Origin of the sequence: Xanthomonas euvesicatoria pv. euvesicatoria (genome assembly GCF_020880415.1) — a bacterium.
GTDB lineage: Bacteria > Pseudomonadota > Gammaproteobacteria > Xanthomonadales > Xanthomonadaceae > Xanthomonas > Xanthomonas euvesicatoria.
On the sequence record NZ_JAJIUJ010000096.1, the window covers coordinates 1 to 57,671 of the forward strand.

Annotated in this window: 45 protein-coding genes and 3 pseudogenes (1 of these 48 running past the window's edge); 22 read left to right on the plus strand and 26 right to left on the minus strand. The window is 65.0% G+C overall.

Features of this window, described 5'->3' with window-relative positions; genetic code table 11:
• The 8 genes from LN450_RS15435 to modC form a co-directional block, all read left to right on the plus strand.
• Positions 1-171: SgcJ/EcaC family oxidoreductase (locus tag LN450_RS15435; protein WP_228892891.1), on the plus strand; the 171-nt coding region annotated here is incomplete at its 5' end.
• A gap of 286 nt (positions 172-457) precedes the next feature.
• A complete protein-coding gene (locus tag LN450_RS15440) occupies positions 458-1,081 on the plus strand; it encodes an OmpW/AlkL family protein (protein WP_011348431.1) in 624 nt (207 codons plus the stop codon).
• Between the two features lie 117 nt (positions 1,082-1,198).
• Entirely contained in the window at positions 1,199-1,813 is a 615-nt protein-coding gene (locus tag LN450_RS15445) for an OmpW/AlkL family protein (protein ID WP_011348432.1), read from the plus strand.
• 258 nt (positions 1,814-2,071) lie between these two features.
• The gene (locus tag LN450_RS15450) at positions 2,072-2,845 is read left to right on the plus strand and encodes a S1/P1 nuclease (RefSeq protein ID WP_029820166.1); all 774 of its coding nucleotides are present in this window, start codon (positions 2,072-2,074) and stop codon (positions 2,843-2,845) included.
• Positions 2,846-2,858: 13 nt separating this feature from the next.
• Positions 2,859-3,683 (plus strand): MBL fold metallo-hydrolase, encoded by an 825-nt coding sequence (locus LN450_RS15455; protein WP_011348434.1) that lies wholly within the window; start codon positions 2,859-2,861, stop codon positions 3,681-3,683.
• A 75-nt stretch (positions 3,684-3,758) separates the two neighbouring features.
• Positions 3,759-4,535 (plus strand): molybdate ABC transporter substrate-binding protein, encoded by a 777-nt coding sequence (gene modA, locus LN450_RS15460; RefSeq protein WP_011348435.1) that lies wholly within the window; start codon positions 3,759-3,761, stop codon positions 4,533-4,535.
• A 16-nt stretch (positions 4,536-4,551) separates the two neighbouring features.
• Positions 4,552-5,238: a molybdate ABC transporter permease subunit gene (modB, locus tag LN450_RS15465; protein ID WP_008575885.1), complete on the plus strand. Its 687-nt coding sequence runs from the start codon at positions 4,552-4,554 to the stop codon at positions 5,236-5,238.
• Positions 5,238-5,852 (plus strand): molybdenum ABC transporter ATP-binding protein, encoded by a 615-nt coding sequence (modC, locus tag LN450_RS15470; protein WP_011348436.1) that lies wholly within the window; start codon positions 5,238-5,240, stop codon positions 5,850-5,852. Before modB ends, modC begins: the two co-directional genes overlap by 1 nt.
• A 97-nt stretch (positions 5,853-5,949) precedes the next feature.
• On the opposite strand, the gene LN450_RS15475 is transcribed toward modC, so the two are convergent.
• The 3 genes and pseudogenes from LN450_RS15475 to LN450_RS15485 all read right to left on the minus strand — a co-directional run bounded on the left by LN450_RS15475 (position 5,950) and on the right by LN450_RS15485 (position 8,184).
• Positions 5,950-6,534, minus strand: coding sequence for a hypothetical protein (locus LN450_RS15475; protein ID WP_011348437.1), 585 nt, complete (start codon positions 6,532-6,534; stop codon positions 5,950-5,952).
• Positions 6,531-7,829: pseudogene (locus LN450_RS15480) on the minus strand (TonB family protein). Before LN450_RS15480 ends, LN450_RS15475 begins: the two are co-directional and overlap by 4 nt.
• On the minus strand, positions 7,819-8,184 hold the full coding sequence (locus tag LN450_RS15485) for a BlaI/MecI/CopY family transcriptional regulator (protein ID WP_039417876.1): 366 nt from the start codon (positions 8,182-8,184) through the stop codon (positions 7,819-7,821). Before LN450_RS15485 ends, LN450_RS15480 begins: the two are co-directional and overlap by 11 nt.
• Positions 8,185-8,347: 163 nt before the next feature.
• On the opposite strand from LN450_RS15485, the gene LN450_RS15490 reads away from it, so the two are divergent.
• The 5 genes and pseudogenes from LN450_RS15490 (at position 8,348) to LN450_RS15510 (ending at position 16,484) form a co-directional block, all read left to right on the plus strand.
• Positions 8,348-10,306 carry an acetyl-CoA hydrolase/transferase C-terminal domain-containing protein gene (locus LN450_RS15490; protein WP_041855150.1) on the plus strand — a complete coding sequence of 653 codons (1,959 nt, stop codon included), beginning with the start codon at positions 8,348-8,350 and terminating at the stop codon, positions 10,304-10,306.
• A 135-nt stretch (positions 10,307-10,441) separates the two neighbouring features.
• Entirely contained in the window at positions 10,442-11,617 is a 1,176-nt protein-coding gene (locus LN450_RS15495) for a phosphatidylinositol-specific phospholipase C1-like protein (protein WP_011348442.1), read from the plus strand.
• A 122-nt stretch (positions 11,618-11,739) separates the two neighbouring features.
• Positions 11,740-14,453: pseudogene (locus LN450_RS15500) on the plus strand (TonB-dependent receptor).
• A gap of 379 nt (positions 14,454-14,832) precedes the next feature.
• Entirely contained in the window at positions 14,833-15,762 is a 930-nt protein-coding gene (locus LN450_RS15505; protein ID WP_029820174.1) for a L,D-transpeptidase family protein, read from the plus strand.
• A 2-nt stretch (positions 15,763-15,764) separates the two neighbouring features.
• On the plus strand, positions 15,765-16,484 hold the full coding sequence (locus LN450_RS15510; protein WP_011348446.1) for a M23 family metallopeptidase: 720 nt from the start codon (positions 15,765-15,767) through the stop codon (positions 16,482-16,484).
• 469 nt (positions 16,485-16,953) lie between these two features.
• Here LN450_RS15510 and fhuE read toward each other — a convergent pair whose 3' ends face one another.
• From fhuE to LN450_RS15580, 14 genes are all read right to left on the minus strand, one after another.
• On the minus strand, positions 16,954-19,137 hold the full coding sequence (gene fhuE / locus LN450_RS15515; protein ID WP_011348448.1) for a ferric-rhodotorulic acid/ferric-coprogen receptor FhuE: 2,184 nt from the start codon (positions 19,135-19,137) through the stop codon (positions 16,954-16,956).
• A 719-nt stretch (positions 19,138-19,856) separates the two neighbouring features.
• Complete coding sequence (gene tkt / locus LN450_RS15520; protein WP_011348449.1) at positions 19,857-21,857, minus strand: transketolase; 2,001 nt, start codon at positions 21,855-21,857, stop codon at positions 19,857-19,859.
• Positions 21,858-22,062: 205 nt separating this feature from the next.
• On the minus strand, positions 22,063-23,343 hold the full coding sequence (locus LN450_RS15525) for a dicarboxylate/amino acid:cation symporter (protein ID WP_074038477.1): 1,281 nt from the start codon (positions 23,341-23,343) through the stop codon (positions 22,063-22,065).
• 825 nt (positions 23,344-24,168) lie between these two features.
• Positions 24,169-25,917 (minus strand): BatD family protein, encoded by a 1,749-nt coding sequence (locus LN450_RS15530; RefSeq protein ID WP_011348451.1) that lies wholly within the window; start codon positions 25,915-25,917, stop codon positions 24,169-24,171.
• Positions 25,914-27,731: a VWA domain-containing protein gene (locus LN450_RS15535; protein ID WP_011348452.1), complete on the minus strand. Its 1,818-nt coding sequence runs from the start codon at positions 27,729-27,731 to the stop codon at positions 25,914-25,916. The genes LN450_RS15530 and LN450_RS15535 overlap by 4 nt, the downstream gene beginning before the upstream one ends.
• Entirely contained in the window at positions 27,719-28,735 is a 1,017-nt protein-coding gene (locus tag LN450_RS15540) for a vWA domain-containing protein (RefSeq protein WP_029820181.1), read from the minus strand. Before LN450_RS15540 ends, LN450_RS15535 begins: the two co-directional genes overlap by 13 nt.
• A complete protein-coding gene (locus tag LN450_RS15545; RefSeq protein ID WP_029820182.1) occupies positions 28,732-29,193 on the minus strand; it encodes a DUF4381 domain-containing protein in 462 nt (153 codons plus the stop codon). The genes LN450_RS15540 and LN450_RS15545 overlap by 4 nt, the downstream gene beginning before the upstream one ends.
• A gap of 2 nt (positions 29,194-29,195) precedes the next feature.
• On the minus strand, positions 29,196-30,158 hold the full coding sequence (locus LN450_RS15550; RefSeq protein ID WP_011348454.1) for a DUF58 domain-containing protein: 963 nt from the start codon (positions 30,156-30,158) through the stop codon (positions 29,196-29,198).
• Positions 30,159-30,178: 20 nt separating this feature from the next.
• On the minus strand, positions 30,179-31,198 hold the full coding sequence (locus LN450_RS15555) for an AAA family ATPase (RefSeq protein ID WP_011348455.1): 1,020 nt from the start codon (positions 31,196-31,198) through the stop codon (positions 30,179-30,181).
• A 437-nt stretch (positions 31,199-31,635) separates the two neighbouring features.
• Positions 31,636-33,585 carry a type IV pilus secretin PilQ gene (locus LN450_RS15560; protein WP_011348456.1) on the minus strand — a complete coding sequence of 650 codons (1,950 nt, stop codon included), beginning with the start codon at positions 33,583-33,585 and terminating at the stop codon, positions 31,636-31,638.
• 19 nt (positions 33,586-33,604) lie between these two features.
• Positions 33,605-34,138: a pilus assembly protein PilP gene (locus LN450_RS15565; RefSeq protein WP_007974439.1), complete on the minus strand. Its 534-nt coding sequence runs from the start codon at positions 34,136-34,138 to the stop codon at positions 33,605-33,607.
• A complete protein-coding gene (locus tag LN450_RS15570) occupies positions 34,135-34,800 on the minus strand; it encodes a type IV pilus inner membrane component PilO (RefSeq protein WP_008575845.1) in 666 nt (221 codons plus the stop codon). Before LN450_RS15570 ends, LN450_RS15565 begins: the two co-directional genes overlap by 4 nt.
• Entirely contained in the window at positions 34,797-35,579 is a 783-nt protein-coding gene (locus tag LN450_RS15575) for a PilN domain-containing protein (protein WP_011348457.1), read from the minus strand. The genes LN450_RS15570 and LN450_RS15575 overlap by 4 nt, the downstream gene beginning before the upstream one ends.
• Positions 35,579-36,637 (minus strand): pilus assembly protein PilM, encoded by a 1,059-nt coding sequence (locus LN450_RS15580; RefSeq protein WP_011348458.1) that lies wholly within the window; start codon positions 36,635-36,637, stop codon positions 35,579-35,581. Before LN450_RS15580 ends, LN450_RS15575 begins: the two co-directional genes overlap by 1 nt.
• 212 nt (positions 36,638-36,849) lie before the next feature.
• On the opposite strand from LN450_RS15580, the gene LN450_RS15585 reads away from it, so the two are divergent.
• Both LN450_RS15585 and LN450_RS15590 read left to right on the plus strand, forming a co-directional pair.
• Positions 36,850-39,276, plus strand: a complete 2,427-nt coding sequence (locus LN450_RS15585) for a penicillin-binding protein 1A (protein ID WP_011348459.1) — start codon at positions 36,850-36,852, stop codon at positions 39,274-39,276.
• Between the two features lie 308 nt (positions 39,277-39,584).
• Positions 39,585-40,235, plus strand: a complete 651-nt coding sequence (locus tag LN450_RS15590) for a hypothetical protein (protein ID WP_011348460.1) — start codon at positions 39,585-39,587, stop codon at positions 40,233-40,235.
• Between the two features lie 247 nt (positions 40,236-40,482).
• On the opposite strand, the gene LN450_RS15595 is transcribed toward LN450_RS15590, so the two are convergent.
• From LN450_RS15595 to LN450_RS15635, 9 genes are all read right to left on the minus strand, one after another.
• Entirely contained in the window at positions 40,483-41,772 is a 1,290-nt protein-coding gene (locus LN450_RS15595; protein ID WP_003486167.1) for a citrate synthase, read from the minus strand.
• A 229-nt stretch (positions 41,773-42,001) separates the two neighbouring features.
• Positions 42,002-42,244 (minus strand): type B 50S ribosomal protein L31, encoded by a 243-nt coding sequence (locus LN450_RS15600; RefSeq protein WP_005911911.1) that lies wholly within the window; start codon positions 42,242-42,244, stop codon positions 42,002-42,004.
• Between the two features lie 71 nt (positions 42,245-42,315).
• Positions 42,316-43,254 carry a nucleoside hydrolase gene (locus LN450_RS15605; protein WP_008575834.1) on the minus strand — a complete coding sequence of 313 codons (939 nt, stop codon included), beginning with the start codon at positions 43,252-43,254 and terminating at the stop codon, positions 42,316-42,318.
• A 122-nt stretch (positions 43,255-43,376) separates the two neighbouring features.
• On the minus strand, positions 43,377-45,530 hold the full coding sequence (gene recG, locus LN450_RS15610) for an ATP-dependent DNA helicase RecG (protein WP_011348462.1): 2,154 nt from the start codon (positions 45,528-45,530) through the stop codon (positions 43,377-43,379).
• Between the two features lie 20 nt (positions 45,531-45,550).
• On the minus strand, positions 45,551-45,931 hold the full coding sequence (locus LN450_RS15615) for a RidA family protein (RefSeq protein WP_005911914.1): 381 nt from the start codon (positions 45,929-45,931) through the stop codon (positions 45,551-45,553).
• A 79-nt stretch (positions 45,932-46,010) separates the two neighbouring features.
• Positions 46,011-48,182 (minus strand): RelA/SpoT family protein, encoded by a 2,172-nt coding sequence (locus LN450_RS15620; protein ID WP_008575831.1) that lies wholly within the window; start codon positions 48,180-48,182, stop codon positions 46,011-46,013.
• Between the two features lie 127 nt (positions 48,183-48,309).
• Positions 48,310-48,609 carry a DNA-directed RNA polymerase subunit omega gene (gene rpoZ / locus LN450_RS15625; RefSeq protein WP_002812428.1) on the minus strand — a complete coding sequence of 100 codons (300 nt, stop codon included), beginning with the start codon at positions 48,607-48,609 and terminating at the stop codon, positions 48,310-48,312.
• Between the two features lie 260 nt (positions 48,610-48,869).
• A complete protein-coding gene (gene gmk / locus LN450_RS15630) occupies positions 48,870-49,481 on the minus strand; it encodes a guanylate kinase (protein WP_008575828.1) in 612 nt (203 codons plus the stop codon).
• A 151-nt stretch (positions 49,482-49,632) separates the two neighbouring features.
• Positions 49,633-50,493 (minus strand): YicC/YloC family endoribonuclease, encoded by an 861-nt coding sequence (locus LN450_RS15635; RefSeq protein ID WP_011348463.1) that lies wholly within the window; start codon positions 50,491-50,493, stop codon positions 49,633-49,635.
• Positions 50,494-50,602: 109 nt separating this feature from the next.
• Between LN450_RS15635 and rph the strand changes: the two genes are divergently transcribed.
• The 7 genes and pseudogenes from rph to pepQ all read left to right on the plus strand — a co-directional run.
• On the plus strand, positions 50,603-51,328 hold the full coding sequence (gene rph / locus LN450_RS15640; RefSeq protein WP_008575825.1) for a ribonuclease PH: 726 nt from the start codon (positions 50,603-50,605) through the stop codon (positions 51,326-51,328).
• Positions 51,325-51,717, plus strand: a pseudogene (locus tag LN450_RS15645) (VOC family protein). Before rph ends, LN450_RS15645 begins: the two are co-directional and overlap by 4 nt.
• Positions 51,714-52,313: an RdgB/HAM1 family non-canonical purine NTP pyrophosphatase gene (rdgB, locus tag LN450_RS15650; protein WP_008575822.1), complete on the plus strand. Its 600-nt coding sequence runs from the start codon at positions 51,714-51,716 to the stop codon at positions 52,311-52,313. Before LN450_RS15645 ends, rdgB begins: the two are co-directional and overlap by 4 nt.
• Before the next feature lie 15 nt (positions 52,314-52,328).
• The gene (gene hemW, locus LN450_RS15655; protein ID WP_008575821.1) at positions 52,329-53,486 is read left to right on the plus strand and encodes a radical SAM family heme chaperone HemW; all 1,158 of its coding nucleotides are present in this window, start codon (positions 52,329-52,331) and stop codon (positions 53,484-53,486) included.
• A gap of 292 nt (positions 53,487-53,778) precedes the next feature.
• Positions 53,779-56,208, plus strand: a complete 2,430-nt coding sequence (locus LN450_RS15660; protein WP_011348465.1) for a DUF1631 domain-containing protein — start codon at positions 53,779-53,781, stop codon at positions 56,206-56,208.
• Entirely contained in the window at positions 56,205-56,552 is a 348-nt protein-coding gene (locus LN450_RS15665; protein WP_008575819.1) for a PilZ domain-containing protein, read from the plus strand. Before LN450_RS15660 ends, LN450_RS15665 begins: the two co-directional genes overlap by 4 nt.
• A gap of 207 nt (positions 56,553-56,759) precedes the next feature.
• Positions 56,760-57,671, plus strand: the 5' portion of a protein-coding gene (gene pepQ / locus LN450_RS15670) for a Xaa-Pro dipeptidase (protein WP_011348466.1). 414 nt of this gene lie beyond the right edge of the window; only the first 912 of its 1,326 coding nucleotides appear in the window; its start codon is at positions 56,760-56,762; the stop codon falls past the right edge of the window.

Below are 57,671 nucleotides of genomic sequence, written 5' to 3' on the forward strand. Positions count from 1 at the left end.
GTGTACACCTTCACGCTGACCGACAAGCACGGCAACAAGAGCAACGTGCAGGCCCGCTACACCTTCGTGTACGAAAAGCGCGACGGCAAGTGGCTGATCATCAACCACCACAGCTCGGCGATGCCGGAAGTGGATGCACCCAAGGTCGCCAAGGTCGCCAAGGTCAAGTAAGCGGTACATCGCACCGGCGATCGAATCGCTGTCGACGCCACTGCGCACGCAACCGGCGGCGTCCCTCCCGCCGCCGACAGCTGTGCCAAGCGCATCGCACGATGCCCCACGTGCGATACGCGCTGCGAGCACCAGCGCGGCTCGCAACGCCGTCTTCCGCGCAGGGTGTGGCGACAGCCATTGCAGGCCCGCACACCTGGGCACACGGCCAATTGATCAGGATCAAGGCAGCGGCGGCGCCAAGCGCGAAGACTTCCCACGTCCATTGCACCCCACGAGACTTCCCATGCGTATGCGCTCTACCCTTCTGTTCGCCGCTCTGGCCGCTTCTTGCGTCAGCCTCCCCGCACTGGCGCAATCCAAAGGCGACTGGACCGTTGCCGTCGGTGCCCACCAGGTCGCTCCCAAATCCGACAATGGCAGCCTGGTCGGCGGCACCCTCGACGTGGATGTGGGCAAAGACATCAAACCCACGTTTACCGCCGAATATTTCGTCGCAGACAACCTGGGCATCGAGGTGCTGGCTGCGCTGCCGTTCGAGCACGACATCGCGATTGGCGGCCTGGGCCGGGTGGGCAGCACCAAGCATCTGCCGCCGGTGATCTCGCTGCAGTACCACTTCAACGCCCAGGGCACGCTATCGCCGTTCGTTGGCGCCGGTATCAACTACACGCGCTTCTTCGACACCGACACCCGCGGTGCGCTGGCCGGCAGCAAGCTGGAGCTGGACGATTCCTGGGGCCTGGCACTGCATGCAGGCGTGGACTACAAGCTCAGCGACCGCGGCGCGCTGCGCGTCAACCTGCGCTGGATCGATATCGATACCCGAGCGCGCCTGGACGGCAACCGTATCGGCACGGTCAATATCGACCCGCTGGTCTACGGCCTGGCCTACGTGCACCGATTCTGATCCCCGCGGCGTGGGCGGCGCATCTCTGGCACACTTGCCGTCCAGGGACGTGCATCACCGCCGGAGTTGCGGACAGGTCGGTCACGTCGCCCGCCTGTCCGACCTACCGGGGATTCCATGAACACGCTGACTCGCACCGCCCTCGCCATCGCACTGGCCGCCTCGGCCGCACCCGCCCTTGCACAGTCGGCCGGTCATTGGACGACCGGTTACGGTGCCGGCTATGTCTCGCCCAAATCCAATAGCGGCACCTTCGGCGGCACCCAGGCCGAGATCAAGGGCGCGCCGGCACTGTCGTTCACCTACGAATACTTCCTGCGCAACAACCTGGGTATTGAAGTGCATGCGGCAGTTGCGGGCAAGCACGACCTCGAGCTGCAGGGCATCGGCAAGGTGGGCAGCTATTGGACGGTGCCACCGAGCGTGCTGCTGCAGTACCACATCAATGGCTATGGCACGGTGTCGCCGTTCGTGGGCATAGGCATCAACTACACCACGTTCCTGGGCGAAGACACCGAGCCGACGGTTACCAGCGGCGATCTGCGTTTCGACGATTCGGTCGGCGCCACTGCGCATGTCGGCGTGGACTTCATCTTCAACGATCGTAGCGGCCTGCGCGTGGATGCGCGCTGGACCGATTCGCGCAGCAACGTCGACCTCAACGGCGCGCGGCTGGGCAAGGCACGGATCGATCCGTTGACCTTCGGCGTGTCGTACCTGGTGTATTACTAAGAGCGCCTAGCAACACGACTGCGCTCATCGCCAGATGGGCGCGGCCAGCGCCCGCTGCGGCATGCCCCCACGCGGATGCTGCAGTTGCCGCTTGCGTGCAACTGTTTGCTCCATCCGGGCGCGCTCCAGGCACGTGCCGGCACCATGCTGAGGCGTGGCTGTCGCAGCTCCGGGAGGGCCATCAAACCGTCCCGGACCGATGCGTACAATCGCCGGATGAAAACACTTTCCCTCTCTGCATTCGTTGTTGCGACGGCAATGGCCGCCGCAATCCACCCCAGCACCGCCCTGGCCTGGGGCCCGCAAGGCCACCGCCTGGTGGCGCGCATCGCCGAAACCGAGCTGAGCCCGCAGGCACGCACGCAAGTGGCGCAATTGCTGGCCGGCGAGCCGGACCCGACCCTGCACGGCGTTGCCACCTGGGCCGATGAGCTGCGCGAGCACGACCCCGACCTGGGTAAGCGCTCCGGGCCGTGGCACTACGTCAACCTGGGCGAACACGACTGCACGTACTCGCCACCGCGCGACTGCCCGGACGGCAACTGCGTGATCGCCGCGCTCGACCAGCAAGCCGCCCTGCTCGCAGATCGCACCCAGCCGTTGGACGTACGCCGCCAGGCCTTGAAGTTCGTGGTGCATTTCGTCGGCGACATCCATCAGCCGATGCATGCCGGCTATGCGCACGACAAGGGCGGTAACGACTTCCAGCTGCAGATCGACGGCAAGGGCAGCAACCTGCATGCGCTGTGGGACAGCGGCATGCTCAACGACCGCCATCTGAGCGACGATGCGTACCTGCAACGCTTGCTGGCATTGCCGGCCGCCACTGCGGGGTCTGCGGCGCTGCCGCCGCCGGCTGCGGCATGGGCGCAGGCTTCGTGCAAGATCGCCATCACGCCGGGCGTCTACCCGAGCGCGCACGTGTTGCCCGCCACCTACATCGCCACCTATCGCCCGATCGCCGAAACCCAGCTGCGCATCGCGGGTGACCGGCTTGCCGCCATCCTCAACGCGGCGCTGGCCGGCCCCTGACGTGGAGACGCCGATGCAGCCCCAGGTGCTTGCCTTCTTTCATGCCGACAGCAACACCTTCACCTACGTGGTCGCCGATGCGGCCACCGGTGCGGCGGCAGTGATCGACCCGGCGCTGGACTACGCGGCCGAGAGCGGCGTCGTCGGCAGCCAGTCGGCGCAGGCCATCCTTGCGGCCATCGAGCAACACGGATGGCAGGTGCAATGGCTGCTGGAAACTCAAGCGCATGCCGATCACCTGTCTGCGGCGCAGTGGCTGAAGCAGCATTGGCCGGGGGCGCGTATCGGTATCGGCGAGGGTATTTGCAAAGTGCAACGCACCCTTGCCGCGCAGTACGCATTGCCGGCCGACTTCCGCGCCGATGGCTCGCAATTCGATCATCTGTTTGCCGACGACGAGCGCTTCAAGCTTGGCGGTATCGAAGCACGCGTCATCGCAGTGCCCGGCCACACCAGCGACAGCATTGCGTATCTGATCGGCGATGCGTTGTTTCCTGGCGACTCGTTGTTCATGCCGGATGCGGGCACGGCGCGTTGCGATTTTCCCGGCGGCGATGCACGCCAGCTGTTTGCGTCGATCCAGCGCCTGTATGCGCTGCCGGAGAGCACCCGCGTGTTCGTCTGCCACGACTATGGCCCGGGCGGGCGCGCGGTGGCGCATCAGACCAGTATCGGCGCGCAGCGACGCAGCAATATCCATGTGCGCGATGGCGTGGACGTAGAGACCTTCGTGGCGCAGCGGCAGGCGCGCGATGCCACCTTGCCAGAGCCCAAGCTGATCCGCCCGGCCCTGCAAACCAATCTTCAGGCCGGGCGTTGCGCCGGAGTGGTCCTGTAGCGCGCGTAGGCTCGCCACGCGATACGCATCGCGTAGCCGCTATGATCGGGGCCCTGTCCTGGTGAGGAGCCTTCGATGCGCATGATCGGTTTCTGGCAGCGCGCGTTGTGCGTGCTGATGCTGGCGTTGCCCCTGCTGGCGAGTGCGCAGACCGCACCGGTGACGGTGTTTGCGGCCGCGAGCCTGAAAGAATCGATGGACCAAGCCGCGGCCGCGTACGAAAAAGCCACCGGCACGCCGGTGCGCGTGTCGTATGCAGCGAGTTCTGCGCTTGCACGCCAGATCGAACAGGGCGCGCCGGCGGACGTGTTCTTTTCGGCCGACCTGGAGTGGATGGACTATCTGCAGCAGTGTGGGCTGGTGCTGCCGGCGCAGCGGCACAACCTGCTCGGCAACACACTGGTATTGATCGCGCCGGCGAACAGCAAGCTGCACGTTGACCTGCGCACCCCCGGCGCCATTGCCAAGGCGCTTGGGCAGGGCGGACGCCTGGCCGTAGGCCAGACAGCCAGCGTGCCGGCAGGCAAGTACGCAGCCGCGGCGCTGCGCAAACTCGGCCAATGGGACAGCGTCGGCAACCGGCTTGCCGAATCGGAAAGCGTGCGTGCGGCATTGATGCTGGTCTCGCGTGGCGAAGCGCCGCTGGGCATCGTGTATGGCTCGGACGCGCGCGCCGATGCCAAGGTGCGCGTCATCGCCACCTTCCCCGACGACAGCCATGACCCCATCGTGTATCCGGTTGCTGCATTGAAGAACAGCAACAACCCCGCCACCGCCGCATTCGTCAGCTGGCTGGGAAGCAAGCCGGCCAAGGCGATCTTTGCGCGCCGTGGTTTTTCGCTGAAGGATTGAGGCACACCGTTTGTCGATGTTCACCCCGGAAGAGCTGACCGCGATCGGCTTGAGTCTCAAGGTCGCGATCGTGGCAGCGCTCGCCAGCCTGCCGCCGGGCATTGCCTGCGGCTGGCTGCTGGCGCGCCGCCGCTTCCCCGGCAAGGCCCTGCTGGACGCGCTGCTGCATCTGCCCCTGGTGATGCCGCCAGTGATCACCGGCTATGCGCTGCTGGTGGTGCTGGGCACGCAGGGGCCGGTGGGCAGTTGGTTGCTGGAACATCTCGGTATCCAGTTCGCCTTCCGCTGGACCGGCGCGGCGTTGGCGTGCGCGGTCATGGGATTTCCGCTGATGGTGCGCGCGATCCGTCTGTCCATCGAAGCCACCGATCGTCGCCTGGAAGCGGCCGCCGCCACGCTGGGGGCCGGGCCGTGGCGGGTGTTCTTCAGCATCACTTTGCCGCTGGCCTGGCCGGGCCTGGTCGCCGGCATGGTGCTCGCGTTCGCCAAGGCGCTTGGCGAGTTCGGCGCCACCATCACCTTCGTGTCGAATATCCCTGGCGAAACGCAGACCTTGTCGTCGGCCATCTACGGGCTGATGCAGGTCCCGGGGATGGAATCGGGCATCTGGCGGCTGGCCGGCGTGGCGCTGGCGATCTCGCTGGCGGCGCTGCTGCTGTCCGAATGGCTGGTGCGCCGGCCGCATCCGCGCGAGGACGCGTGATGCTGGATATCGACCTGCAGCTGCAGCGCGGCGCCTTCGAACGCCGCATCCGCATCCACGACGATGCGCGTGTCGTGGCACTGGTGGGGCCCTCCGGCGCGGGCAAGACCACGGTGCTCAATGCAATTGCCGGCTTGGTGCGTCCGCAGGCCGGGCATATCCGCATCGATGGGCGCTGCCTGTACGACGCCGGGCAAGGCATCGACCTGCCGACGCACCAGCGCCGGATCGGTTATGTGTTCCAGGATGCGCGGCTGTTTCCGCATCTGGATGTGCGGCGCAACCTGTGCTACGGCCGGCATGCGCGCGGCAAGGCGCCGTTCGGCTTCGACGATGTGGTGGCCTTGCTCGGCATCGCACCGCTGCTGCAACGCCGGCCGCGCAACCTCTCTGGCGGCGAAGCGCAGCGCGTGGCGATTGGCCGAGCGTTGTTGGCGCAACCGGCGATTCTGCTGTTCGACGAACCGTTGTCGGCCCTGGATCAGGCGCGCCGCGAAGAGTTGATTCCTTACCTGCAGCGCGTGCGCGACGAGATTCGCCTGCCAATGCTCTACGTCAGCCACAACCCCGATGAAGTGCAGCGCATTGCCGACAGCGTGCACGTGCTGGATTGAAGGCGGTGTGGGCGGGGATAGGGCGTTAGCGGTTGACGCGTTATGAGACGGAGCAGCGTTGTTGGTGACTGGACATGCTGCGCAACGGCTGCAGCAGCTATCGGACCACCTTCCCGGTCCGCACGCTCACCTTGCCTTGCCGCACCTCGAAGGTGAACGCGAACGACAGCGTCACCGGTACCGGCTCGATCTGGGCGGCGTCAGTGCAATCGTCTGGCGCTGCCGGTTGCGCAGCGCCTGATGGATACGTGCACATCGCCGCCGGAACAAACTGCCATCGCAGCGCGGCGGCGCGCACCGCTTGCATGAGATCGGCGTTGTCCGGCAGCAACCCGGCGGCGCATTCGTCGCGGTCGGACATTGGATCCACGCGCTGCACCGTACCCTCTGCGCTCAGAATGAGATGCGCGCAGACGGTGGTGGGCGCCAGGCTCTGGCGTGGCGAATCGGTGGGCAGCACCGGGGCGTCGCTGCGCACCGCGCGTGGCATGCGAAAGCGTTGCGTTGGTGCCAGCGTATAGGATTGGACGCCCGCAGCGCCGCCGCCGTCCGGCTGTGGAGGCAGCATGCGTTGATCCACCGAATCCTCGCGCTGGCTGCGTTGCTGCTTGGCGAGTTGGCGCGTGGCGCAACTACTCATGGCCAGCATCAGGGCGAGGCTACCGATCAGGCAGCGGCTCATTGCAACGCCCCGCGTGAGGCGCATCCCGCAGGTGCGCAGCTGGCCACACGTTCGGGCCGGTCGGCAGCGTGTGGGCTTGCAGCAGCTTCGGTACCGGAATGGATATCTGCAACTGCCGATGCCGCATCTGGTGGATCCAGTTCGAATTTCACCGGCACGCGTACTTCGGACGCGACCGCCTTGCCATCCTCCAGCGCAGGTGTGAAGCGCCAGTGGCGTGCTGCGTCGAGCACGGTCTGATCGAACACGCCCGCCGGCGTGCTGCGCACGATGGCGATATGGTCGGGTATGCCAGTCGGGCTCACTGCGATCTGTAGTTCGACAAATCCCGCCAGGCCTGCAGCGACGGCGTCAGGAGGATACCTGGGCGGCTGCATGGTGCCAAAATCCAGCGCATTGCCGGGCACGCGCATGCCATGCAATCGCGCAGGCTGGAATGCCCAGCAGGCGCCACTGACCATCACCGCCAATGCCACCACCACGCGCAGGTTCCATCGCGCCCGGGGCGCCTCCACCGCAGGCTTCAGCAAGGCAGCCACGCGTTGGGTGAGCGCATGCGGCGCATTCCAACGGCAGGCCGTCGGCGTCCAGCCGGCACCACAGTGGGTCTTGAGCATCGCGGTGGCGTAACTGCGGCGCTTGCCCGGATAGCGCGTCAGCACCTCTGCGTCGCACGCCAGTTCCTGATCCAGCCGGAACGCGCGCAATGCCAGATGCATCAACGGATTCCACCAGCCGATGCACAGCAACAGCGCGGCCAGCAGATTGGCATACAGATCGCCGCGCCGCAGATGCAGGCGCTCGTGCGTCAGGATCAAGGTGCGTTCGGCGGCGCTTTAGCGCGTATCGAAATCCATCGGCAGCACGATGCGTGGGCGCCAGAGCCCCAACGATACCGGCAGGCCTACATCGTGGGTTGCCGCCCATACTTCGCCCTCGAGCGCATGCAACGCGCCCAAGCTGCGTACGAATCGCCGTTGTCGCCACCAGAGCGCTACGGTCATCGCGACCGCACCGGCCAGCCAGGTGGCCATCAAGGTCCCCGCCCATGCGTGATCGCCCTCTTGCAGGTTGAGCGGCATCGCGACCATCGCCGGCATCTTCGGCAACGCTGACGCGAGCGGCGGCCCTGGTATTGCAGCTGCCAATACGGCGAGTGGCACGGCGAGCCAGATCGCATACGCCGCTGTTGCGCCCAGCCAGCCACGCAGTACGCGCCGCAGCAGCAGACAGGCCAGCAACGCGGCACTGCTATACAAGGTGACGCGCAACAGCAATGGCAACTCAAGGTGCATCGTCCAACTCCTTGAGCAGACGCTTCAATTCTGCGATGTCCGAGGCGCTGAGTTGCCCGCGTTCGCTGAAGTGCGCCACCAGCGGTGCAACGCGCCCGCCGAACAGCCGCTGCAGCAATCCTTCGCTCTGCTGCTGCACCCACTGTTCGCGCGCCAGCAGCGGCGCGTAGTGATATCTGCGGCCGTGTTTTTCTGCCGCAACGGCGCCCTTGGTGAGCAGCCGATTCAGCAAGGTCTTGATGGTGGGCTCGGCCCAGCCGGTGTGCACCAACGCGGCGATCACTTCTTCTGCGGTGCGCGGCGCACCATCCCAGAGCACTTGCATCACCACCGCTTCGGCGTCGCTGATCGGCATGCGATTACATCCGCAATTTTTATCGATTACGCGCGTAAACAGATTGCTTGTCAAGCAGTGATCGAACGGGCTCCCGACACCTGCCCGCATTGATGGCGGCCAAGCATGGCGCACGAGTATCGGAATGCAGGCAGCACGCGACCGGCTCGGCTACTCTGCGTGGATGACCGAGCACCTCACCGACCTGAGCGCCGCCGTGGAGCGGATCCTGCAACGCATCGACGGCCCGCTGCGCGTGGGCGCGCCGCTGGGCATCGGCAAGCCGCACCGTCTGTTGAACGCGCTCTACGCACAGCTCAAGGACACGCCGTCGCGGCCACTGGCAATCTACACGGCGCTCTCGCTCAATCCCCCCAGGCCGGGTACCGGACTCCAGGCGCGCTTTGCCGCACCGTTCATCGCGCGCCACTTTGGCGAGGATTTCCCTCGCCTTGCCTATGTCGACGCCATGCTGCGCGATGCCTTGCCCGCGCATGTGCAGGTGGAAGAGTTCTACATGCAATCCGGCGGGCTCTTGCATTCCACCCAGGCCCAGGCCGACTACACGAGCCTCAACTACACGCATGCCGCTGCAGCGGTGGCGCAACGCGCGCCCAACCTGATCGTGCAGAAAGTGGCGCGCGAACCGGGCAGCACGCGGCTGTCGTTGTCGTGCAACAACGACATCACCCAGGACACGCTGGACGCGGTGCAGGCACTCGGCTTGCCGCGCCCGATGCTGGTGGCGGAAGTCGATCCGCTGTTGCCGTGGATGGGAGGCACCGCAGCGGTAGATGCCGCATTCTTCGATCTGATCATCGATTTGCCAGGCCCGTTCCCACAGCTGTTCGGCTTGCCGCGGCAAGCGGTGAGCAGCGTCGACTACGCCATCGGCTTGTATGCCAGTGCCCTGGTGCGCGATGGCGGCACCTTGCAGATTGGCATCGGCACGCTGGCCGATGCACTAAGCCATGCACTGGTGCTGCGGCATACCGATAACGCGACCTATCGCCGTGTGCTGCATGCGCTGGATCCGGCACTGGAACACCACCCGGCCGTGCAGGCCAGCGGCGGCCTGGAGCCGTTTGCCGTCGGCTTGTACGGTTGCAGCGAGATGCTCAACGAAGGCTTCAAGCAATTGGTGGACAGCGGCGTGATCCGTCGCAAGGTGCACGACGATCTGCCGCTGATGCAGCGCATTGCCGATGGCAGCGCCGACGTAGCCGACCACGCACGTCTTGCCGCCGAAGGCGAGTTCATGCATGGCGCGTTCTATCTCGGCTCGCCCGCGTTCTATCAATGGCTGCGCGATCTGGATGCCCCGACACGCGCGGCGATCGGCATGCGCCGCATCAGCGAGATCAATCAGCTCTACGGCGGCAACGAGACGTTAAACCGCTTGAAACGCAAGGATGCACGCTTCTTCAACTCCTGCATGATGGCGACCGCGCTGGGCGCGGCAGTCTCCGACGGGCTGGAAGATGGCCGCATCGTGTCCGGGGTCGGCGGGCAGTACAACTTCGTGGCGATGGCGCGTGCACTGCCGCAGGCACGTAGCGCCTTGATGCTGCGCGCCACCCGCGAGGCTGGCGCACACACCGCCAGCAACCTGCGCTGGAACTACGGTCACACCACCATTCCACGCCATCTGCGCGACCTCTACATCACCGAATACGGCATCGCCGATCTACGCCACAAGACCGACCAGGACTGCGTGCTGGAAATGGCCGCCATCTGCGATGCCCGCTTCCAGGGTGAATTGCTTGCCCAGGCGGAACGGTCGCGCAAGTTGCGTACAGCGCCGGCACTGCCGGTACGCGCGCAGCGCAACACACCACGGGCACTGGAACAGGCACTGGCCCCATTTCGACGCGACGGCAGCCTGCCCGATTACCCGCTCGGCAGCGACTCCACGAAGATCGAACAGCGTCTGCTGCCCGCATTGGACTGGCTCAAGGGCGCAACTGCCAGCACTGGCGGAAAGATCGCCACGGTGGCCCGCGCACTGCTCACGCGCCAAGCGCCCGGTGCCGATGATGTTGCCTGCCTGCAACGCATGGCACTGGATGCGCCAAACAGCCTTGGTGATCGCCTGCAGGCGCGGCTGCTGACCCATGCCTTGCGACAGACCGCCGCGCCATGAAGAAACAGTGCCGCGATCTGCCACCGGCTCGAACGCACCGCGGCAAGCACTGACGCATCACGGACACACAGCGGAAAGATATGCGTCAAACTGGGCCGTGATGATGGCGACCTCGTCGCTTTCCGGCTGTGCTGCATGCATCTTTTTCGCGTGTTTACTGCTGTCACGTCAGGGTTCGATTGCAAAACGAAGTTGGTGCGCCCAAAGCGAAGCAAGACGCAGCGCACCGCCATCTTCGCCGCGCTGTTGCTGAGCAGTCTTGTCGCGCAAGCCGCACCGCGCCTGACCGACCTGCAGTACATCGGCAGCCACAACAGCTACCACGCCGGCTTTGCGCCCAGCGAAGCGGCGTTATTGAAGCAACTGGACCCGACACTGTTTGCCGCGCTGGATTACCGCCATCCCGCCTTGACGCAGCAACTTGACGATGGCGTGCGCCAACTTGAACTGGACGTCTTCGCCGATGCACAGGGCGGGCGCTACGCACATCCGGCCATCGTTGCGCAGATCGCCAAGGCCGGCCTGCCGACCGCACCGGCAAGCGCGCCTACCGGAGTGATGGACAGGCCCGGCTTCAAGGTCATGCATGTGCAGGATCTGGACCAGCGCAGCAACTGCCAACCCCTGATTGCCTGCCTGCAGGAAATCCGCACCTGGTCGAAGCAGCACCCGGGCCACGTGCCCATCTTCATCCTGCTCGAAACCAAGCAGGCGCCGATCCAGTTGACGTTTCCCACCGTACAACCCGAACCCTTCGATGCAAAGGCGATGGATGCACTGGATGCCGAACTGCGTTCGGTCTTCCAGCCCGGTGAATACATCAGCCCCGATCAGGTGCGGGGCCGCGCGCCTACGCTCAACGCAGGCGTGCTCGCGCATGGCTGGCCGTCGTTGGCCCAGGCGCGCGGCAAGGTGGTATTTCTGCTCGACCAACGCGTTGCCGGTGCCAGCTACCTGCCCGGCCACCCATCGCTGCGTGGCCGGGTGTGTTTCACCAATGCGGTGCCAGGCGAAGACGATGCGGCCTTCGTCGAACGCAACGACGGCCCTGCCGATGACATCAAAAAGCTGGTCAAGGCGGGCTATCTGGTACGTACACGCACCGATGCGGATTTGCAGGAAGCCCAGCACAACGACACCGCCCGGCGCGACGCCATGCTGGCCAGCGGCGCGCAATTGCTCAGTACCGACTTCCCGATCAACGAGCCGGCCGATAACGGCTACGTGGTGCGCTTCGATGGCGACGCGGTGGCGCGTTGCAATCCGCAGCGACCGGACCCGGGTTGCGACGGCATCGACCTGCACCACTGAGGGCAGCAACGCGCACAAGCGGCCCTACGCATCAGCCCTGTCGCAATGGAAGCGTCGGCGATCCATGGCCGTGCCCGCTGCCCGGGCGCGAGCCTCCCCTCCCCCATCACGCGAGCATCAAGATGCAGTTTTCCCGCCCCCTCCATCGCTTGACCTGCGCCATTGCCGCGGCGCTTTGCGCGCCATCGCTGGTGTGCGCTGCAGAGATGACCACCACCACGTTGGACTCGGTCAACGTGCAAGCCACCCAGGCCGCGGCGCCCGGTTCGCTCAACGAACAGCGCCTGTCCAATAGCGTCAACAGCGTGATGAGCAAGCAGCAGATCGATGCGATTCCCTCCGGCGGCATTGCCGATGTGGTAGCGCACATGCCGGGATTATCGGCCTACAGCGACATGCATCTTGGCCAGGCCACCACCGGCGAGAACGCCTACGTCAGCATCCGCGGCATGGACGCCAGCTATAACGCATACACGCTCAACGGCTTTGGCATGCCGGAAACCGACTCCTCGACGCGCGCCATTTCCTTGAACATGCTGGCGCCATTCGGCATCCAGTCGGTGCAGGTCTCCAAATCGCCGACGCCCGACATGCCCGGCGATTCGATCGGCGGCGCGATCGATATGCGCACCCCCAATGCATTTGATTTCGACCAAGACCTCTATGCCAAGAGCACCGCGCAAGGTCAGTTCAATGCATTGGCCCACCACCTGGGTGGCAAGGACAGCGGCGGCACGTTCCAGCAGGAGCTGGCCTGGAAGTTCGGGGAAGGCGATGCGTTCGGCATCTACGCATCGGCCTATTACGGCAAGAACAACAACATGGCGCAGGCCCTGCACCCAACAGCAAATACGTGCCCGCCGACCCTGCGCTCGCCGCGGCCACCGATTTGCGCGATGTCGGCCCGCTGATCAGCACCCGCTACAAGTACAGCCTCTACGCCAGCCAGATCGAACGCTATGGCGGCAACCTGTCGCTGGATTGGCAGGGCGACACCAGCGCGCTGTATGCACGTGCCATCTACGGCAGTTACGGCGTCACCGGCACGCAGGACCAGTCCAGTGCGCGCCTGGAGACCTATCGCAACCAGCCCACGGCGGTGCGCGGCGGGTACTTCAACACCCACGATATCGACGAGACGCTGGCCACGGTGCAACTGGGCGGGCAGACCACGCTCGACCGGCTGCACCTGGACTACGGCACCTCGTTCGGCCGCGGCACGCGCAGCCGGCCGGATTATGTGTCGGCCAGTCTGTATGGGTTCACCCCGGGCAGCTTCGCCTTCGACCTCAGCGACCCCACCTACCCGAGCATCGGCCCAAGCTCGCCGGCGTTGAAGGACTTCTTCTACAACCTGGATTCTTCGCTGTTGTGGAAGGTGCAGGGCCACGACGCCGGCAGCCACGATAACCGCTTCAACGCGCATACCGACATTGCGTACCAGGTCGATGGCGCTGTGCTGGACAGCGTCAAACTTGGCCTGTCGGCCGATCACTCCGAGCGCGACGCCTATGACCACCCGTTCTTCCACAAGGATGGCAACTTCGTCACCAACGGCCCGTACTTTGGCGGCCCCAATTACGCGTTTCCCACCGCCGGCGGCCCGCCGCTGAGCGCGATTCCCGGCCGCATCACGTACAACGCATTCGATGGTCACTATGCGGGGCCGTTCAAGCTGCTCGATCGCGGCTGGATGCGCGCGCAGGCGCTGCCTTACAAGTACATCGACGACCCGAACGGCGCAGGCATCTATACCGCCAACGACTACAACGCCAACACCACCTCCAGCACCGAAGCGATCTATTCGGGCTATGCGATGGCCGCGCTGCATCTCGGCAAGGTGAGCATACTGCCCGGCGTGCGTTACGAACTGACCCAGTATTCGGCCGACTCCTGGCAATCCAGCGGCGATGGCAGCACCGGCAGTTTCGTCGGCAGCGGCAGTACCTACGGCAAGGTCTTGCCAGGCATCAGCGTCAACTATCGGCCGGACGATCTCACCGTATATCGCGCGTCGTTGCGCCGCAGTTTCAGTCGCCCGGCATTCGGACTGATTTCCGGCGAGACGGTGTATTCGATCGATGACACCCAAAAAGTGGTCGGCATCTCCAAGCCCAACCCCAACCTGCAGGCGAGCACCGCCGACAACGCCGACCTGTCTGCCGAGTTCTACGATCATCAGGGCGGCGTGCTCAGCGCCTCGACGTACTACAAGCGCATCAATGGGTTCATCTATACCTCGCAATCGGCCACCAACAACGACAGCACCCTGGGCGGCCTGGTGCCAACCGGCACCACCTTCGAAAATGGCGTGCCGGTGACCATGCCGCAAAATGGCGGCACCGCAAAGCTCTATGGGCTGGAGTTGGCGGCGAGCAAGCGCCTGCAACAGTTGCCCGGCCTCTGGAGCAACTTCGGCGTCACCGCCAACCTTACGCTGCAGCACAGCCAGGCAGATAGCAAACGCAGCGACCAGCCGGAAAAGACCTGGCTGCCGCGCGCACCGGAACGCATCTACAACCTGGATCTGTTCTACGACGACACGCACCTGCGCACGGACCTGAGCTACAACTACACCGGCCTGCAACTGCTGGGGCTCACCACCGACCGTCTCAATTACTACCTGCAGCCGGTGAAGTCGCTGGATTTCAACGCGACCTATCACTTGCCGCACCATCTCGATGTCGGCGTGTCGGCAAAGAACCTGCTCAATGCCGCCACGTTCTACGAAACGCAGGGCAAGTCCAAGCGCTACATGGCCTACGATCCCGGCGCCGACGGTGCCTATGTGCAAACCGGACGCACCTACATGCTGACCTTGGGCTACACGTACTGATCCATAGGCCGGCGCGCTGCAGCGGTGATCTTTCAACGGAAAGTACGCCGCTGCGGCGATTGCCACCTGCTATCCAGCGGCTGTCGCAGCGCCATTGCTGGATCCGCGATTGCGCTGCCGCATCATCGCGCCGCGGTATCGGTATCGGTATCGGTAGTGAGGCTCCATCACAGGTGTGCTGCGTCAGTCGATTGCGCGGCGCGCAATGCCCACCGCAATGCCGCATCGCGCCGCTTGCCCAGTCAGTACCGGTGCAGCGATTTCACGCAGAAATCGCAGGCGGCTGCGGCAAGGTGCGCGCATGCCTCTTTCGGACCTGCACATGCCACCACGCCCCTACGCTCGCGCCTGCTTGCTTGCCCTTGCATTGGGTACTTCCTTGTCTGCGCTGGCGCAGGCGCAACAGCCCGCGCCTGCCGCTGCGCCTGCATCGGCCGCAGCTCCCGCGGCCAAGGTTGTTCCTACCGGTGCGCGCTCGGACCTGCACGCGCAGGTGTTGCTGGATCGCGCGCATTTTTCGCCGGGCCAGATCGACGGCGAGCGCGGTTCCAATCAAAAGCGCGCAGTGTCAGGGTTCCAGGCCGCCCACAACATCAAGGCCACAGGCGAGCTGGATGACGCGACCTGGCAAGCCCTGCAGGCCGACACCACACCGGCCCTGGTGCAGTACACGCTTACCGACGCCGATGTCGCCGGCCCGTTCCAACCCATTCCCAAAGGACCTGCCGAGCAGGCCAAGCTGACTGCGCTTGGCTATGCCTCCGTCGACGAAGCGCTGGGCGAGCGTTTCCACGCAGACCCCGCGCTGCTGGCCCAACTCAATCCTGGCGTGGATCTGAGCAAGGCCGGCAGCGTGATTCAGGTACCCAACATCGACGGGGTGCCGCCCCTGGCCAAGCCAGCCAAGCTGGTGGTGGATAAGTCCGATTCGACGTTGCGGCTATTGGACGCCGACGGCAAGGTCTATGCGCAATTCCCGGTGTCTTCCGGCAGCAAGCACGACCCGCTGCCCATTGGCCGTTGGAAAATTCTCGGCATCTCGCGCGACCCGGTTTTCAAGTACAACCCCAAACTGTTCTGGGATGCGAAAAAGGGCGATCAGAAGGCCACCTTGCCAGCGGGCCCAAACAATCCGGTCGGCCGTGTCTGGATCGATCTGTCCAAACCGCATTACGGCTTGCATGGCACGCCCGAGCCCGGCCATGTCGGCAAGACCGAATCGCATGGCTGTGTGCGTCTGACCAACTGGGACGTGGTCAACCTCGCCAGCGTGGTCGGCCCGTCGGTGCCGGTGGTGATGCAGGAATAGACATGAAACTGCTGATGACCTTGGTGGTGGGCGTCGTGCTGGGCGCGGCCGGCTTTTGGTGGCTGGAACGCACCGCACCGGAAGCGAAAGTAGAACCCTCATCCAGCGCTGCACCCATCGCAACAGATCGCAGCGCAGCGAGTGCTGCGCCGATGGCAGCCCCTGCAGCGGCCGCCACGGCGGCACCGATGGCTGCCTCAGCACCACTGTCCGATCCCGCGCCGGCCGGCATGCCTGCCGCAACAACGCCAGCGCAGCCGCCTGCCGCTGCGGCACCGGGCAGCGACTTGCTGATTCCGGTACAGGGCATCGGCGCCAGCCAGTTGCAGGACACCTTCACCGATGCGCACAGCGAAGGCCGCGTGCACGATGCCATCGACATCCTCGCTCCTACCGGCACACCGGTTGTGGCAGTTGCCGACGGCACGGTGGAGAAACTGTTCACCAGCGAGCGAGGCGGCCTGACGATTTACCAGTTCGAGCCTGGCGGCAAATACTGCTATTACTACGCGCACCTGGAGCGCTATGCCGACGGCCTGGCGGAGAAACAATCGATCAAGCGCGGCCAGGTCATCGGCTATGTCGGCAGCACTGGCAACGCCAATCCTGCCGCACCGCATCTGCACTTCGAGATCCATCGGTTGGGGCCGGAAAAACAATGGTGGAAGGGCGAGGCGCTCAATCCCTATCCGGTGTTGCACGGGGACCAGCCCCTGCAGTGAGATGGTCGCCCAAGTGTGTCTCGCTACGGCCTGCGTTTTTCGCATAGCGCCGCCATCTGCCGCAACGCCTGCGCGCCTTCATCGACTGGTTGGCAGAGGTCATGGCACCGTATCTGCAGCCGCTTGTGCAATAAGCAGCAGGTACATCGGCGCAGCGCGCTACGCCGATCGGCAGTCATGCACAGCGAACCCTTGCATTGCGGACTTCGCAGCGCACGTGGGGCGCTGATGTCTAGTGCATGCCCGTTGACTCGATGACGCGACACGTTGCCTCACGACAACCGAGATCTCGATCCACCGCGCGCCCTGATCGCGCAATCAGCGCGGCTGACAGAGGCCCTGTTCGGCAGTGCAATTCCCTGCAATCTGCTGAAACTCGGAACACCAAAAAGCACAAGCATCTTTCGCAAGATGCCCGTGCCATGGCGCAATCGCAGCGAGCGTTGCAGACGCCCGATGTCGCTTCAGATCAGAACGTGTAGTTGAAGGTCAGCATGCCGTTGCGCGAGGCGCCCCACGCACCATAGCCATTGTTGAACTGCGCGTAGTAACGCTTGTCGAGCAGGTTGTCGATATTGAGCTGCACCGAAAACTGCGGCGACAGGCGATAGCGCGCAAACGCGCTGACCACTGCGTACGGGCTCTGCTGGAAGGTGCCATACACCGGGTCCACATAGTACGAACGGTTCTGCCAGTTGACGCCACCGCCCACGGTCAGGTCGCTCCACGCGCCCTGTGGGGTGTAGCTACTGAACAGCTTGATGGTGGTGCGCGGCAGTTGCGTGTTGATCGAGGCACCGCTGTCGTCGCGTGCGGTGTAGTGCGAGGCGCCCAAGGTCGCGTTCCAGCCCTGGGTCAGGCGGCCGGAAAGTTCGAAATCGAAGCCTTCGCTGACCACACCACTGGCAGCGACGTAAGCAAAATCGCTGCTGCCCGGCACCAGCGTGCTCGTCGCTACACCTAGATTGTCCTGCTCGATGCGGAACAGGGCCAGCGAGGCATTGAGCTGGTCGTCGAACCAGGCCGCCTTGACGCCGGCTTCGTAGCCCTTGCCGCTCAACGGATCCAGGTAGCCGCCATTGGCATCGCGCAAGGTCTGCGGGTTGAAGATCTCGGTGTAGCTGACATAGGTCGACCAGACATCGTCGATGTCGTAGACCAGCCCGGCGTATGGAGTGACTTCGGTCTGGGTGTCGGAGAACGGCACCAGCCCCTGCGTCGCATCGGCGTTACGGCCGTCAATCTGCCAATCGGTATAGCGCGCGCCCACCAGCAACGTCAGTGGATCGGCCAGCGAGAAGCGTGCGGCCACGTAGGCGGCCTTCTGCTTGATGGTGCCATCGCTCTGCACCGTGCGCGGGCTCCAGTTGGGCTCCGGATACGCGCCATTCCAGCCCAGGTAGCTGTCCAGGGGTGCGGGGAAGTCGAAGGTACCGTTATTGACGTACTCGCGCCGGTTGTAGCTGGCGCCGGCGACCAGTTGATGTTCGCGGCCGAACAGCTGGAACGGGCCCTGGGCATACACGTCGGCGCCGTCGGCCTTGCGCTCGGTCTGGTAGTTGCCCGAATACGGCACCACCCCACCGCCGGTGGTGCGGTCGAAGCCGAAGATGGTGTAGAACGGATAGAACAGGTGGTTCGTCGCTTCGGTGTTTTCGTGGCTCACATTGGCCTTGAGGGTCCAGCCGTTGTCGAAGCTCTGTTGCAGGCTGGCGAAGGTGCGCTGCAGGCGCGTGTCCCAGAACGTCCAGTCGGCCGCCGGATTGAACGAGCGCTTGTAGTCGGTACGCGTGCCATCGCTGTAGAACAGCGGGAAGCCGCCCCAGGTGACATCGTCCGATTCCTTTTTCTGGTACTCATAGCCCACGCTCAACAGCGTGCTGTCGGTGAGGTCGGCATCGATGATGGCCGAGCCGATCTTCTTGCGCAGGCTGTAGCGATCCATGTCCGATTCGCCGTCCTGATACACGCCCACCACGCGTGCGCGCACGGTGCCTTCGGGACTCAGCGGCACGGTGAGATCGGCCACGCTGCGGGTCTTGTTGAAGTCCCCGCCGCCCACCGACACGGTGCCGGTGAAGTCGCGGCTGAGCGCATGCTTGCGTACCAGATTGATCGAGGCCGACGGATTACCCGAGCCGGTCAATAAACCGGTTGCGCCGCGCACCACTTCCACGCGGTCGTACAGCGCTACATCCAGTGCCGAATCGCCGTAGCTCCACGCCTGCTCCATGTAGGCCGGGATGCCATCGAATTGGTAGTTATCGATATAGAAGCCGCGCGCATAGAAGTCCAACCGTTCGCTGTCATTCTGCGAAGCCGAGATACCGGTGACGTTGTTGAGCACGTCGGTGATGCTCTGCAGGTTCTGGTCATCCATGCGCTCGCGGGTGATCACGGTGACCGACTGCGGAATCTCGCGCAGCGCCAGGTTCATCCGCGTCCCGGCAGAGGTTTTCTCCACCGTATAGCCCTTGGCCTGCTCACCCTGCACGGTCATCCGGTCCAGCGTGGTGACGTCGGCATCGGCGGTGGGCGCTTCTGCCAAGACCTGGCCGGCGGCCAGCGTACACAGCGCAGCGAACAGTGCGCGGGGCAGGGCGTGGCGGCGTGCGCCCACAGAAATAAGACGCATTTCGGTACTACGGATCATCGGGTGACTCCAACGCAGACGGATCGGGCCGCACGCACCGCATAGGCGCAGCGCCGGCAACAAGGGGGAGGAACGGTGCGCCATACCATTGGCAGCGCATCATTTTAATGGGAATGATTCACATTTTAAATAGCCCGCGTAACACCTCGTTGGTATCGACCGCCACAAGGCAAACACCGGCTCCCTGGCTCCCTGGCTCCCTGGCTCCACGCCCTGCCGGGTCGCGATATCACGCGTGGGAGACCATGACGTGCAAGAGCCGCTGCGTACGCATCGGCTCGCCGGCGCCAGGTCCGCGCACCGCAGCTGTCCCGCTTCTGCCATCAGCCGTCATACGTGGCGGGCATGGCCTCGCGCGTTGGCGCCGCCCTGTGCAGGCCCTCCCGCGCAGCCATTGCGGTTACACATGCATCTGGCAACCCGTCGGCCGCCAGGGTTGCGGCAATGACGCATGCCGCGGCTTGCGTACTGTTGCGATGGCGATCGTCCCGAAGCCTGCGGCGCTCCGATCCACCGCTGCAGGAAGCGCTCGCATCGAATTGCGCAAATTCTCGCGACATGCAGCGTTGCCAGAGATGCGGGCGCCCCCCTCCGCCGGCCACGCAGCACGCGAAATGGAGACATCGCACCGCGAGTGCGCGAAACGCGGCGCGTTGGGACATCCGCCACAAACAAAAACGCCGGCTTTCGCCGGCGTCTTTGTGACTCTTATCAGCGCGCTACAGCGCCTTCGCTGCGGCCACCACGTGCTCGGCAGTGATCTTGAAGTACGCATACAGCTGATCGGCCGGTGCCGAGGCGCCGAAGGTATCCATGCCGACGACATCGCCATCCAGGCCGACGTACTTGCGCCAGAAGCCGGTCACGCCCGCTTCCACCGCCACGCGCTTGCGCACGGCATTCGGCAACACCGAGTCGCGATAGGCCGCATCCTGGCGGTCGAACACATCGGTCGACGGCATCGACACCACGCGCGTCTTTAGGCCGGCCGCATCCAGCGTCTGCTTGGCTTCCACCGCCAGGCCCACTTCCGAGCCGGTGGCGATCAGGATCACGTCCGGCGTACCGCCTTGGGCATCGGCCAGCACGTAACCACCGCGTTCGATCAACTTGATCTGCTCGGCGCTGCGCGGCTGATGCTGCAGGTTCTGACGGCTGAAGATCAGGCAGCTCGGGCCGTCCTTGCGGGTAATGGCCGCCTTCCAGCTCACTGCCGATTCCACCGCATCGCCCGGGCGCCACACATCGTTGTTGGGGATGTAGCGCAGCGATGCCAGGTGTTCCACCGGCTGATGGGTCGGGCCGTCCTCGCCCAGGCCGATCGAGTCATGCGTGTACACATGAATCGCATGCGCCGGGTTCAACGCGCTCATGCGCACGCCGTTGCGTGCGTAGTCGCTGAACACCAGGAAGGTGGCGTCGAAGGGAATGAACCCGCCATGCAGCGCCAGACCGTTGGCAATGGCGGTCATGCCGAACTCGCGCACACCGTAGTACACGTAGTTGGCATCCGGGTCGTCGGTGGCGACCGACTTGCTGGCCTTCCACAAGGTCAGGTTGGAGTGCGCCAGGTCGGCCGAACCACCGATCAACTCCGGCAGCAGCGGGGCAAACGCTTCAATCGCCAGCTGCGAAGCCTTGCGCGAGGCAATGGTCTGGCCCTCTTCCTGCGCCTTGGCGATGTAGGCATCGGCCTTGGCGATGAAGTCGGCCGGCAACTCGCCGTGCGAGCGACGGGTCAGCTCGTCGGCTTCGCTGGCGTACTGCTTGGCATACTTGTCGAACAGCTGTTCCCATTCAGCCTGACGCAAGGTACCGGTACCGCCGGCACGCCAGCCGGCGTAGATCTCTTCGGGAATTTCGAACGGGCCGTACGGCCATTCCAACGCCTTGCGGGCGCCTTCCAGTTCGTCCTTGCCCAGCGGCGCGCCATGCGAGGATTCCTTGCCGGCCTTGGTCGGCGCACCGAAGCCGATCTTGGTACGGCAGCAGATCAGCGTGGGCTTGTCGGTGTTTTCCAGCGCCGCCTCGATGGCGGCCTTGATCTTGTCGGCGTCATGCCCGTCCACATCGCGGATCACGTGCCAGCCATAGGCCTCGAAACGCGCCGGGGTGTCGTCGCTGAACCAGCCGGCCGTATTGCCGTCGATGGAAATCTGGTTGTTGTCCCAGAACGCCACCAGCTTGCCCAGGCCCCAGGTACCGGCCAGCGATGCGGCTTCGTGCGAAATGCCCTCCATCAGGCAGCCGTCGCCCATGAACACCCAGGTGCGGTGATCGACGATTTCCAGCTCCGGGCGGTTGTAGCGCTGCGCCAGCAACTTCTCGGCCAACGCGAAACCGACCGCATTGGCGAAGCCCTGGCCGAGCGGACCAGTGGTGGTTTCCACGCCGGGAGTTTCGCTGCGCTCGGGGTGGCCGGCGGTCTTGCTATGCAACTGGCGGAACTGCTTGAGCTGCTCGATCGGCAGGTCGTAGCCGGACAGGTGCAACAGCGCGTACTGCAGCATCGAACCGTGGCCGTTGGAGAGCACGAAGCGGTCGCGGTTGAACCACTGCGGGTTGTTCGGGTTGTGCCGGTAGAAGTCGTTCCACAGCACTTCGGCGATATCGGCCATGCCCATCGGCATGCCGGGATGACCGGACTTGGCGGCTTCGACCGCGTCTGCGGCAAGAAAACGGATGGCGTTGGCCAGCTGGCGGCGGGTGGGCTGGGTCATGGGCGTCTATGGAAGCGGAGGGAACACCGCTGGAAGCGGAGACCCCTATTCTCCCATACACAGCGTTAGGGGGCCGGGATTGGTGATTGGAGAATCGGGATTGGCGAAGGCACGGGCGACCTGACCTTCATCCAGGAAGGCCCGATGGCACCACACGATCGCAACAGCCCGCTTTAGCGAATCCCCAATCCTGACTCCCAAATCCCTACTCTTCGCCCTTGGCCACCAAGGTCGTCAGCGCCAGATCCCCGGTCACGTTCAGCGCCGTGCGGCACATGTCCAGGAAGTGGTTGACGCCCAGGATCATGCCGATACCCACCGGGTTGACCCCGACCATCGCGCAGATCAGCGCCACCACCGGCAGCGAGCCGGACGGCACGCCGGCCGTGCCGATCCCGCCCAGGATGCAGACCAGCATCACCATGAACTGCTGGCCCAGGCTCAGGTCCACGTTGAAGAACTGTGCCAGGAAGATCACCGTGACGCCTTCGAAGAGTGCGGTTCCGTTCTGGTTGGCGGTGGCGCCAACGGTCAGCACGAAACGCGACACGCGCGGCGGCAGGCCCATCTCGTCGGCCACGCGTAGCGCCGTCGGCAGGGTTGCGTTGCTGGACGCGGTCGAGAACGCCATCACCGTCGCTTCCTGGGTCTGGCGGAAAAAGCCCAGCGGCGAGCGTCCGGCGAATTTCACCGCAATGCCGTAACTGACCACCATGTGCAGGCCCAGCGCCAACACCACTACGCCCACGTAGGCGCCCAGACGAATCAGCAGATCGAAGCCGAACAGCGCGGCCAGGTTGAACATGAAACACGCCACCGCATACGGCGCCAGGCGGATCACCAGCCCGATCAAGGTCATCGAAATCTCGAAGACCCCTTCGATGCCGCGCCGCAATGTGGCGACCTTTTCGTCTTCGGTCAGCACCATGCCCACGCCGAACATCACCGCAAAAAACATCAGCGACAGAATCGCGCCGTTGCTCGACGCGGCGGCAATCACGTTGCTGGGCACGATCGACAGCAGCATGTCCATGCCCTGCGGCTGCGTGCCGGAGCTGGAAATGATCTCGCGGGTGCGCTCGGCGTTTTCCTGGATCAGCTGATTGGCCAGTTGCGGGTCCACGCCCGCACCGGGCTTGAGCACGTTGACCAGCACCAGCCCCAGCAGCACCGCCACACCGGACAGCACCACGGTATAGCCCAGGGTGCGCCACCCCACCCGCCCGAGCGCGCGGATGTCGCCCATTTCGGAAATGCCCATGACCAGCGCCGAGAACAGCAGCGGCACGATCAGCATGAAGATCAGATTGAGGAAGACCTGCGAAAACGGCGTGGCGACGTACTTGGTCGCCAGGCGCACCCACTCGGCGTCGCTGCCGGCCAGGTAATAGACAGCCAGGCCCAACAACAGGCCAACGGCAAAGCCAATTCCCATCTTCCAATGCAGGGGCAGGCCCGGACGGCGCGTGGCTGGGGATACTGTCATCTGGTCAGGCCTTGGTGGACACAAAGACCGGAGCTTAACAAACGCCATGGATGCGGCCACCTACCCGGGTGCTGCTATATGCCTTGTGCGGGTAGGCGAGCTTCTCGCTGTCGGGTGAGGCAGCGTTTTGCAGTTGGCGGTAGGAGTTGCTGTTTAGGCGCAAAGCAGGACGGCCGGCATTTCGAGCCGTCGCGGCGTTCAGATGAAATCAGATGGCTGAAAGCGAGAGCCCGCCTGTCGAGTGCGCGATGCCTGCCCTCGCCGCTCGCGGGACACGCCGTAAACCCATCCCTGGGGGCTCGATGGCAGCGTCCATGCCGCCAACGGTCCCGCAATCGGCAAGGACACCACACTAGACAGTTGGCTGGTGGTTTCGTTGAAGAGCGAATACGCCGTGTCGACAGCGCTGATCGCTTGTTGAAAACTCTGCACACCGACCAACTTGACCGGTCCTTGCCCACCGTCGCGGGACCCTTGGCGCCATGGATGCCGCCACCGAGCTTACAAGGACGTACTTGCAGCGTGTCCGGCGAGGGTGGGCGGGCAAAGGCACTGCGGCTAAACCCAGCGCCAACGCTCCTTGCTCTGTGCCCCATAGTTTGCAGATCACGCGCATCCAAAATCGACGCGTTATCCGCGCTGGAAGGCAATGTCGCCGCTCAGAGCAAGTAATGGCGGCCAACAAAATCTAACGAGCCACTGTTAGGTGTGCAGATCCCCCACCAGCAATCGAAGTACCGTTGTTGCAGACCCTTCGTCACACCGGCTGCAACTGCGCGGCCAATATGTCAGTCGTTCCAGGACGCCACCAAAGCAACCCGTCAGTCAAGGCGCAGGCGGATACAGCGGCGCCAGCACCTCCGGTTCGGCCGCACTTGCATGCCGCCAGCGCGGCCCCTTGGCGAACGCTTCACGCAAGGCAGCGCGCGCGCCGGTCACATCGCCGTCGCCGCCCCAGCGTGCCCGCTGCATGCGCGCCACGGCTGCACGCTGCGCCGGGTCGGCCAATGCCGCCATCACTGCATCGATATCGGCAACGCCGGCCATGCCGCAGAGCACCGCCGCCACCTCGTCCATGCCGCCGGTGTCGAGCGCGCGGCGCAACTCGGCAACGCCGTGGGTCGCACGTCTGCCCTGGGCTGGCACGTCGCTGCCGTTGCCCTCATTGCCGCCTGATGCACCGCGCGGAGCACCGCGCCGACGCAATAACGCCCACACCAGCGTGGCGATCCACAAAAGCGCAAATCCGATCGCCGCCGCGATCCATCCCCACGGCGCTCGCGCGGGAGATGGTGCTTGCAGGGTGAGCGTGCGATCGGGTGTCGGCGCCGATTGATCGGGTGCCGGATTCGGCGCCGATGCCGGCGCAGGCGTCGCAAACGCACCGCTACCTGCCGCCACATCGAGCGTCAGGTCGGGCAGTGACGCGGTCTTGGCTGCGCCTGCGCCCACATCCCACCATGCCATCTGCAGCCCGGGCACCACCAACGGACCGGCGCGGTTGGGCACGATCGAATAGCGCCGGGTCAGTCGCAGTTGCGGCGAGCCGTCCACAAAGCGTTCCTCGAATTGCGGCGGCTCGGCGAATACCTGCGCGTCGGGCACGCTGGGCGTGGGCAATTCGGGAAACTGCGCCTGGGTCGCGCCGCGCGCACTGGCTTCCACCACGAATTGGGCCGCCTCACCGGCTCTCGCCCGCTGAGGCGTGGTCGTGTAGCGCAACTGCAGGCTGCGCAACGGCAGCCACGGCTGCGGCGCATTGGCCGGTTGCGCGCGCACCTGCAGCGGAATGCTCGCACTGCGCGCACTCAACTCACCGTTGCCGCGCCCGAAGTAATCGTCGAAAAACCCGCCTACCGAACGCCCGTTGAAACGTGCCGGCGGCAGTAGCAGGCGACCGCTGCGCTCGGGCACCAGCAGGTAGCGCCGCTCCACCACATTATATTGGCGTCCATTGACGACCTTGACCGAGCTGACGTCGTCGCCGACGCGCTGCATCGATGCCCCATCGGGTGCCTCAAGATCCAATTCGCCCGATGCCAGTTGGGTGGCGAAGTACAACCGCACCACCACGCCCACGCTTTGCTGCACGTAGGGTTGCGGGTCGTCCACCTGGGTTTGGACGAAGGCTTCTTCATTGCCCTGCGCCGCACTCGGCGCGCCGGCAGCGTTGCCGGAGCTGCTCGCGGGATCGTTCGCCGCGCCAACCACCTGCAGGCGCAGCGGTTCGGTGCGTTCATTGCCCACGCGTATCGCCGGCACGATGAGTTCGCCGCTCCTGCGCGGCGTCAGTACCACGCCGAACAAGGCGCGCACCGTCACCGACCCATTGGTCACCTGCATCTGCTGATTGGCGCTCTTGGCGCCCAGCGAAAAATCGCTGCGCAGCGGCGTGTAATCCGGGTCGACGCCGCGTTGGTCGGTTTCGATATTCAACATCGCCACATCGCCGGCATTGACGCTGTCGCGATCCAGCCACGCGCGCGTGACCGCACCTACCGGCGCGCACGCCAACAGTGCCACGCTGGCCAGCATGCCGATTGCCGCGCGACGTAAATGCTGTCTGCCGATCATCGTCCGTCCCGTTGCCTGCGTTCGTATTCCAGCCTGAATTTGGTACGCAGCAGGCTGCCCGGATCGTCCGGCACCCGCCGCAGCCATGCGTCCACCGCCTGACGTTGCTCGCGTTGTTCCGGCGTCTCGCCGGCGACGGCGGCCTCCTGCTTGCCGCTGGCATCGGCCTGCTTGTTGCCCGCCTGCGCCATGGCCTGCTGCATCTTGCGACGCTGTGCCTCATCGGCCTGCTGCTGCGCCTTGGCATCGGCAGATTGCGGCGGCGTGTCCTGCTTGCGTTGCTCGCCCTGCCCGTTCTTGGCCTGCGCATCTTGTGGCCTGCCGTCCTGTGGCGGCTGCCCCTCAGAGGGCTGGTTCTTGCTGTCGTGCTGGTTCTGCCCATCCTGGCCGGATTGCTTGTCCTGCTGATTCTGGCCCGCCTGCTGTTGCCCCTTCCCATCCTGGCCGGATGGCTTCAGGTCCTTGGACTGCCCCTTGCCATCCTTGTTGTTCTGCTGCTGGCGCTTGCGCGCCGCATCGACCGCCGCGCGATTGGCGATGGCGTCCTGCTGATTCGGATGTTGCTTGAGCGCACGGTCGTAGGCCGCGATCGCCGCGTCGTACTGGCCTTGTCGCGCCAGCGCGTTACCGAGGTTGTACAGCCCCTCATCGGTCGGTACCGCTTCGAAGGCCTTCTGCGCCGCTGCGAAATCGCCCTTGCGATACGCCTGCACCCCGGCATCCAGGCGCTGTTGTTGCACCTGATCGGCACGCTGCCACAAGGTGCCATCGGCCGCGTGCGCGGGCTGCGCCAGCGGCAGCACGCACACCATCGCCAGCACGGCCACCACCGCGCGGCGACGAAACGCCAGCAGGGACAGCAGCATCACCGGCAGCACCAGCCAATAGCCTTCGTCGAGCCAGCTCTTGCCGCCATCGGACTCGGCGGTTTCATCGGCCAACGGCTGTTGCGATGGATCGAGCACGCCCAACGCCCGCAGGTCTGCATCGTCCGGCGCAATGCGCGCATAGCGCCCGCCCCCCTGCGCGGCCAGGGTGCGCAGACTGCCCTCGTCGAGCTTGGCCTGCGCAATTTCACCGCTGGCCGTGCGATACGCCGCACCGCGCTCGCCGCCCACACCGAGCGCAGAGACACTGAAGCCGCGCGAACGCGCCATCCGCGCCGAACTTTCGGCGGAGCGATCTGCGCTATCGCTGACAAGCAGGATCTCGCCTTGCTTGAAGCCGGCCTGCTGCAACAACTGCGCGGCCGCATCGATCGCCCGGTCGGCACGCTTGCCATCGACCGGCATGACCGACGGCGACAGCGCATCCAGAAACAAGGCCACGTTGGCACTGTCTTCGGTCAATGGCGCAACCGTAAAGCTCTCGCCTGCATACACCAGCAATGCCACCTCGCCACCGGCACGTTTGCGCAGCAGCGTCGCCAGCTTAGCGCGCGCCTGCAGCAGGCGCGAAGGCGGCAGGTCGGTTGCGTTGGCACTGGACGACAGATCCAGCACCACTACCAGCGGCATGCTCGATTGAAACACCGGACGCTCGGTCTGCCGCCAGCTCGGCCCGCTCATCGCAAGCACGGCCAACGCATAGGTCAGCGCAGCCAGCACGAATCCCAGCCATCCGCGCCGACCGCCGGATACCAACAGCTTCGGCAACAGATGCGCATCCACGCTTTGCCGCCAGACGTCGGCATCGCGGCGACGCCAGTGCCACAGCGCAGCCGCCGGTACGATCGCCAACAGCGCCCACAACAGCGTCGGGCGCAACAGATGTAACGACTGCAGCCACCCCGCCAGCTCGGTCAGCGCGTCCATTGCCACCTCCGCGGCAGCAGATAGGCCAACAGGGCAACGACGATTGCCGCGCCCAATGGCCAGTAGTAACGCTCGACGCGCGGCTGCACCGAAGGCCCCAGTCCCTTGACCGGTTCCAGCCGATCCAGCTCGGCATAGATGCCGGCAAGCTCCTCAGTATCGCGGGCGCGGAAGAAGCGCCCGCCGGTCTGCTGGGCGATCTTGCGCAGCCCGTCTTCGTCGATGTCGTCGTTGCCGCCGGCCGGAATCGGCACCCCGAACAAGGAATAGCCGCCACTGCCGCCAAAGGCAATGGTGTGCACGCGCACGCCTTCGGCCTTGGCCAGTTCCGCGGCCTTCAGGGGATTGAGTACGCCGGCGGTGTTGACGCCATCGGTGAGCAACACCACCACGCGCTGGCCCTGCTTCTGTTCGCGCAGGCGCTTGACCGACAAGGCGATCGCATCGCCAATCGCGGTTTCGCGCCCGGCCAAGCCCACCACGCTGTCGCTCAACTGATCGCGCACGGAGGTCAGATCCGCGGTCAACGGTGTCAGCGCATACGCGCGTTGGCCGAATACCAGCAGACCGACGCGGTCGCCGTCGCGCCGATCCAGAAAGTCCGACAGCACGGCCTTGGCGGCGGTGAGCCGGTCTACCACCTTGCCACCAAGCACCATGTCGGGCTCGCTCATGCTGCCCGAAAGATCCACCGCCAACATCATCTGGCGCGCCTCGCGCGGTGGTTGAATCACCTCGCCCAATTGCTGCGGACGTGCCAGCGCAGCACACAACAAAAACCAAGCCAGCCACGCCAGCCAACGCGGCATCCGCAGCACCGGCGCGCTTTTGGCCTGCGCCACCGCCTGCAACTGCTCCGCATATGGCACGCGGAGTGCGGCCGCATCGGCGCGGCGTTGGGGCCAGAACCACATCAGCAACGGCAAGGGCATCAGCCACCACGCCCACGGCCAGGCGCAGTGCGCCAACGCATCCTGCCATTGCGACCACTGCAACCAGTTCATCGCCGGCCCCGCATCAACGCCACAAAGCGCTGCCGCGCCAACGCTTCTACCGCAGGCAGATCGCTGATGGTGGGTGCGCGCTGAAAGCCGCCTTCCAGTACAGCCCGGCCCGGCCCCTGCGAAAACACCTGGTCCTTGCGCTTGCGTCCATCCAGAAACTGCAACCACGCCTCGCCCTGCAAGCGGTCGGCCTGCGGGTCGACGCGCCGCGCCGCACGTCGCAGCAACACCGACACGGCCGCCAAGCGCTGCGCAGGCGTCGTGGCGCGCGCTAGTTCCGCATCGAACGCAGCCAGCCAGCGGCGCTGGCACTGACGCCGGCGCCACCACCAGACCCATGCGCTCCCCACCACCAGCACGACAACCGCGATCACCAGCCACCAGCCAGGTGCCAGCGGCCACCACGACGGCGACGGCGGCAGGTGCACATCACGCAGCGGCAGCGACTGCGGGGACATCGTCAGCGACTCCGCGCGGCAGGGCTGCCGCCCAACCACGCATCGCTGGCATCGTCGGTGGACAGGCGATGCAAGCGCACGCCGCGTGCCTGCAGGAGCGATCCCAAATGCTCCAGCGGCGCGACGAATTCGGCCTGCCAGCGTGCACGTCCGGCCTGGGTCGACAGATCGATCGCGATGCGCTCGCCACGCACGTCGAAGGTGACTGCACGTGCCGGTGGCGCCAGTTCCAGCGGATCGACCAGCACGATCACCACCACCTCGTGATGCAAGGCCAAGCCCGACCAGCGCGTGGCAGAAATCCGGCCGGCGCTGCGCGCATCGGCCAGCACGGTCAGGCGCGCGCCGGGGCGCAACAGGCGCGCCGCATGATCCAGCGCCACCTCCAGCCCCGCATCGCCGGACGGCGGCTGGGCATACCAACGCGCCAAGGCATCCAACACCGGCAGCACACCACGCTGACCGGACCGCGGCGCAATCGGCGCCTCGCTCGCGGTGCCGCGCAAGGCTGCAATACGATCGCCCTGGCGCTGCGCCAGCCATGCGGCGACCGCGCCGGCGCGTGCGGCCTGCACCGATTTGTAGCGCACGCGCGTACCGAAGAAGAGCGCAGGCGAGGTATCGGCCACGATCAGGCTCAAACGCTCGCGCTCAGCCTGAAACAATTTGGTGTGCGCTCGCCCGGTTCGCGCGGTCACGCGCCAATCGATATGCCGCGCATCATCGCCAGCCACGTACTCACGCGACTCGGCATATTCCATGCCGCGCCCGCGCGTGGCGGCCGGCACCGGCCCCACCACCCCGTGCCGGCCACGTCCCGGTTGACCGCGATGGATTGCAGTACCGCGCAGCGCAATCAGTTCTGCAAGCGCTGGGCGCACTCCATCGCCAGCGACTGGCGAGGTGGCGGCTTCAGGGGACGAGAACGGCATCGAAGACATCGGTGTCTGGCGAGAGTGCGGCATACCTCAGCGACGCTGCCCGATCAGGGCAGCGGAATCTTTTCGAGCAGTGCAGCGATCAGGCGTTCGCCGTCCCAACCCTCGGCGGTGGCCTCGTAGCTGGGTAGGACGCGATGCCGCAGTACGTCAGGGGCAATGGCGCGGATATCGTCCGGCGTCACGTAGTCTCGCCCGGCCAGCCACGCCCGTGCGCGCGCGCACCGTTCCAGTGCGATCGAGCCACGCGGGCTGGCGCCCCAGGCGATCCTCCGTGCCAATGCCGGGTCGTAACGCTTGGCATCGCGCGAGGCCAGCACGATTTCGATCAGATAGCGTTCCAGCTGCGGTGCCAGATGCACGTCAAGCACCACACGGCGCGCGGCGAAGACATCTTCCAATGGAATCTTGTCGGGTACGGTCTCGTGCTTTTCCAGCGTGTCGCGGGCGGCCTCGCGTGCCAGGCGCAGGATTTCCGCCTCGGCGTCGGCCTGGGGATAGCCGATGCGCACATGCATCAGGAAGCGATCCAACTGCGCTTCGGGCAGCGGGAACGTGCCCTCCTGCTCGATCGGATTCTGCGTCGCCATCACCAGGAACAACTGCGGCAGCGCATAGGTATGCCGGCCGACCGTCACCTGCCGCTCGCCCATCGCTTCCAGCAGCGCGGATTGCACCTTGGCTGGTGCGCGGTTGATTTCGTCGGCCAGCAGGATCGGGTGGAAGATCGGCCCGGGCATGAACTCGAACCGGCTGTCCTGCGGCCGCCAGATTTCGGTACCGGTCAGATCGGCAGGCAGCAGGTCCGGGGTGAACTGCACCCGTGCAAAATCCGCTTCCAGCCTCGAAGCCAGCGCACGGATCGCGGTGGTCTTGGCCAACCCGGGCGCGCCCTCGACCAGCAGATGGCCATCGGCCAGCAAGGCAATCAACAGCCGCTCCACGAGCGCTGCCTGGCCAACGATGCGCTGCGCAAGCGATTCGCGCAGCGAGGTGAATTGACGGTGCAGCCGGTCCTCGGCGGGCGCGGCAACGGCTTCGGGAGGGAGCAGTGGCGGTGCGTTCATAGGTCCAGTGTGACCGATTCGAACGCGATTGGTTCACTCGGCGATCGGGCCAGGTTCAGTCAAGGCCCAACATTTGCTCTGGATCACAAAGATCAGTTGGTTGGGAAAATTCGTTCTTTCCGAAGGCGCCCCTCGCTTCGCATTAAACAAATTTGAACCGCACTGGATTAGAGCACCATCGGCGCCGGCGCAGACAATGCCTACTTCTGCGCAGCCTAAATCTCACCTATTGCACTGCATCGACTGCCAAGCCGCCGCGGCCCCTTGTGTACCCCTGCACGTCGATACGATCACCCTCACGACACGCTCCAGGCCGCCACACTGGCCACACCTGGTTTGGCATATATCAGACGCGGCCAACCCTGCTAGCGACTCCCCTCATTTGCAATCCATACGAGAAAGGCCGCTTTCGCGGCCTTTTCCGGTAAAAGTTTCAATTACGGATTCGCGCTGGCCACGCGAAGAACCTTAGGAGTTACAAACACCAGGAGCTCGGCCTTCTCCTTGCTGCGTCCGCGCTTCTTGAAGAGATTTCCCAGGAACGGAATATCTCCAAGGAACGGAACTTTGGAGACGCTTTCGCGATCGGTAAATTCATAGACACCACCAATGACTACTGTCTCACCGTCGCCTACTAGCACAGCAGTATTGACCTCCCGGCGATTAATCTCGGGAACTGTTCCGTAGCCTTCCAAAATAATGAATCGAGCCACCTCGTCCTTCTTGACATTCATATTCAAGAAGACGCGATTGTCATTCGTGATGGTGGGCGTAACCTTCAATTCAAGTAGAACTTCCTTGAACTGCACATTCGCCTGCGCGGCGGAACCTGCCGCACCACCACCACTGATTGTCACATACCCAATCTCCCGACCTTGCTTGATGACACCCTCACGCTGATTGGCCGTCACGATCCGCGGATTTGAGACGACCTCACCTCGCCCTTCCTCTTGCATTGCCGATAGCTCAATGTCGAGGTTGAAATTGGATCCAAGCAAGGTATACGCCAAGCCGGCCGCTCTGCTATTGGTAAAGCCACTAGCCCCCAAATCGACATTCAACCCCGAAGGGAACAAATGCGAAGCCAGCGTTGTACTGGTACCAGTATTAGCGATTTCATTAGCTCGTTGCGCTGAAGTGTTCTGGAAGTTGACGTTACTCTCCAGCGCCCCGCTCAAAATCCCACGTCCGGTTGCGCCAGTGATGCCGAACCGCGCACCCAAATCACGCGCAAAAGTATCCGTCGCAATGACAATCCGGCTCTCGATCAGCACCTGATCCACTGGGCGGTCAATATGCGAAATCAGCTCGCGCATTTGCGCGACCTTCTTCGGAATATCGCTGATCATCAATGTGTTGGTGCGTTCATCGGCAACCAACCGACCACGTGGCGAAAGGAAACCATTGTCCTGCTGCCCCGCACCACCTTGTCCGCCCTGGCCGCCCTGGCCGCCACCACCGCCACCAATCCCCTTGGCCTCCGTCAGCGCTTTGAAGATCACCGCAGCGTTGTGGTAATTGATCTGCACATAATCGGTGATCAAGTCCTCACGGTTCTCGATCGCGATGCGGGCGTCTTCCTTGTCCTGCTCGAACTTGGCCAGCTCCGGTTGCGGGGCGACCCAAACCACGCCACCATCGCGGCGCTTGTCCAGGCCCTTGGCACGCAGCACGATGTCCAGCGCCTGGTCCCACGGCACGTTCATCAGGCGCAGCGTGACGTTGCCCTGCACGGTGTCGGAAGCGACGATATTGAGGTTGGACTCCTCGGCGATCAGCTGCAGCACGGTGCGCACCGGCACGTCCTGGAAGTTGAACGTCACCGGGCGGCCGCTGTAGCCGCGCGCAGCGATCTGCGCGGCAGCCTGCGTGACCGCCGCCGGGCTCACACCGCCAACCGCCGGCTGGCCCTTGCGCGGGGTGATTTCCACCACGTATTCGTTGCCGGTCTGGTAGGCCAGCGAGTCGAAGGCACCCTTGGTCGACAGCACCAGCTGCGAACCGGAGCCGGACGGCTTCACTTCAACGCGCTGCACCGGCGTGGCGAAGTCGGTGACATTGAGCGGGCGTTGCAGCTCGGCGGGTAGCTTGGCATTGCTGATGTCCACCAGCACGTTGTCGCCTTGCGTCCGCAGGTCCGGGCTGGCGCCCTGGCCGTCGAACTGCAGGATCAGACGGCCAGCGCCGTCTTCGCCGCGCTTGAAATCGATTTTGGACACCGCCAGGCTCGCCGGAGCGACCTTGGCCGGATCCTGCGCGGGCTGAGTCAGCGCCGCGGCGGCGAACGCGCTGCCGCTCGCCAGCGCCAGCGCGAACCCCAACGCGCAGGCCTGGAAGATCGCGTGGCGTCGTACCGGACGCAGCCGCTGGGCATTGGAAAACGTCATCGTGCTATCCCCTATCACTTTATTGATCATCCAATGCGAGTGCGGCCGGCCGTTCAAGCCATCCACCCGCACCGTCCGGCACAAGTTCAATCAGCTCGATGCGGTCTTCGTAGACCCCGGTCACCCGGCCATCGCTCTGTCCCAGATACACACCCGGCCGCACCCGGTAGGTCACCTTGTCAGGCGCCATCACCAATGCGATCAGGCCCGAACCGCCGCCAATGGTCCCCACCATGTCGAGGGCGTCGAGCGGAAAGGCTTCCAACGGTTCCTTGCGCCGGTTCGGATCCGGACGCGTGCCGTTGCCACCTTCCGCGCTGACCCAGGCATCGCTGAACGGGTCGCGCATCGCCTGCGCTGCATATTCGAAGGTCTCGAACTGCTGCATCACCGGCAATGGCTCCAGCGGCGGCGCAGGACGCGCGCGCACCTCGGCAACCCAGGCTTCCAGATTCGGCGCATCGCCCGGTGTGCTGGTCACACCGCGCGTGCACGCCGGCAATACTGCAATTAACGCCACACAGGACAGAATCTTGAGCAATTTCATGGTCATTGGCCGCCCTTCTTCGCAGCGTTGGCCGCAGCCTTTTCCTGCTCGGCCATTTCCTCATCGTCCAGATAACGATAGGTCTTGACCGTTCCGGACAGCTCCAGCGCACCGCGCGGGCCGATACCGGCCTTGGGGTCCTTGGGCTTGAGGTTGATGTCGTGCATGGTCAGGATCACCACGCGCGGCAGCGAGGCCACACCGCTGACGAAGGCACCGAACTGGTGGTAGCTGCCCACCATGCGCAGAGCGATCGGCTTTTCGGCGTAAAACTCCTTCGGCGATTCCGGACCGGGCTGGAACAGCTCGTTGGACAGGCCGCTGGACAACGCGGTCTGCGAAATGTCGATGATCAAATCCGGCATTTCGGTCTTGCTGGGCAGCTGACGCAGCATCTGCTGCAGCACTTGTTCCATCTGCGCGAGCTGCTGCTTGAGCGGCTCCAGGTTCACCGCGCGGCCCTGTTGGGTCTCGAACTCGGTGCGCAGCTGGGATTCGGTGCTTTCCAGGCCTTCCAGTTCATCGCGCTTGCTGCTGATCAACAGGAACCAGGCCAGCACCATGATGAACAAGCCGACCACCACGCAGAACACGATGCGCGCCTGCTGCGGCCAACCGCCGATGTTGTTGAAATCCAGATCGCTGAGCTTGAATGATTTCTTACTCATGACGCCGCCCCCTCCTGCGGCCGATTGGCTGGCGCCGGTGCTGCCTGCGTCGGTGCAGGAGCAGCGGCCGGCGGCGTTGCGGGCGCAGGCGCCGCTGCCGGAGCAGCAGGCGTCGCACCGGCAGGCGCAGCACCCGGTGCTGCGGTGCCCGGCGCAGCCGGATCCGCTGCGCCCGGCGCGGTGCCGTTCTTGTCAGCCTCGTTCGGGTTGGCCAGCTTGACCTTGAGCGTGAACACGTACGGCAGCGTCTTGGTGTCCATCGACGACGCGGCAGGTTGACCGGCCTTGTCCTGACTCTTGGCCTCGATGATCGACAGGTCCGGATTGGTCATCCAGCCCGAGCTTTCCAGGTTGCGCATGTATGCACTGACCCGCGCATTCGATTGCGAGCGACCTTCCAGCGTGAGGATGTCGCCATCCTGCTTGATGTTGGTCAGCGCCACGCCATCGGGAATGGTGCGCACCAGCGAATCGAACAGGTGCACCATCTGCGAGCGGTTGGCTTGCAGTTCCTCGATCACCTTCTTGCGGGCAAGCAGGCGGTCCTTCTTCTTGTCGAGTTCCTTGATCTCTTCGTTCTGCGCCTTGACCTTGTCGATCTCGGTGGTCAGAAACGCATTGCGCTCGGTCTGGCCGCTGATCTGCGCGTCGTAATAGAACCAGATCAACGCCGACAACAGCACGCCGCCCAATGCGGCGAAGCCCAGCATCGAATAGAACTCGCGTTCGCGTGCCTTTCGGCGCTCCGCGCGCCAGGGCAATAGATTGATTCTTGCCATCAGTCGAAGCTCCTCAGGGCCAGGCCGGTGGCGATCATCAATGCAGGCGCATCCAGCGCCAGCGCATGGGCCTGAACCTTCGGGCCAAGCGTCATCTGGGCAAGCGGATTTGCAACGACCGTGGTCACGCCGAGCTGCTCTTCCACCATCTCCGGCAGGCGCGCCAGCGCGGCGCAACCGCCGGCCAGCACGATGCAGTCGACGCGGTTGAACTCACTGCCCGCATAGAAGAACTGCAGCAGACGGCTGATCTGCTGCACAGTGGCTTCCTTGAACGGCTCCAGCACCTCGACCTCGTAACTTTCCGGCAGGCCACCCTGACGCTTGGCAAGGCCAGCCTCTTCATAGGTCAGCCCGTAACGGCGCATCACTTCGTCGGTGAGCTGCTTGCCGCCGAACACCTGCTCGCGGCTATACAGACTGCGACCGGAGCGCAGCACGCTCAGCGTGGTCATGGTGGCGCCGATATCCACCAGCGCCACCACCGCGTCGGCGGCCACCGGCAATTCGCTGGCAACCAGCGCGAAGGCGTTTTCGACCGCGAAGGCCTCCACGTCCATGACCTTGGCGGTCAAACCGCCGAGTTCCAGCGCCGACTGGCGCAGTTCCACATTCTCCGAACGCGAGGCGGCCAGCAGCACCTGCACCATGTCCGGGCTGTTGGGCATCGGGCCCAGCACCTCGAAATCGAGATTGACTTCCTCGATCGGGTACGGAATGTAATTGGTGGCTTCCAGTTCGACCTGGGCTTCCAGGTCGCTATCGTCCAGATCGGCCGGCATCGGGATCAACTTGGTGATCACCGCCGACCCGGCGACAGCAGCGGCCGCGTTCTTGGCCTTGCTGCCGGAACGGTTGATGGCGCGCCGAATGGCTTCGCCCACCGCCTCCACTTCGACGATGTTCTTTTCCACGACCGCATTCGGCGGCAATGGTTCCACCGCGTAATGTTCCACGCGAAAACGGTTCCCGCTGCGCGATAGCTGCAAGAGCTTCACGGCAGTAGAACTAATGTCGACACCAATCAGTGGCGACTGACTCTTGGGTAAAAGCCCCACGGTAACTCCCCTGCCGACGGGCACTTGGACGCACGTGCGCCCTCGTATTAATAATCAAATTTTAACAGTTGACAAGCCCTTCACGCGCTAGGCACTGACCCGGCGACGCGACCCCAGTGCTGTCTTCTGCGATCCCCAGAGTTCGGCCCCAGCCAAACTCGGCGTCATCTATACTCTGTGACCAAGAAATCTGCAATCGGAATCTCTCTTACATGCCCCGTATTCGCCGTTGGCTGGGCTGGATCCTGGCCACGATCGTTGTGCTCGCACTGCTTGGCGCAATTGCTGCCGGCGGCCTGTATTACGCCATTTCCTCGAAGTTGCCGGACGTTCAATCGCTCAAGCAGGTCGAGCTGCAGGAGCCGATGTACGTCTATTCCAGCGATGGCCGCCTCATGGCCGTTTATGGCGAGACCCGGCGTTATCCCATCCAGATGAAGGACGTGCCGCTGCGCCTGAAGCAGGCCTTCCTGGCCACCGAGGACGCGCGCTTCTATGAGCACGGCGGCGTGGACTACAAGGGCATTGCCCGCGCGGTGTGGCTGCTGACAACCACCGATGCCAAGCGCGTGCCGGGTGGTTCGACCATCACCCAGCAGGTGGCGCGGCAGTTCTTCCTGAGTTCGGAGTACAGCTACACCCGCAAGCTGGCGGAGATCCTGCTGGCGCGCAAGATCGAAAGTGAGCTGAGCAAGGACGAGATCTTCGAGCTGTATCTCAACAAGAGTTTCTTCGGCAACCGCGCCTACGGCGTCGGGGCCGCTGCCGAGTATTACTACGGCAAGAAGATGAGCGAATTGAACCTGGACGAGATGGCCTCGCTGGCCGGCATCCCCAAGTTCCCGTCCAGTGGCAACCCGATCAGCAACCCTGAGCGTGCGCAGGAGCGTCGCGACTATTACGTGCTGCAGCGCATGGCCGACCTGGGCTTTGTCAGCCAGGCCGAAGCCGACGCCGCCAAGGCCGTGCCGATGCACGCCAAGCCGCATGAGCCGCCGGTGGAGGTGTACGCCCCTTACGTGGCCGAGCTGGTGCGTCAGGAAATGATCGCCAAGTACGGCGGCGATGTGCTCAACAAGGGCTATCACGTCACCACGACCATCGATGCGACCCTGCAGACCGGTGCGGATGTGGCAGTCGCCGACGGCTTGCGGGTCTACGATCATCGCCATGGCTGGCATGGCGTAGAGCAGCACTTCGACGTGCCCGCCGATGCGGACGCGCCTGCACTGGCCAAGCACCTGGCAGGCGCGTTCACCCAGGGCGGACTGCGTGCGGTGATCGTGGCGCGCACCAATCCCGATGGCGGGGTCACGGTCGTGCTGAGCGACAAGACCGAACTGACCCTGCCCGCCGGTGCCAGCCGCTGGACCGGCAAGACCCCGGCCAAGCTGCTGACCCGCGGCGACCTGACCCGCATTCGCGCCGGCGAAAAGGACGGCGAGTGGATCATCGACCAGTTGCCGCGCGGCCAGGCGGCATTGGTTTCGCTGGACGCCAATAGCGGCGCCCTGCGTGCCCTGGTGGGCGGCTTTAGCTTTGCGGGGAACAAGTTCAACCGCGCCACCCAGGCACGCCGCCAGCCAGGGTCGAGCTTCAAGCCGTTCGTCTACGCAGCCGCATTCGAAAAGGGCTTCAACCCGGCCTCGATCGTGCTGGACGCGCCGGTGGTGTTCCGCGACCGGCGCGGCAAGACCTGGTCGCCGCAGAACGATGGAGGTGGCTTCCGCGGGCCGATGCGCCTGCGCGAAGCGCTGGTGCAGTCGCGCAACCTGGTGTCGGTGCGCCTGCTGGACGCCATCAGCGTCGATTTCGCACGCAAATACATCAGTCAATTCGGTTTCCAGGAGGCCGAATTGCCGCCAAACCTGTCGATGTCGCTGGGCACCGCTTCGCTGACGCCGCTGTCTGTGGCACGCGGCTATGCGGTGTTCGCCAATGGCGGCTCACGGGTGGACACCTGGATCGTGGATGAGGTCAAAGACCGCGAGGGCAATGTCATCTTCAAGGAAGTGCCGGCCGTAGCCTGCCGCACCTGCGCCCTGCAAGGCGGCAATGTGGCGCCCGTGAGCCAGGTCGTCGATGGCTTCAACTTCGGCGCGCAGGCACCGGAGATACCGCCTGCCGCGCCGGCCACGGCCACGCCGACGCAGGCGCAGACCGCCCCTGCGGCAACCGCGCAGACCAAGATCGCGCCGCGCGCGATCGACGAGCGCACCGCCTACCAGCTGGTGTCGATGATGGGCGACGTGGTCCAGCGCGGCACCGGCACCGCGGCCAAGGTCCTCGGCCGCGAGGACGTGGGCGGCAAGACCGGCTCCACCAACGAGCACCGCGACGCGTGGTTCTCCGGCTTTGGCGGCCCCTACGTCACCACCGTATGGGTGGGCCGCGACGACTTCCGCTCGCTCGGCTATCGCGAATACGGCGGCAAGGCGGCGCTGCCGATCTGGATCGACTACATGCGCGTAGCGCTCAAGGACAAGCCGATCGCCGCCAACGATCCGCCCGATGGCATGACCCAGGCCACCATCAATGGCGCCGTCGAATGGGTCAAGAACGAAGATCTGGACCGCCTGCAGGATTACGACTACGGCCTGCAGGAACAGCAGGACGAAAAGGCGTTCGACATTTTCTGAGGAATCGGGATTGGGGAATCGAAAGCGGCGTGGCTGTTCGGTTCCCCAATTTGTTGGCCCCCGTTGGATAAGCGCCAGCCATTGCCGACCTGATGGATCGCTGGCGGCATCGTTGCCGGGTCGGCGCAGCGCTCACCTGCCCGCCACGGATATCGCACGCGCCTTGCGCCTTGCCCGTGCATACCCGCACCTGGACCATCGCCCGGTCACCGCTGCGTGATCGTTCCTTTGCAATGACATGACGCATTCGCCATGTCTTCATGCAGCTGTTGTAGAGTCCAGATCAGGTTCATTAGGGGAGCCCGGTCATGCATCACGCACGCGCGCACGCCGATACACGAACCCGGGAACGTCGCCATCGTCTGGCGCACGAAGCCGCACGCCTGATGGCCGAAGGCGGCATCCGTGATTTCCATCAAGCCAAGCTCAAGGCTGCCAGCCGGCTCGGCATTCATGACGATGCGTCGCTGCCACGCAATCGCGAGATCGAAGATGCGTTGCGCGAGTACCAACGCCTGTTCGCCGGACCTGCGCACGGTGCGCGTCTGCGCCAACGTCGCGAAGCCGCGTTGCGGGCGCTTGAGTTTCTCAGCCCCTTCCAGCCACGGCTGACCGGCCCGGTGCTGGACGGCACCGCCGACGCCAATGCACCGGTGCACCTGCAGTTGCACAGCGACGATGCCGATGCCGTGCAGCGGTTTCTGGAAGAACACCGCATTCCGGCCGAGTCGCGCACGCGCCGGCTGCGCCTGGATCGCGAGCGCAACGGCGAGTTTCCGGTGTGGCTGTTCAGCGCCGAAGACCTCACCTTCGATCTCACCGTGCTGCCCTACGACGCGCTGCGGCAGGCGCCGCTGTCGCAGCTGGACGAAAAGCCGATGCAGCGTGCGTCGGCCGCGCAGGTGCGACAGTTGTTGACAGACGGCGACGGTTCCACCGGCTCACCGCTGCTGCGCTGAGTCGGCCATATGACGCGGAACCTGACTACGCGGGCGAGCTCTGTGCTTCTTTAACCGGCGTCACGACGCCGCTACGCAGCGGTCGTTTATTCGGGCCCAGCCGCAGACGGACGAACCGTCGTGCAACACGACGCTGCCAATCGCCACGACAGCAGCACGCTGTGCTGGAAGGCGACTGCCGCGCAACATCCAAATGCAAACGCCCCGCACTGCGGGGCGTTTGTTTACGCAGATACGCGTGGACCGATCAGCGCTTGGCGCTGTCGGTGTAATCGCGCTTGTCATAACCGGTATAGATCTGGCGCGGACGGCCGATCTTCATTTCCGGGTCGACCTGCTGCTCCAGCCAATGCGACACCCAACCTGCGGTGCGTGCGATGGCGAACATCACGGTGAACATTTCCACCGGGATATTGAGCGCCTTGTAGATGATGCCCGAGTAGAAGTCGACGTTCGGGTACAGCTTGCGCTGCACGAAATAGTCGTCCTTCAGCGCGGCCTCTTCCAGCTTCAGCGCCACTTCCAGCAGCGGGTCGTTGACGCCCAGCTCGCCCAGCACCTTGTGGGTCATCTCGCGGATGATCTTGGCGCGCGGGTCGAAGTTCTTGTAGACGCGGTGACCGAAGCCCATCAGACGGAACGAGGAATTCTTGTCCTTGGCCTTGGCCACGGCCGATTCGACGTTGTCGGCGGTGCCGATCTCTTCGAGCATCTTCAGCACGGCTTCGTTTGCGCCACCGTGTGCCGGACCCCACAGCGCGGTGATACCGGCGGCGACCGAGGCATACGGATTGGCACCGGTCGAGCCGACCAGACGCACGGTCGAGGTCGAGGCGTTCTGCTCGTGGTCGGCGTGCAGGATGAACAGCAGATCCAGGGCCTTGGCAACGACCGGATTGATCTCCAGCGGCTCGCTCGGCACTTCGAACATCATGTGCAGGAAGCGGTCGACGTAGTTCAGGTTATTGCGTGGGTAGCGGATCGGCCAGCCGATCGAATAACGGTACGCCGCAGCCGCCAGGGTTGGCACCTTGGCGATCAAACGGATGGCGGCCTGACGGCGCTGCTCCGGATCGTTGAGGTCCAGGGTGTCGTGGTAGAACGCCGACAGCGAGGCGACCGAGCCGGCCAGCATGGCCATCGGGTGCGCGTCGTGACGGAAACCGCCGAGGAAGTTCTTCAGCGACTCGTGCATCATCGTGTGATGCGTCACTTCGTGGTCGAACTTCTTGAATTCGTCCGCCGTCGGCAGTTCGCCGTTCATCAGCAGGTACGAGACCTCAAGGAAGCTGGACTTTTCGGCCAGCTGCTCGATCGGGTAACCGCGATACAGCAACACGCCATTGTCGCCATCGATGTAGGTGATGGCCGACTTGCAGCTGGCGGTGGCGGTGAAGCCCGAGTCGTAGGTGAACAGACCGGTTTCTTTGGTCAGCTTTGAGATATCGACGCAATCATTGCCAAGCGTGGGCTTGAGAACCGGCAGAACGACCGACTTGTCGCCGGCGTTGAGCGTGACCTGATCAAGATCGGACACTGTGTACGCTCCTTCAGTGGAAGGCGCCTGATCCCACATGGGCAGGCACGTGATGGAAGTCCAAGGCATCGCCCCGGATCAGACCATTATCGCACAGCAGCATTTTGGCCGTCGCTTGGACAGAAGTCGTAGACGCATCGCGCCAGGCATACAGGCGAAGCGTTCAGCGCCCCAAAAAACAACGGCCGCGCAATGCGCGGCCGCTGCCGGTACAGCCCGTCCTGCAAGTTCAGCGCGCGTAGCGCTTCTGGAACTTGTCGATCCGGCCGCCGGTGTCGATCACCTTGTGCTTGCCGGTATAGAACGGGTGCGAGGACGAGGAAATTTCCACCTTGATCAGCGGATACTCCTGGCCGTCTTCCCACTTCACGGTCTCTTTCGAGGTCATGGTGGAACGGGTCAGAATCTTGAAATCGGACGTCACGTCGTGAAAGACGACGTCTTTGTAGTTGGGATGAACGTTATCTTTCATGGACTTGGCGCCGGGCTGCCTGGATAAGTCGGGTATTATAGCTGCGCCCAGGCAGCCGGCGCAAGGTCGCCTCAGTTCGCCGCCAGGGCGGCCCCGACCAGCGCGTAGAACTGCTGGATGTCATAGGCCAGCAGCAGATTGGCATTGTCGGGCGCCCCGCCCTGCCGGTTCCAGTCCACCAGGGTCATGCCACGGGTATGCGCACCGGACAGTTCGATATGGACCGGGCGCTGTTCCAGCCGCTGCGCGCCTTCCGGGTGCAGTGCGAACGCCATCGCCAGCGCGTCGGCGGCATACCAGTACTCGCCGCGGCTGTCTTCGGACCACAGCCGGGTCTTGCGCGAGATCTCCTCGTAGAATCGGGCGCGGCCAGAATCGGCCGCCAGCCATTGCTCCACGTCCCGGTGCAGCAGGCCGTGGGCAATGGTGGCTTCCCAGTCGGCCACGTCGAACTGCGGAAAACCGCCGAACACGATATGCGCCGCTTCCGGGTCGAATCCGATATTGAACTCGGCCGCAGCGGTGATATTGCCGTGCCCGGTCAACGCTCCGCCCATCACCACCAGCCGCGCCACGCGCTGCGGCAGGGTCGGGTCCAGGGTGAGCGCCAGGGCAAGATTGGTCAGTGGACCGAGCGCCACCAGCAGCAGCTTGCCGGCGTGTTCGTGCGACAGACGCAGGATGGCGAGCGCGGCGTGTTCGGCCTCGGCAGTGCGCTTGGCCGGTGCCAGGCCCACATCGCCGAATCCGTCGAGACCGTGCACGTGCGCCGCATCCACCGACGGGTGCAGCAACGGCTGCGGGCAGCCGGCGTAGACCGGCACATCGGTACGGCCAGCGATCTCGCAGACCTTCAAGGCGTTGCGCACGGTGTGCTCCAGGCCCACGTTGCCGGCGGCGATGGTCAGGCCGACCACCTCGTGGCGTGTGTCGTTGAAGGCCATCAGCAGCGCCAAGGCGTCGTCCACGCCAGGGTCGGTGTCGATCAGCAGCGGTATCTTGTCAGTCATGGGATTCGGGATTGGGCATTCGGGATTCGTTGCCGCATCTTCGCAAGGATCGGCCGGCCACGCGAATCAGCAGCACGCAGCCGCCACGCTGTTACGAATCCCGATTCCCGACTCCCGGCCGCTCAAGCGGCCGCATACCGCACCGCGCCGCCGATCCAGCGTTCGACCACGCGGTCGGCGATTTCCGGCGCCTCGTCCAGCAGCCGCTCGGCCAGTACCTGCACGCGCGGCAACAGCCCGGCGTCGCGTGCCAGATCGGCGATGCGGAAACTGGCCAGGCCGGTTTGCCGGGTGCCAAGCAATTCGCCCGGGCCACGCAACTCCAGATCCTTCTCCGCGATCACGAAACCGTCGTTGGTCTGGCGCATGGTTTCCAGACGCTGCCGCGCCATCATCGACAACGGCGCCTGGTACAGCAGCACGCAACTTGAGGCGGCTGCGCCACGCCCGACCCGACCGCGCAACTGATGCAATTGGGCCAGGCCCAGCCGCTCGGCATTTTCGATGATCATCAACGAGGCGTTAGGCACGTCCACGCCGACTTCGATCACGGTGGTGGCCACCAACAGGTCGCTGCGGCCCTGCTTGAAATCCAGCATGGCCTTCTGCTTTTCGGCCGGCTTCATGCGGCCGTGCACCAGCGCCACCCGCACGCCCGGCAACTGCGCCGACAAGGCCTCGAAGGTGACTTCGGCGGCCTGCGCTTCGATGCGCGGCGGACCGCCTTGCTGGCCTTGCGCGCCTTTCTCGGGTTCTTCGCTTTCTTCGATCAGGGTGCACACCCAATATGCCTGCCGTCCTTCGGCGCAGGCGGCGCGAATGCGTTCGACCAATTCGGGCCGGCGCTCCGCGCTCAGCACGATCGTCTGCACCGGCGTGCGGCCGGGCGGCAATTCGTCGATGGCCGAAACATCCAGATCTGCGTAAGCCGACATCGCCAACGTGCGCGGAATGGGCGTGGCGGTCATCACCAGCTGATGCGGCACGCTGCCCGCCGCCGCTCCCTTGTCGCGCAACGCAAGGCGCTGATGCACGCCGAAGCGGTGTTGCTCGTCGATGATGGCCAACGCCAGGTCGTGGAAGACCACCGCCTCCTGCATCAACGCATGCGTGCCGACCACGACCTGCGCCTGACCGGAGGCGACCTCGGCCATCACTGCAGCGCGCGCCTTGCCGGTGACCTTGCCTGCCAGCCAGACGATGCGGATGCCCAACGGTTCCAACCAGCCGCGCAGATTGGTGAGGTGCTGCTCGGCCAGCAATTCGGTGGGCGCGGCAAGTGCGACCTGCTTGCCCTGCTCCACCGCCAACATGGCCGCCAGCGCCGCGACCACGGTCTTGCCGCTGCCGACATCGCCCTGTACCAGCCGCAGCATCGGCGAGGGGTGCGCAAGGTCATGCGCAATCTGTTCGAACACGCGTTGTTGCGCGCCGGTCAGCTGGAACGGCAGCGCCTTGCACAATTGCTGCACCAACGTGCCGTTGCCGGGCAGGCTGGGCGCGTGCAGACGCTGCAACGCGATGCGTTGCCGGCGCAGGCTGAGCTGGTGCGCCAGCAATTCCTCGATTGCCAGGCGCTGCTGGGCCGGGTGGCCTCCGGCGAGCAGTTGCTGTGGATCAGTGCCAACCGGCGGGCGATGCATGGTGAGCAAAGCCGCGCGCAATGAGGGCAATCGCTCGTCCTGCAGCCAGTGCGGTGGCAACAATTCCAGCGCACTTTCGGGCGGCAGACGCTCCAGCGCCTGGCCGATGAGCTTGCGCAACGTCGCCGGGCCAACGCCTTCGAGCACCGGATACACCGGATCCAGACTGTCGCCCAACCCGGCATCTTCGTCCGGTGCGAGCACGCGGTAACTGGGGTGCACGATCTCCCAGCCGTGCTGGCCGGGCTTGGGTGTGCCGAACACCCGCAGCCGCGTACCGACGGCGAACTGCGCGACCTGCGCCGCACGAAAATGAAAGAAGCGCAGCACCAGCGTCCCGTGCGAGGCGTCGGACACTGCCACGCGCAGCACCGGCCGGAAGCGGAAGCCGCGCTCCACAGCCTCCACGCGTCCTTCGACCTGCGCCGGCACGCCACCTTGCAGCTGCGCGATGGTGGTCAAGCGCGTGCGGTCTTCGTAACGCAGCGGCAGATGCAGCCACAGGTCCTGCACGCTCAGGATGCCGCGCGCAGCGAACTTGTCGGCCACTTTCGGGCCGACACCGGGCAGGCTGGACAGCCGAGCCTGGCCGGCGACGGCCAGACTCGGTGTGACGACGCGCGTGCGCGACACGGCCGATCAGCGGCGCAGGATCACTCGATCACCATCACTGCATCGACTTCGAAGCCGGCGCCCTTGGGCAGACCGGAGACTTCGATGGTCGAACGCGCCGGGAACGGTGCCTGGAAATACTCCTGCATCACCGCGTTGACTGCAGCGAACTGCCCCAGGTCGGTCAGATACAGACCCAGACGCACGATCTTGTCGAGCGAGCCGCCGGCCGCTTCGGCCACCGCCTTGAGGTTGTCGAATGCACGGCGTGCCTGCGCACCGATGTCGCCCGGCACGATCTCGCCGGTGGCCGGGTCCAGCGGGATCTGCCCGGAGAAATACACGGTGTTGCCGGCACGCACGGCCTGCGAATACGGGCCGATGGCGGCAGGCGCCTGGTCGGTATGGATGATCTGGGACATGGACACTCCACTGCAAAGGGTTACCGCAGTTTAGGCCTTTGTGCGGATTTGCTCGACTGTTGCGCGAGTGCGCCAGGCGCTACTGGCGTCCGACGCTCTGCACCACGTGCAGACGCCGTAGCCGGCGCATCACCTCGGCCAGGTGGCGGCGGTCGCGCACCTGGATGTTGAAGCGCAGCACGGCTGCGTTGAAGTCGCGGTCCAGATAGTCCACGCGCTCGATATTGGACTGACTCTGCGCGATGGCTGCCGCCAGCTGCGCCAGCACGCCGGTGCGGTTTTCCACTTCGACCACCAGCGCGGTGTCGTAGTCGCCGGTCACGTTGGAGTCCCAGTCGATCGGCACCCACCGTTCGGGCGATTTGCGCAATTCCGCCAGGTTCGGGCAGTCCAGGCGGTGCACCACGATGCCCTTGCCTGCGGTGTGATAGCCCATGATTTCGTCGCCGGGAATCGGCTGGCAGCAATTGGCGAAACTGATCACGCCGCGCTCGCTGCCGTCGATCAGGATCTTCTCGTGCGAATGCTTGGACAGGCCACCGCCACGCAGTTCTGCGTAAGCCATCAACGCCTGCGCGGCCTGATTGGGCATCCAGTTGCCAAGCGCCACATCGGCCAGCAGCGCTTCCAGACGCGGGTAGCGGTGCTCGGCAAGGAAGGCGTCCAGGCGGCCCTTGGGCAGCCGTTCCAGCGAAGAGTCCATTGCTTCCAGCGCGCGGTCCAGCATGCGGTGGCCCAACTGCACGGCATCTTCGTGCTCGAGTTGCTTGAGCTGATGCCGGATGGCGGTGCGCGCCTTGCTGCTGACCACAAATTCCAGCCACTGCGGTTTGGGCGTGGCCGAGCGGGCGGTGATGATCTCCACCGCCTGCCCGCTGACCAGCTTGGTGCGCAACGGCACCAGCTTCTTGTCCACGCGCGAGGCCACGGCGCGATTACCCACGTCGGTATGCACCGCGTAGGCAAAATCCAGCGCGGTGGAATTGCGCGGCAATGCCAGGATCTTGCCCTTGGGCGTGAACAGATAGACCTCGTCCGGGAACAGGTCGACCTTGACGTTGTCCAGGAATTCCAGCGACGAGCCGGCGGCGCGCTGCGAATCGATCAGTTCCACGATCCAGTCGTGCGCACGACTCTGCGCGCTGTTGGGCGAGGCCGAGCCGACCTTGTAGGTCCAGTGCGCCGCTACGCCGCGTTCGGCGATCAGGTCCATCTCTTCGGTGCGTATCTGCACTTCGATCGGCGAGCCGTATGGTCCGAACAACACGGTGTGCAGCGACTGGTAGCCATTGGCCTTGGGGATTGCGATGAAATCGCGGAAGCGCCCGTCCAGCGGCTTGAAGCTGGCATGCACCGCGCCCAGCGCGTGATAGCAATCAGCCACCGTGCGCACCACCAGGCGAAAGCCGAACACGTCCATCACCTGGTCGAAGGACTTGTTCTCTTCGTGCATCTTGGAATAGATGCTCCAGGGCGTCTTGATGCGGCTGACCAGCCGATGCTCCAGCCCTTCCTTGGCCAGCCGCTGGGACAGCTGCACTTCCACCTGCGCCATCGATTCGCGCCGCACCACCGGCTGGCTGCGGATGTGCTTTTCGATGATGGCGTGGCGCCACGGATACAACGCGCGGAAGCCCAGATTCTGCAATTCGGACTTGATCAGGCTCATGCCCAGCCGCTGCGCGATGGGTGCGTAGATCTCCAGCGTCTCGCGCGCGATGCGGCCGCGCGCCTCGGTGCTCTGTGCGCCGAGCGTGCGCATGTTGTGCAGGCGGTCGGCCAGCTTGATCATGATCACGCGCAGGTCGCGCGACATCGCCAGCAGCATCTTGCGGAAACTTTCTGCCGCCGCTTCCTGGCGGTCGCGGAACTTGAGCTTGTCCAGCTTGGTGACGCCATCGACCAGCTCGGCCACCGCCTCGCCGAACTCCGACGCCAGTTCTTCGCGCGTCAGCGGCGTATCTTCAATGGTGTCGTGCAGGATTGCGGCGATCAGCGATTCCATGTCCAGGCCAAGCTCAGCCAGCACGCCAGCCACCGCCACCGGGTGGGTGATGTAGGGCTCGCCCGACTTGCGGGTCTGCCCGGCATGCGCGCTGGCGCCCACTTCCCAGGCACGGCGCAGGATCGGCAGTTGCTCCTTGGGCAGGTAGCTGGCCGCGCGCTCGAGATGCAGGACGTAGTCGGGGATGGCCTGGTCGGAAGACGGAGACGTCACGACGGTCGCCTGGGCAGTGGGGCCTGGGTTCATGCCGGAAGACTATGCCAGCCGTGCAGTCTGGGCAAACATTTGCACACGCAGGCGTATTGCCGGGACCGAAAACGAAAACAGCCCGCATCGAGGCGGGCTGTTCTGATCGATCGCAGCGATGCTGGGATCAATCGTCGTTCTTGGACATGTCTTCGTCGGCGACCACTTCGGCGGCGGCCCATTCCAGCGCTTCGCGCTCGGCGCGTTCGCGCTCGGCCTTCTCGACCTCATCGATCAGCGCGTTGTCGATCCGGCGTGCGGCGATCTCGCGCAGTGCCATCACGGTGGGCTTGTCGCTGGCATCGGCATTCTCGATCAGCGGCTGCACGCCGTTGGCGAGCTGACGGGCGCGCTTGGAGGCCATCATGACCAGCTCAAAACGGTTGTTCACGACTTCCAGGCAATCTTCTACGGTAATGCGGGCCATGCGGGCTCCCGGCGACCAGCAACGGCCGCGCATCGAATGAGGGAAAGGGGGCGGAGTGTACGCTCCGGCCGGCGCCGCAGCAACCGCCACCCATTCAGTTTCCTTTGGAATCAGCGGTTTGAGCCGCTTGGAGCGACCAGGAAACCTTGCTGAGCAGTCGCTGGTGCAGCCGGCGCGTGTCAGGACCGCGGTCTACGCGCGGTGGATGCCGTCGCGCGGCGGCGCCCGTCCGGTGACCAGCCCCGCCGTGCCAGCGGCGCTTACTCCAGCAGCGCCTGAATCAATCCGGCGTGCCGCTGCTGTTGCGCCTGCCGACGCAGCCGGCTGGCGGTGAAGATGGCGCACATCTCCGCCACGGCGATGTCGAAGGTCTCGTTGATGATCACGTAATCGAACTCTTCGAAATGCAGCATCTCTTCACGGGCGGCGGCCAGGCGTTGCGCCATCACGTCCTCGCTGTCCTGCCCGCGCTTGCGCATGCGCTCGTCCAGCGCCTGGCGCGACGGCGGCAGGATGAACACGCTGACCGCATCGGGCACCTTCTGGCGCACCTGACGCGCGCCCTGCCAGTCGATCTCCAGCAGGACGTCGTGGCCGGCGGCCAGCTGCGGCTCCACCGACTGCCGCGCGGTGCCCTTCCAGTCGCCATGCACCAGCGCATATTCGAAGAAATCGCCCGCCTCGATCATGCCCTGGAACTCGTCGGCGGAGACGAAATGGTAGTGCTCGGCATGCCGTTCGCCCGGCCGCGGCGCGCGCGAGGTGAACGAGATCGACAGGGCGATCTTCGGGTCGCGTGCCAGGGTGGCGTTGACGATGCTGCTCTTGCCGGCGCCGGAGGGGGCCGCAACGATATAGAGAGTGCCGCGCATAGGATCAGGGATTCGGGATTGGGGAGTCGGGATTCGCGAACGGACTGCGGACCGGTGCCACCGGGGTCGACATGCTACCGGGATTGGCCGCAGCCCGCTGAAACGCGAGGTTGCCGTCGACCAATCCCGAATCCCCAATCACCAATCCCGGCTACTCGATGTTCTGCACCTGCTCGCGGATCTGGTCGATCAACACCTTCAGATCCACGGCGGCATTGGAGGTGCGGCTGTCCACCGACTTGGAGCCCAGCGTATTGGCTTCGCGGTTGAATTCCTGCAGCAGGAAGTCCAGGCGGCGACCGACCGGTTCGCGCTGCCTGAGCACGCGACGGATCTCGGCGATGTGGCTGGACAGGCGGTCCAGCTCCTCGTCCACATCCAGCTTCTGCAGCCACAGCACCAGCTCCTGCTCGGCACGGCCCGGGTCGACCGGATGCGGCAGGTCGGCCAGGCGCGCGGCCAGCTTGGCGCGCTGACCTTCGCGAATCACCGGAATCAGGACGCGCACCTCGGCGGCGATGCGTTCGATGGCATCTACCCGCTCGCTGATCGCCTCGGCCAGCTTGGCGCCCTCGCGCTCGCGCGCGATCACGAAGCTACCCACCACCTCCTCCAGCAACGCCAGCGCCTGTGCCTGCAACGCGGGGGCGTCCACGTCCTGCACCTGCAGGACGCCGGGCAGCTGCAGCAGGTCGGTGAAGCCGACCTGCAATTTGGGGAACAGACCATCCAGCCGCGTGGCCAGCGCACCCAATTGCTGTAGCAGCGATTCGTTGACCGCCAGCGTCTGCGCGTTGTCGGGCGCGCGCAGGCGCAGCGTCAGATCCAGCTTGCCACGGCTGTTTTTCGCCGCCACCCGCTCGCGTAGCAACGGTTCCAGCGCACGCAATTCCTCGGGCAGACGCACACCCACTTCCAGAAAGCGGTGGTTGACCGAGCGCAGCTCGCAACCGAGCGTGCCCCAGGGTGTGATGCGTTCGCTGCCAGCGAACGCCGTCATGCTTCGGATCATCGTCAATCCCGTGCCGTCAAAGCGCGAATGGTACCCTAGCCGCCCTCGCCGGCTGCCTGCACGCTGCGCAGTGGCGCCAGACCCACCTCCCGACTTCCGGACTCATCGCATGACCTTTTCCCGTCCCAGCGGCCGCACGGCCGACCAGCTGCGCCCGGTGCGCATCGAACGCGCCTTCACCCGCCATGCCGAAGGCTCGGTGCTGGTCAGCTTCGGCGACACCCGCGTGCTGTGCACCGCCAGCGTGGAAAACCGCGTGCCGGGCTTCCTGCGCGGCAAGGGCGAAGGCTGGGTCACCGCCGAATACGGCATGTTGCCGCGCTCTACCCACACCCGTTCCGACCGCGAGGCTGCACGCGGCAAGCAGGGCGGACGCACGCTGGAAATCCAGCGCCTGATCGGCCGTGCACTGCGCGCCTGCGTGGATCGCAATGCACTCGGCGAACGCACCATCACCCTGGACTGCGACGTGCTGCAGGCCGATGGCGGCACCCGCACCGCGGCCATCACCGGCGCATACGTGGCGTTGGCCGATGCGGTGAACCTGCTGATCAAGCGCGGCGACATCAAGAAACACCCGCTGATCGGCGCGGTGGCTGCGGTGTCGGTCGGCATCTATCGTGGCGAACCGGTGCTGGACCTGGATTACCCGGAAGACAGCGACTGCGATACCGACATGAATGTGGTGATGAACGACGGCGGCGGCTTCATCGAGCTGCAGGGCACCGCCGAAGGCCACGCGTTCCGTCGCGACGAACTCAACGCGCTGCTTGCCCTGGCTGAGAAAGGCATGGGCGAGTTGTTCGCACTGCAACGCGCTGCGCTGGCCGGATGAGCCGTCGCATCGCCCTGACCACCTTGCTGGTTGCCGATTACGATGCGGCCATTGCCTAGTATACCGGCGCGCTGGGCTTCCACGTGCTGCAGGATCGCCCGCTCAATGACGGCAAGCGCTGGGTCGTGATCGGCCCGGGCGGTGCAGACGATGCCGCCCTGCTGCTCGCGCAGCCGGCCAACGCCACGCAACGCGCGCGCATCGGCGACCAGACCGGTGGGCGGGTGGATCATTTCCTCTACACCGATAACTTCTGGCGCGACCACGCGGCCATGCAGGCGTTCGGCGTGGAATTTCTGGAAACCCCGCGCGAAGAGCCGTACGGCACGGTCGTGGTGTTTCGCGATCTGTACGGTACCAAGTGGGATCTGCTGGAGCCCAAGCAATGAAACAACTGGTCCTGGCCAGCGGCAACGCCGGCAAGCTGGAAGAACTGCGTGCCATGCTCGCCGGCCTGCCGCTGCGCATCGTCGCGCAAGGCGACCTGGGCGTGGAAGATGTCCCGGAAACCGGCCTGACCTTCGTCGAGAACGCGCTGATCAAGGCGCGCCATGCCAGCGCGGTGACCGGTTTGCCGGCCCTGGCCGATGACTCGGGGCTGATCGTGGATGCATTGGATGGCGCGCCCGGTCTGTACAGCGCGCGCTATGCCGGCAGCCCAACCGATGCGCAGGCCAACAACGCCAAGTTGCTCGATGCGATGCGCGAGGTTCCGACCGATCGCCGCAGCGCGCGGTTTTATGCGGTGATCGTGTTGCTGCGGCATCCGGAAGATCCGCAGCCGCTGATTGCCGAAGGCAGTTGGGAAGGGGTGATCACCACCGAACCGCGCGGCGCTGGCGGCTTCGGCTACAACCCGGTGTTCCTGGACCCGGTGTATGGCCTGACCGCCGCGGAGATGGACACCGCGTTGAAGAACCGTCTCAGCCATCGTGCGGTCGCCCTGGCCACGCTGCAGCACAAGCTGCATGCGATGGCGCTGTAAGGCACGCCTCGCGCAATGCCCCAGCTGATTCCGCCGCCGCTGTCGCTCTACGTGCACCTGCCCTGGTGCGTGCGCAAATGCCCGTACTGCGATTTCAACTCGCACGCGGCCAAGGGCGTGCTGCCGTTCGAAGAATACGTGGATGCGCTGATCCGCGACCTGGATGCGGATCTACCGCTGGTGTGGGGCCGCGTGGTGCATTCGGTGTTCTTCGGCGGCGGCACGCCCAGCCTGTTTCCGCCGCAGGCGATCGACCGCTTCCTGCAGGCCGCGGCGGCGCGGCTGCGTTTTGCCCCGAATCTCGAAATCACCCTGGAAACCAATCCCGGTACCGCAGAACACGGCCGTTTCGAACACTACCGCGCTGCGGGCGTCAACCGCCTGAGCTTCGGCGTGCAGACCTTCGACGACCTGGCACTGCAGCGACTTGGCCGCATTCACGACAGCGCCGAAGCCGAGCGCGCGATCAAACTGGCGCAAGACGCCGGCTACGATAATTTCAATATCGACCTGATGTACGCGCTGCCCGAGCAGACGCTGATGCAGGCCGAGCACGATCTGGAGCGCGCCTTCGCGCTGCAGCCGACGCACCTGTCGCATTACCAGCTCACGCTGGAGCCGAACACGGTGTTCTTCGCGCGGCCGCCCAAGGGCATTCCCGACGACGATGCCGCCTGGGATATCCAGGAGCACTGCCAACGCCTGCTGGCCGACGCCGGCTACGCCCAATACGAAGTCAGCGCGTACGCCAAGCCGGGGCGACAGTGCGCGCACAACCTCAATTACTGGCGCTTCGGCGACTACCTGGGCATTGGCGCGGGCGCACACGGCAAGATCAGCTCCGGTGCCCAAGAGCACGTGTTGCGGCGCTGGAAACACAAGCATCCGCAAAGTTATCTGGCCAGTGCCGGCACCGCCGCATCCATCGGCGGCGATGAAATCGTGCCGGGCGAACGGCTGCCGTTCGAATACATGCTCAACCTGCTGCGCCTGCATGAGGGCTTCCGGCTCAGCGACTTCGAGGCTTCGACGGGCCTTGCGGCCTGCGTCATCGACGCGCCGCTGGCGCGCGCAGTGGCGCAGGGCTGGATGAGGCGGCAAGACGGGCGCGTGGTGCCGACCGAGTTGGGACGGCGCTTTACCAATGATGTGGTCGAGCTGTTCCTGGTCTGAGCGCAGCGAAGAGCTGCGTTCACTGCCAGGTCGGCGCGGCCGGGCGCCTGACATCGGCTTGTATCGCCTGCGTCCAGTACGCCATCACGCCTGGCTGACCCGTGCGCGGAGGTGTGAGCGGGCCTGGGCGCGTTGGCAGTACCGATGAATCGGCCGTCCGAGCTGCCGCATACCCGCATGACCACCGGCTGGCACACCGCAGGCCGCATGCGCCGGCGCGCGCCGATGCCGCGCGGTCAGCGAAAAAACATGCTACATAGCTCACGCTTCGAACCGAGCCCACCTCCCCCGGATGTCCATGCACGTGTCTCCCATGCAACCTGCAGTTAGCGGCCCGATTGCCGATGCGCCGGTGTCCGCGCGCGGCCGGCGACTGCTCGGCATGCTGCACGCGCAGTGCGTGCAGGCGTTGAGCGGGCCGCTGCGGCTGACCGTCGTCGAGCTGGAACGCGAGCTGTTGCATCAGGCCGAGCATGCACGCAATAGCCAGATCCAGGCCGAAACCTACGCACAGATGCGCGGCCTGCGCGACCACATCGACCGGTTTCCGCAGGCATTCCTGCAGGAACTGGCGCACGCGCTGGCAAGCCTGCGTGAGCGCCCGGTGCTGACACCATTGACCGATGTGCCTGCGCAAACACAGATGCTGACCCTGGTCGAAGACACCGATATCGACCGCGACATCGTATTGAGCGACATCGCACGGCGCGAAACGTCGCGGCGTGCCGATGCCCTGCACCTGCTGGCGCAGCGCTTGGCAGTGATCGGCGCGGTGGCCGAATTCGAGCTGGAAGAATTGCCGATGGGTCCCTACGCGCTGTGCCGCATCGTGCGCCAGTGCGGTCAGACGCTGGGGCTGAACCTGGATGGGCAGCTGACGCTGTACAAGGTGTTCGAGCGCCAGGTGATGGACCGCCTGGGCGACCTGTTCGAAAGTGCCAACGGCGCGCTGGCCCAGGAAGGCATCCTGCCGGGGCTGATCTATCACCCGTATCTGGTCAAACCCACGCAGGTGCAGTCGCGGCGTGCGCCGCCGGCAGCGGCGCATGGGTCGAAGGACGCTGCCGCAATGAGCACGCCCGGTGCGGGCCCGCGCACACCGCGACCGGCCACCGGCTGGGCGGGCCAAGCCGCACCGACGGCGTGGCAGAGCGCCTTGCTGGATCCCGCTGCCGCGCCGCCGGCCATGGCAATCGCCGCACCTGCGCAGGCGCTGTCGCCGGCGCTCAACGACGCAGTCCAGGCGCTGGGCGGCTTGATGGCGTCGGCACGGCAGTCGCAGGCAGCGGTGCACGCAAGCCACGCAGGCGCGGGGGCGCCCGCCCATCACGAGGTCATGGCGCCCTCTCCCACCTCGCTCGCCGCTGTGGCCCAGGCATCGCAGCACAGTGCCGCCGCTGCGGTGCCCAAGGCAGCGCTTGGCGATGCCTTGGCCAGCCTGCAAGGCGTGCTGGCCACGCAGGCGGCAGCAACGCCACATGCATCCGGCATTGATGCAGTGCAGCGGCAGGTGCTGGAAGTGCTGCGCCGTCAGCACGGCCCCGATGCCGCGCTATCGCCGCAGGACAACGACACCTTCGACCTGCTCGGCCTGCTCTATGCGCAAATGCAGCGCGAAGTGCGCGAGCAAGCTCCCGCCCAGGCGCTGCTTGCCAAGTTGCAGGTGCCGGTGGTGCGCGCAGCGTTGGCCGACGCGCATTTTTTCGTGCGCGACCAGCACCCGGTGCGCGAACTGCTCAACACCGTCGCCGAGTCCGGGGCCGTGTGGCTGGGCGAGGACGATGCCGACCCGCAACTGCTGCACAAGCTGGGCAGCGCGGTCGACAAGATCGTCAACGACTATCAAGGCGACGAGGCTGTTTTCGCCGCGGCCAACGACGACATCCAGACGCATCTGCGCACCCTCGCGCGCAAGGCCGAGGTGGCCGAGCGGCGGCATGTGGATGCTGCGCGCGGAAAGGAGCGGCTGGAATCTGCCAAGCAGCAGGCCCAAGCGCGCATCGAGCAGCTGTGCGAACAAAGCGCGCCGCCGCGCTTTGTGCAATCGCTGCTGCGCCAGGCCTGGTCGGACGTGCTCACGCTGACATTGCTGCGGCAGGGCGAGCAGTCGCCCGAATGGGACGAGCGCCAAGCGCTGACCGCACGCATTGGCGAGGTCACCTGCCGCAGCAAGGGCCAACCCACCGACATCGCGCTGGGCACCGACGTGGAAACCGCGTTGCTGCAGGTGGGGTATCACCACGACGAAGCAGCGGCGATCGCACGGCGCTTGTCCACGCCCGGTGGCGAGGACGAGGTGACCTCGCGCACCGAGCTTGCCGCCAAGCTCAAGGCACGCGCGCGGCTTGGCGACCAGGGCGACAACGCTGCGCGCAAGCAGGCGGCTACGCCGCGCACGCCCGCCGAAGAGGAGTGCTACCTGCAGGTGCGCAGCTTGCCGTTCGGCACCTGGTTCGAATTCGTGGTCAACCAGCAAGGCGACCTGCGCCGGCAACGCCTGTCCTGGTACAGCCCGATGACCGGCAACGCGCTGTTCGTGAATCAGCGCGGGCAGAAGGTTGGCGAGCACTCGCTGGACAGCCTGGCACGGCTGATGGCCGGTGGGCAGGTACGTTTGGTGGTGGAAGAGAAATCGCGTCTGATCGATCGCGCCTGGCATGCCACCGTGCGCACACTGCGCAGCCTGGCCGGCCAGTCGCCTGTTTCCGAGGGCCAGCCATGATCCAGGACACCCGCCGCGCACCGCGCCGCCAGCCGACCGACCTGCTGCCGGTCATCGATATGCTCAGCGAGGCGCAGATCGGCCGGGTCGGCAATGTGTCCGAAACCGGCATGCTGTTGTTGGCCTCGGTGCCGCTGCACGACGACGCCCTGTACCAATTGCGCTTTTCGCTGCCCGAACGGGTTGGCCGCGCGACCGAGATCGATGTCGGCGTGCATCTGCTGTGGTCCGAAGCCGCACACGCACCCGGGCAGGCCTGGGCGGGCTTCCGCTTCCTGACCATGTCCGAGCCGCACCGGCAACGCCTGCGCGCCTGGATCGCCGAAGAACATCTGGCCGGGTAAGCGCGGCCGACACACGGCCACGCAATGGCCAAGCGGGCGCTGCCGCATGGGCCTGCCGCCGCAGGCCCATGCGTTGCCTGTTGCTCCTTCACGTCGGCGGTCGTCCACGGACGATTGCGCCGTGGTTGTCGGCCGTATCAGACACAGCGCCGTTGCAGGGATTGCGGCAAACTGCGCATCGCCTTTGCATTGCCGATCGAGCCCCGCATGCCCCAACCCTCCTTGAGCAGCCTGTACTCCGACCACCTGCGCACCCTCACCGCGCGCGCCGACGAAGCGCTGCAACGCGGCGGCTTCGAGCATCTGGTGGTTCCCAGCGGCAGCACGCATTACCAGCTGTTCGACGACCGCGATTACCCCTACGCGGTGAACCCGCAGTTCAAGGCCTGGGTACCGCTGACACGGGTCCCCAACAGCTGGCTGGTCTACACGCCGGGCAAGCGCCCGACGGTGATCTTCTATCAGCCGTTCGACTACTGGCATGTGGTGCCCGACGCGCCCAGCGGCTGGTGGGTCGACCACTGCGACATCCACATCATCCGCACTCCGGAGCAGGCGCTGGCGCTGCTACCCAAGCACGCTGAGCGCTGCGCGATCCTCGGCGAGCCGCAAAGCACGCTCGGTGCATACGTGCCGAACAACCCGCAGCCGGTGCTCGATTACCTGGAATACCAGCGCGCGTTCAAGACACCCTACGAGCTGGCATTGCTGCGCATCGCACAGCAACTGGCGGTGCGCGGCCATCGCGCTGCGGAAGCCGCGTTCCGCGCCGGCCAAAGCGAATTCGGCATCCACATGGCGTATTGCGCGGCAGTGGGCCAGGACGCCAATGACTTGCCGTACGGCAACATCATCGCGCTCAATGAACACGGCGCAGTGCTGCACTACACCGAACTGGGCCAGCAGCCGCCGCAACCGCTGCGTAGCTTCCTGATCGACGCCGGCGCCTCCGCATACGGCTACGCCAGCGACATCACCCGCACCTACGCCGCCGACCCCGGCAGCGACTTTCAGGCGCTGATCGACGCGGTGGACGCCGCCCAGCTGCGCATGGGCCAGAACGTGCGCGCCGGCGTGGACTACAAGCAGTTGCACATCGAGGCGCATCTGGCGTTGATG

What these genes read in the sequence shown, in the direction of transcription:
- LN450_RS15530 (WP_011348451.1), bottom strand. Translation starts at nt 25,917, where the DNA reads ATGATCGGCAGACAGCATTTACGTCGCGCGGCAATCGGCATGCTGGCC.
- LN450_RS15535 (WP_011348452.1), bottom strand. Translation starts at nt 27,731, where the DNA reads ATGGACGCGCTGACCGAGCTGGCGGGGTGGCTGCAGTCGTTACATCTG.
- LN450_RS15440 (WP_011348431.1), top strand. Translation starts at nt 458, where the DNA reads ATGCGTATGCGCTCTACCCTTCTGTTCGCCGCTCTGGCCGCTTCTTGC.
- LN450_RS15445 (WP_011348432.1), top strand. Translation starts at nt 1,199, where the DNA reads ATGAACACGCTGACTCGCACCGCCCTCGCCATCGCACTGGCCGCCTCG.
- fhuE (WP_011348448.1), bottom strand. Translation starts at nt 19,137, where the DNA reads ATGATCCGTAGTACCGAAATGCGTCTTATTTCTGTGGGCGCACGCCGC.
- gmk (WP_008575828.1), bottom strand. Translation starts at nt 49,481, where the DNA reads ATGCGCGGCACTCTCTATATCGTTGCGGCCCCCTCCGGCGCCGGCAAG.
- rdgB (WP_008575822.1), top strand. Translation starts at nt 51,714, where the DNA reads ATGAAACAACTGGTCCTGGCCAGCGGCAACGCCGGCAAGCTGGAAGAA.
- LN450_RS15615 (WP_005911914.1), bottom strand. Translation starts at nt 45,931, where the DNA reads ATGTCCCAGATCATCCATACCGACCAGGCGCCTGCCGCCATCGGCCCG.
- LN450_RS15570 (WP_008575845.1), bottom strand. Translation starts at nt 34,800, where the DNA reads ATGAGTAAGAAATCATTCAAGCTCAGCGATCTGGATTTCAACAACATC.
- hemW (WP_008575821.1), top strand. Translation starts at nt 52,329, where the DNA reads ATGCCCCAGCTGATTCCGCCGCCGCTGTCGCTCTACGTGCACCTGCCC.
- LN450_RS15590 (WP_011348460.1), top strand. Translation starts at nt 39,585, where the DNA reads ATGCATCACGCACGCGCGCACGCCGATACACGAACCCGGGAACGTCGC.
- LN450_RS15565 (WP_007974439.1), bottom strand. Translation starts at nt 34,138, where the DNA reads ATGACCATGAAATTGCTCAAGATTCTGTCCTGTGTGGCGTTAATTGCA.
- LN450_RS15455 (WP_011348434.1), top strand. Translation starts at nt 2,859, where the DNA reads ATGCAGCCCCAGGTGCTTGCCTTCTTTCATGCCGACAGCAACACCTTC.
- rpoZ (WP_002812428.1), bottom strand. Translation starts at nt 48,609, where the DNA reads ATGGCCCGCATTACCGTAGAAGATTGCCTGGAAGTCGTGAACAACCGT.
- LN450_RS15490 (WP_041855150.1), top strand. Translation starts at nt 8,348, where the DNA reads ATGACCGAGCACCTCACCGACCTGAGCGCCGCCGTGGAGCGGATCCTG.
- rph (WP_008575825.1), top strand. Translation starts at nt 50,603, where the DNA reads ATGACCTTTTCCCGTCCCAGCGGCCGCACGGCCGACCAGCTGCGCCCG.
- LN450_RS15605 (WP_008575834.1), bottom strand. Translation starts at nt 43,254, where the DNA reads ATGACTGACAAGATACCGCTGCTGATCGACACCGACCCTGGCGTGGAC.
- LN450_RS15545 (WP_029820182.1), bottom strand. Translation starts at nt 29,193, where the DNA reads ATGTCCCCGCAGTCGCTGCCGCTGCGTGATGTGCACCTGCCGCCGTCG.
- LN450_RS15560 (WP_011348456.1), bottom strand. Translation starts at nt 33,585, where the DNA reads ATGACGTTTTCCAATGCCCAGCGGCTGCGTCCGGTACGACGCCACGCG.
- LN450_RS15525 (WP_074038477.1), bottom strand. Translation starts at nt 23,343, where the DNA reads ATGACAGTATCCCCAGCCACGCGCCGTCCGGGCCTGCCCCTGCATTGG.
- LN450_RS15620 (WP_008575831.1), bottom strand. Translation starts at nt 48,182, where the DNA reads ATGAACCCAGGCCCCACTGCCCAGGCGACCGTCGTGACGTCTCCGTCT.
- LN450_RS15510 (WP_011348446.1), top strand. Translation starts at nt 15,765, where the DNA reads ATGAAACTGCTGATGACCTTGGTGGTGGGCGTCGTGCTGGGCGCGGCC.
- LN450_RS15495 (WP_011348442.1), top strand. Translation starts at nt 10,442, where the DNA reads ATGCATCTTTTTCGCGTGTTTACTGCTGTCACGTCAGGGTTCGATTGC.
- tkt (WP_011348449.1), bottom strand. Translation starts at nt 21,857, where the DNA reads ATGACCCAGCCCACCCGCCGCCAGCTGGCCAACGCCATCCGTTTTCTT.
- modB (WP_008575885.1), top strand. Translation starts at nt 4,552, where the DNA reads ATGTTCACCCCGGAAGAGCTGACCGCGATCGGCTTGAGTCTCAAGGTC.
- LN450_RS15475 (WP_011348437.1), bottom strand. Translation starts at nt 6,534, where the DNA reads ATGAGCCGCTGCCTGATCGGTAGCCTCGCCCTGATGCTGGCCATGAGT.
- LN450_RS15450 (WP_029820166.1), top strand. Translation starts at nt 2,072, where the DNA reads ATGGCCGCCGCAATCCACCCCAGCACCGCCCTGGCCTGGGGCCCGCAA.
- LN450_RS15575 (WP_011348457.1), bottom strand. Translation starts at nt 35,579, where the DNA reads ATGGCAAGAATCAATCTATTGCCCTGGCGCGCGGAGCGCCGAAAGGCA.
- modC (WP_011348436.1), top strand. Translation starts at nt 5,238, where the DNA reads ATGCTGGATATCGACCTGCAGCTGCAGCGCGGCGCCTTCGAACGCCGC.
- LN450_RS15555 (WP_011348455.1), bottom strand. Translation starts at nt 31,198, where the DNA reads ATGAACGCACCGCCACTGCTCCCTCCCGAAGCCGTTGCCGCGCCCGCC.
- LN450_RS15585 (WP_011348459.1), top strand. Translation starts at nt 36,850, where the DNA reads ATGCCCCGTATTCGCCGTTGGCTGGGCTGGATCCTGGCCACGATCGTT.
- LN450_RS15665 (WP_008575819.1), top strand. Translation starts at nt 56,205, where the DNA reads ATGATCCAGGACACCCGCCGCGCACCGCGCCGCCAGCCGACCGACCTG.
- LN450_RS15550 (WP_011348454.1), bottom strand. Translation starts at nt 30,158, where the DNA reads ATGCCGCACTCTCGCCAGACACCGATGTCTTCGATGCCGTTCTCGTCC.
- LN450_RS15485 (WP_039417876.1), bottom strand. Translation starts at nt 8,184, where the DNA reads ATGCCGATCAGCGACGCCGAAGCGGTGGTGATGCAAGTGCTCTGGGAT.
- LN450_RS15660 (WP_011348465.1), top strand. Translation starts at nt 53,779, where the DNA reads ATGTCCATGCACGTGTCTCCCATGCAACCTGCAGTTAGCGGCCCGATT.
- modA (WP_011348435.1), top strand. Translation starts at nt 3,759, where the DNA reads ATGCGCATGATCGGTTTCTGGCAGCGCGCGTTGTGCGTGCTGATGCTG.
- LN450_RS15635 (WP_011348463.1), bottom strand. Translation starts at nt 50,493, where the DNA reads ATGATCCGAAGCATGACGGCGTTCGCTGGCAGCGAACGCATCACACCC.
- LN450_RS15540 (WP_029820181.1), bottom strand. Translation starts at nt 28,735, where the DNA reads ATGAACTGGTTGCAGTGGTCGCAATGGCAGGATGCGTTGGCGCACTGC.
- LN450_RS15600 (WP_005911911.1), bottom strand. Translation starts at nt 42,244, where the DNA reads ATGAAAGATAACGTTCATCCCAACTACAAAGACGTCGTCTTTCACGAC.